The 57067-nt window shown below is 64.5% G+C and carries 57 protein-coding genes and 1 tRNA gene (2 of these 58 only partly in view); 21 read left to right on the top strand and 37 right to left on the bottom strand.

Going from position 1 to position 57067, the window contains the following annotated elements; genetic code table 11:
• The 22 genes from cruF to EA472_RS08180 all read right to left on the bottom strand — a co-directional run.
• Positions 1 to 635, bottom strand: the 5' portion of a protein-coding gene (cruF, locus tag EA472_RS08075) for a bisanhydrobacterioruberin hydratase (protein ID WP_124190997.1). 256 nt of this gene lie to the left of the window's left edge; only the first 635 of its 891 coding nucleotides appear in the window; the start codon lies at positions 633 to 635; the stop codon falls past the left edge of the window.
• Positions 628 to 1509, bottom strand: a complete 882-nt coding sequence (locus tag EA472_RS08080) for a prenyltransferase (RefSeq protein WP_243637798.1) — start codon at positions 1507 to 1509, stop codon at positions 628 to 630. Before EA472_RS08080 ends, cruF begins: the two co-directional genes overlap by 8 nt.
• A gap of 5 nt (positions 1510 to 1514) precedes the next feature.
• Positions 1515 to 3056: a phytoene desaturase family protein gene (locus tag EA472_RS08085; RefSeq protein ID WP_124190998.1), complete on the bottom strand. Its 1542-nt coding sequence runs from the start codon at positions 3054 to 3056 to the stop codon at positions 1515 to 1517.
• A 114-nt stretch (positions 3057 to 3170) separates the two neighbouring features.
• The gene (locus EA472_RS08090; RefSeq protein WP_124190999.1) at positions 3171 to 4991 is read right to left on the bottom strand and encodes a DUF2339 domain-containing protein; all 1821 of its coding nucleotides are present in this window, start codon (positions 4989 to 4991) and stop codon (positions 3171 to 3173) included.
• A gap of 291 nt (positions 4992 to 5282) precedes the next feature.
• Positions 5283 to 5567: a translation initiation factor eIF-1A gene (locus EA472_RS08095; RefSeq protein WP_124191000.1), complete on the bottom strand. Its 285-nt coding sequence runs from the start codon at positions 5565 to 5567 to the stop codon at positions 5283 to 5285.
• 185 nt (positions 5568 to 5752) lie between these two features.
• Positions 5753 to 6265 (bottom strand): YkgJ family cysteine cluster protein, encoded by a 513-nt coding sequence (locus EA472_RS08100; protein ID WP_124191001.1) that lies wholly within the window; start codon positions 6263 to 6265, stop codon positions 5753 to 5755.
• 97 nt (positions 6266 to 6362) lie between these two features.
• Entirely contained in the window at positions 6363 to 6911 is a 549-nt protein-coding gene (locus EA472_RS08105; protein WP_124191002.1) for a cupredoxin domain-containing protein, read from the bottom strand.
• 2 nt (positions 6912 to 6913) lie between these two features.
• Positions 6914 to 8032: a hypothetical protein gene (locus tag EA472_RS08110; RefSeq protein WP_124191003.1), complete on the bottom strand. Its 1119-nt coding sequence runs from the start codon at positions 8030 to 8032 to the stop codon at positions 6914 to 6916.
• A 118-nt stretch (positions 8033 to 8150) separates the two neighbouring features.
• Positions 8151 to 9722: an ATP-binding protein gene (locus tag EA472_RS08115; protein ID WP_124191004.1), complete on the bottom strand. Its 1572-nt coding sequence runs from the start codon at positions 9720 to 9722 to the stop codon at positions 8151 to 8153.
• A 78-nt stretch (positions 9723 to 9800) separates the two neighbouring features.
• On the bottom strand, positions 9801 to 10172 hold the full coding sequence (locus EA472_RS08120) for a helix-turn-helix domain-containing protein (RefSeq protein WP_165874851.1): 372 nt from the start codon (positions 10170 to 10172) through the stop codon (positions 9801 to 9803).
• Between the two features lie 69 nt (positions 10173 to 10241).
• A complete protein-coding gene (locus EA472_RS08125) occupies positions 10242 to 10535 on the bottom strand; it encodes a hypothetical protein (RefSeq protein ID WP_243637800.1) in 294 nt (97 codons plus the stop codon).
• 69 nt (positions 10536 to 10604) lie between these two features.
• Positions 10605 to 10814, bottom strand: coding sequence for a hypothetical protein (locus EA472_RS08130; protein ID WP_124191005.1), 210 nt, complete (start codon positions 10812 to 10814; stop codon positions 10605 to 10607).
• 115 nt (positions 10815 to 10929) lie between these two features.
• Positions 10930 to 11340 (bottom strand): hypothetical protein, encoded by a 411-nt coding sequence (locus EA472_RS08135; RefSeq protein ID WP_124191006.1) that lies wholly within the window; start codon positions 11338 to 11340, stop codon positions 10930 to 10932.
• A gap of 26 nt (positions 11341 to 11366) precedes the next feature.
• Entirely contained in the window at positions 11367 to 12146 is a 780-nt protein-coding gene (locus EA472_RS08140; RefSeq protein ID WP_124191007.1) for an adenosylcobinamide amidohydrolase, read from the bottom strand.
• Positions 12146 to 13207 carry a threonine-phosphate decarboxylase gene (locus EA472_RS08145; protein WP_124191008.1) on the bottom strand — a complete coding sequence of 354 codons (1062 nt, stop codon included), beginning with the start codon at positions 13205 to 13207 and terminating at the stop codon, positions 12146 to 12148. The genes EA472_RS08140 and EA472_RS08145 overlap by 1 nt, the downstream gene beginning before the upstream one ends.
• Entirely contained in the window at positions 13197 to 14255 is a 1059-nt protein-coding gene (gene cobT / locus EA472_RS08150) for a nicotinate mononucleotide-dependent phosphoribosyltransferase CobT (protein ID WP_124191009.1), read from the bottom strand. The genes EA472_RS08145 and cobT overlap by 11 nt, the downstream gene beginning before the upstream one ends.
• Positions 14246 to 14857, bottom strand: a complete 612-nt coding sequence (locus tag EA472_RS08155; RefSeq protein ID WP_124191062.1) for an NTP transferase domain-containing protein — start codon at positions 14855 to 14857, stop codon at positions 14246 to 14248. Before EA472_RS08155 ends, cobT begins: the two co-directional genes overlap by 10 nt.
• Positions 14857 to 15615, bottom strand: coding sequence for an adenosylcobinamide-GDP ribazoletransferase (gene cobS, locus EA472_RS08160; protein WP_124191010.1), 759 nt, complete (start codon positions 15613 to 15615; stop codon positions 14857 to 14859). Before cobS ends, EA472_RS08155 begins: the two co-directional genes overlap by 1 nt.
• A complete protein-coding gene (gene cbiB / locus EA472_RS08165) occupies positions 15612 to 16634 on the bottom strand; it encodes an adenosylcobinamide-phosphate synthase CbiB (protein WP_124191011.1) in 1023 nt (340 codons plus the stop codon). The genes cobS and cbiB overlap by 4 nt, the downstream gene beginning before the upstream one ends.
• A 148-nt stretch (positions 16635 to 16782) precedes the next feature.
• Positions 16783 to 17421, bottom strand: coding sequence for an HAD family hydrolase (locus tag EA472_RS08170; RefSeq protein ID WP_124191012.1), 639 nt, complete (start codon positions 17419 to 17421; stop codon positions 16783 to 16785).
• Positions 17422 to 17584: 163 nt separating this feature from the next.
• The gene (locus EA472_RS08175; RefSeq protein WP_124191013.1) at positions 17585 to 18196 is read right to left on the bottom strand and encodes a translation initiation factor IF-2 subunit beta; all 612 of its coding nucleotides are present in this window, start codon (positions 18194 to 18196) and stop codon (positions 17585 to 17587) included.
• Positions 18197 to 18310: 114 nt separating this feature from the next.
• Positions 18311 to 18697 carry a DUF5789 family protein gene (locus EA472_RS08180; RefSeq protein ID WP_124191014.1) on the bottom strand — a complete coding sequence of 129 codons (387 nt, stop codon included), beginning with the start codon at positions 18695 to 18697 and terminating at the stop codon, positions 18311 to 18313.
• 505 nt (positions 18698 to 19202) lie between these two features.
• On the opposite strand from EA472_RS08180, the gene EA472_RS08185 reads away from it, so the two are divergent.
• Both EA472_RS08185 and EA472_RS08190 read left to right on the top strand, forming a co-directional pair.
• The gene (locus tag EA472_RS08185) at positions 19203 to 21143 is read left to right on the top strand and encodes a sugar-transfer associated ATP-grasp domain-containing protein (RefSeq protein ID WP_165874852.1); all 1941 of its coding nucleotides are present in this window, start codon (positions 19203 to 19205) and stop codon (positions 21141 to 21143) included.
• On the top strand, positions 21140 to 21376 hold the full coding sequence (locus EA472_RS08190) for a hypothetical protein (RefSeq protein ID WP_124191016.1): 237 nt from the start codon (positions 21140 to 21142) through the stop codon (positions 21374 to 21376). The genes EA472_RS08185 and EA472_RS08190 overlap by 4 nt, the downstream gene beginning before the upstream one ends.
• 391 nt (positions 21377 to 21767) lie before the next feature.
• On the opposite strand, the gene EA472_RS08195 is transcribed toward EA472_RS08190, so the two are convergent.
• Positions 21768 to 21841: transfer RNA gene (locus EA472_RS08195), tRNA-Tyr, on the bottom strand.
• 127 nt (positions 21842 to 21968) lie between these two features.
• Between EA472_RS08195 and EA472_RS08200 the strand changes: the two genes are divergently transcribed.
• The 4 genes from EA472_RS08200 (at position 21969) to EA472_RS08215 (ending at position 25077) form a co-directional block, all read left to right on the top strand.
• Positions 21969 to 22532: a double zinc ribbon domain-containing protein gene (locus EA472_RS08200; protein ID WP_124191017.1), complete on the top strand. Its 564-nt coding sequence runs from the start codon at positions 21969 to 21971 to the stop codon at positions 22530 to 22532.
• A 205-nt stretch (positions 22533 to 22737) separates the two neighbouring features.
• Positions 22738 to 22917, top strand: coding sequence for a ribbon-helix-helix domain-containing protein (locus EA472_RS08205; RefSeq protein WP_124191018.1), 180 nt, complete (start codon positions 22738 to 22740; stop codon positions 22915 to 22917).
• A 2-nt stretch (positions 22918 to 22919) separates the two neighbouring features.
• Positions 22920 to 24104, top strand: coding sequence for a cell division protein FtsZ (gene ftsZ / locus EA472_RS08210; protein ID WP_124191019.1), 1185 nt, complete (start codon positions 22920 to 22922; stop codon positions 24102 to 24104).
• Positions 24105 to 24222: 118 nt separating this feature from the next.
• The gene (locus tag EA472_RS08215; protein WP_124191020.1) at positions 24223 to 25077 is read left to right on the top strand and encodes a nucleotidyltransferase family protein; all 855 of its coding nucleotides are present in this window, start codon (positions 24223 to 24225) and stop codon (positions 25075 to 25077) included.
• Positions 25078 to 25295: 218 nt separating this feature from the next.
• Here EA472_RS08215 and ncsA read toward each other — a convergent pair whose 3' ends face one another.
• The 5 genes from ncsA to EA472_RS08240 form a co-directional block, all read right to left on the bottom strand.
• Positions 25296 to 26255: a tRNA 2-thiolation protein NcsA gene (gene ncsA / locus EA472_RS08220; protein ID WP_124191021.1), complete on the bottom strand. Its 960-nt coding sequence runs from the start codon at positions 26253 to 26255 to the stop codon at positions 25296 to 25298.
• Positions 26256 to 26657: 402 nt separating this feature from the next.
• Positions 26658 to 27158, bottom strand: a complete 501-nt coding sequence (locus EA472_RS23525; RefSeq protein ID WP_449289230.1) for a hypothetical protein — start codon at positions 27156 to 27158, stop codon at positions 26658 to 26660.
• 94 nt (positions 27159 to 27252) lie between these two features.
• Positions 27253 to 27591, bottom strand: coding sequence for a hypothetical protein (locus EA472_RS08230; RefSeq protein WP_124191022.1), 339 nt, complete (start codon positions 27589 to 27591; stop codon positions 27253 to 27255).
• An 80-nt stretch (positions 27592 to 27671) separates the two neighbouring features.
• Positions 27672 to 28469 carry a hypothetical protein gene (locus EA472_RS08235; protein ID WP_124191023.1) on the bottom strand — a complete coding sequence of 266 codons (798 nt, stop codon included), beginning with the start codon at positions 28467 to 28469 and terminating at the stop codon, positions 27672 to 27674.
• A 192-nt stretch (positions 28470 to 28661) separates the two neighbouring features.
• A complete protein-coding gene (locus tag EA472_RS08240) occupies positions 28662 to 29369 on the bottom strand; it encodes an alpha/beta fold hydrolase (protein WP_124191024.1) in 708 nt (235 codons plus the stop codon).
• A 150-nt stretch (positions 29370 to 29519) separates the two neighbouring features.
• On the opposite strand from EA472_RS08240, the gene EA472_RS08245 reads away from it, so the two are divergent.
• Positions 29520 to 30200, top strand: a complete 681-nt coding sequence (locus EA472_RS08245) for a DUF7095 family protein (RefSeq protein WP_124191025.1) — start codon at positions 29520 to 29522, stop codon at positions 30198 to 30200.
• Between the two features lie 90 nt (positions 30201 to 30290).
• Here the strand turns inward: EA472_RS08245 and EA472_RS08250 are convergent, their stop codons facing one another.
• The 3 genes from EA472_RS08250 to EA472_RS08260 are packed head-to-tail and all read right to left on the bottom strand — an operon-like array spanning position 30291 to position 32898.
• Positions 30291 to 31085: a class I SAM-dependent methyltransferase gene (locus EA472_RS08250; protein WP_124191063.1), complete on the bottom strand. Its 795-nt coding sequence runs from the start codon at positions 31083 to 31085 to the stop codon at positions 30291 to 30293.
• A 46-nt stretch (positions 31086 to 31131) separates the two neighbouring features.
• Complete coding sequence (locus EA472_RS08255; protein ID WP_124191026.1) at positions 31132 to 32001, bottom strand: deoxyribonuclease IV; 870 nt, start codon at positions 31999 to 32001, stop codon at positions 31132 to 31134.
• Between the two features lie 48 nt (positions 32002 to 32049).
• The gene (locus EA472_RS08260; protein WP_124191027.1) at positions 32050 to 32898 is read right to left on the bottom strand and encodes a lipoate--protein ligase family protein; all 849 of its coding nucleotides are present in this window, start codon (positions 32896 to 32898) and stop codon (positions 32050 to 32052) included.
• A 177-nt stretch (positions 32899 to 33075) separates the two neighbouring features.
• Between EA472_RS08260 and EA472_RS08265 the strand changes: the two genes are divergently transcribed.
• Both EA472_RS08265 and EA472_RS08270 read left to right on the top strand, forming a co-directional pair.
• Positions 33076 to 34782, top strand: coding sequence for a histidine kinase N-terminal 7TM domain-containing protein (locus EA472_RS08265; protein ID WP_124191028.1), 1707 nt, complete (start codon positions 33076 to 33078; stop codon positions 34780 to 34782).
• A gap of 310 nt (positions 34783 to 35092) precedes the next feature.
• On the top strand, positions 35093 to 36004 hold the full coding sequence (locus tag EA472_RS08270) for a serine/threonine-protein kinase RIO2 (protein WP_124191029.1): 912 nt from the start codon (positions 35093 to 35095) through the stop codon (positions 36002 to 36004).
• A 216-nt stretch (positions 36005 to 36220) separates the two neighbouring features.
• On the opposite strand, the gene EA472_RS08275 is transcribed toward EA472_RS08270, so the two are convergent.
• Entirely contained in the window at positions 36221 to 37372 is a 1152-nt protein-coding gene (locus EA472_RS08275; RefSeq protein WP_124191030.1) for an acyl-CoA dehydrogenase family protein, read from the bottom strand.
• 115 nt (positions 37373 to 37487) lie between these two features.
• Between EA472_RS08275 and EA472_RS08280 the strand changes: the two genes are divergently transcribed.
• Both EA472_RS08280 and EA472_RS08285 read left to right on the top strand, forming a co-directional pair.
• Positions 37488 to 39455, top strand: coding sequence for a 3-hydroxyacyl-CoA dehydrogenase/enoyl-CoA hydratase family protein (locus EA472_RS08280; RefSeq protein WP_124191031.1), 1968 nt, complete (start codon positions 37488 to 37490; stop codon positions 39453 to 39455).
• Positions 39456 to 39680: 225 nt separating this feature from the next.
• Positions 39681 to 40253, top strand: coding sequence for a HalX domain-containing protein (locus tag EA472_RS08285; protein ID WP_124191032.1), 573 nt, complete (start codon positions 39681 to 39683; stop codon positions 40251 to 40253).
• Between the two features lie 6 nt (positions 40254 to 40259).
• Here EA472_RS08285 and EA472_RS08290 read toward each other — a convergent pair whose 3' ends face one another.
• The 3 genes from EA472_RS08290 to EA472_RS22430 all read right to left on the bottom strand — a co-directional run bounded on the left by EA472_RS08290 (position 40260) and on the right by EA472_RS22430 (position 43788).
• Positions 40260 to 42224, bottom strand: a complete 1965-nt coding sequence (locus tag EA472_RS08290) for a PAS domain S-box protein (RefSeq protein WP_124191033.1) — start codon at positions 42222 to 42224, stop codon at positions 40260 to 40262.
• Positions 42225 to 42410: 186 nt separating this feature from the next.
• Positions 42411 to 43562, bottom strand: coding sequence for an acyl-CoA dehydrogenase family protein (locus tag EA472_RS08295; protein WP_124191034.1), 1152 nt, complete (start codon positions 43560 to 43562; stop codon positions 42411 to 42413).
• 61 nt (positions 43563 to 43623) lie between these two features.
• Complete coding sequence (locus tag EA472_RS22430; protein WP_165874853.1) at positions 43624 to 43788, bottom strand: hypothetical protein; 165 nt, start codon at positions 43786 to 43788, stop codon at positions 43624 to 43626.
• 211 nt (positions 43789 to 43999) lie between these two features.
• On the opposite strand from EA472_RS22430, the gene EA472_RS08300 reads away from it, so the two are divergent.
• From EA472_RS08300 to EA472_RS08320, 5 genes are all read left to right on the top strand, one after another.
• Positions 44000 to 45310: a cobyrinic acid a,c-diamide synthase gene (locus EA472_RS08300; protein ID WP_124191035.1), complete on the top strand. Its 1311-nt coding sequence runs from the start codon at positions 44000 to 44002 to the stop codon at positions 45308 to 45310.
• A gap of 162 nt (positions 45311 to 45472) precedes the next feature.
• Entirely contained in the window at positions 45473 to 46561 is a 1089-nt protein-coding gene (locus EA472_RS08305; protein ID WP_243637801.1) for a hypothetical protein, read from the top strand.
• On the top strand, positions 46558 to 47061 hold the full coding sequence (locus EA472_RS08310; protein ID WP_124191036.1) for a hypothetical protein: 504 nt from the start codon (positions 46558 to 46560) through the stop codon (positions 47059 to 47061). Before EA472_RS08305 ends, EA472_RS08310 begins: the two co-directional genes overlap by 4 nt.
• A 42-nt stretch (positions 47062 to 47103) precedes the next feature.
• Positions 47104 to 47754: a hypothetical protein gene (locus EA472_RS08315; RefSeq protein ID WP_343205504.1), complete on the top strand. Its 651-nt coding sequence runs from the start codon at positions 47104 to 47106 to the stop codon at positions 47752 to 47754.
• Between the two features lie 40 nt (positions 47755 to 47794).
• A complete protein-coding gene (locus EA472_RS08320; RefSeq protein ID WP_124191038.1) occupies positions 47795 to 48649 on the top strand; it encodes a hypothetical protein in 855 nt (284 codons plus the stop codon).
• A 200-nt stretch (positions 48650 to 48849) separates the two neighbouring features.
• On the opposite strand, the gene EA472_RS08325 is transcribed toward EA472_RS08320, so the two are convergent.
• Together EA472_RS08325 and EA472_RS08330 are read right to left on the bottom strand one after the other, a co-directional pair.
• Positions 48850 to 49755, bottom strand: a complete 906-nt coding sequence (locus tag EA472_RS08325) for a transposase (RefSeq protein ID WP_243637802.1) — start codon at positions 49753 to 49755, stop codon at positions 48850 to 48852.
• Positions 49756 to 50033: 278 nt separating this feature from the next.
• The gene (locus EA472_RS08330) at positions 50034 to 50252 is read right to left on the bottom strand and encodes a hypothetical protein (RefSeq protein WP_124191039.1); all 219 of its coding nucleotides are present in this window, start codon (positions 50250 to 50252) and stop codon (positions 50034 to 50036) included.
• 152 nt (positions 50253 to 50404) lie between these two features.
• Here EA472_RS08330 and EA472_RS08335 point away from each other — a divergent pair, with 152 nt between their 5' ends.
• The 5 genes from EA472_RS08335 to EA472_RS08355 form a co-directional block, all read left to right on the top strand.
• Positions 50405 to 50836: a universal stress protein gene (locus EA472_RS08335; protein ID WP_124191040.1), complete on the top strand. Its 432-nt coding sequence runs from the start codon at positions 50405 to 50407 to the stop codon at positions 50834 to 50836.
• A gap of 60 nt (positions 50837 to 50896) precedes the next feature.
• On the top strand, positions 50897 to 51391 hold the full coding sequence (locus tag EA472_RS08340; RefSeq protein WP_124191041.1) for a universal stress protein: 495 nt from the start codon (positions 50897 to 50899) through the stop codon (positions 51389 to 51391).
• 220 nt (positions 51392 to 51611) lie between these two features.
• Entirely contained in the window at positions 51612 to 53969 is a 2358-nt protein-coding gene (locus EA472_RS08345; RefSeq protein ID WP_124191042.1) for an ATP-binding protein, read from the top strand.
• Between the two features lie 295 nt (positions 53970 to 54264).
• The gene (locus EA472_RS08350; RefSeq protein WP_124191043.1) at positions 54265 to 56346 is read left to right on the top strand and encodes a GAF domain-containing sensor histidine kinase; all 2082 of its coding nucleotides are present in this window, start codon (positions 54265 to 54267) and stop codon (positions 56344 to 56346) included.
• Positions 56347 to 56635: 289 nt separating this feature from the next.
• Positions 56636 to 57067, top strand: the 5' portion of a protein-coding gene (locus tag EA472_RS08355; RefSeq protein WP_124191044.1) for a hypothetical protein. Its footprint extends 207 nt past the window's final position; 432 of the gene's 639 nt are visible here — the first part of the coding sequence; it begins with the start codon at positions 56636 to 56638; its stop codon lies off the right edge, out of view.

A 57067-nucleotide genomic window follows, 5' to 3' on the forward strand; every position in this document is an offset into this window, starting at 1 on the left:
ACCGTCCCCGAGAGGATCCAGCCGAGGTAGTTCGAGACGGGGACGCCGTAGTACGGCCCCGGCGGCGTAAACTCCCAGAACCCGACGGCGACCGCCGCCGGATCGAGCACGAGGTCGATCGCGACCACGGCGGCGATCGCGGTCGGAAGCCTGTACAGCGGGGAGTCCGCACGTCCCTCGAGCACCAACAGCGTGAGCAGGTAGGCGTTCAGCACGAGCGGGATGAAAAACAGCGGAAGCGCGAGGGGCACCGCTCCAAGCAGCATCGGACCGAGCTGGATCGCGTACTCGAACGCGCCGTAGGGCCAGTCGGTTCGAACGCCGACGATCTCGATGGCGTACGTGTAGGCGGTGAGCACCCCCAGAAAGCCGACTACCCGCCAGTCGACTCGCGGAAGAAGACCGACGATCAGCGGCGAGCGCATCACGGCGGTTCCGAACAGGATCAACAGCGGATTGTACGCGAGCGGGTCGGGGAGTAGCCCCTCCGCGCTGGCGACCAGCGTGATCGCGCCGACGACCGGGAAGACGACGGCGATCGTGAACCGATTGTCGCGGACGACGTCCTCCAGCCTGCCCTGGATGGCCTCGCGGGTGGATTCGTCCTCGAGCGTCGATCGTCCCGACCTATCCATGGACGACCCTCCACAGTCCCCCCACCGTCAGCGCGGCCCCGACGGCGGTGTTGATCGCGGGGAACCACCAGTACGCCCGCTCGATCGCGACGCTCGAGGCGGCGATCGCCGCGACGAGGGCGGGATACGCGAGCATGACGCCACCGAGCCTGTAATCGACGCCGGCGAAGGCGGCGGCGCTCGCGAGCCAGCACGCGCCGCAGTACGCGATCGTTCGCCGTTCGCCGAGGACGGTCGCGGTCGTTCGAATCCCCGCCTCACGATCTGGTTCGACGTCGGGAATCGCGGAGAACGTGTGCATTCCCATCGCCCACAGCCAGCCGCCGACGACGGCGAGCGCCGGTGGCTGGGTTCCCGCCACCGCGGCGTAGGCTGCCGCCCCGGGAACGACGTACAGCCCGTTCGAAACCGAATCGAGTACCGGGGTCGTCTTGAACCGAGCCGGCGGGGCGCTGTAGGCCGCGCCGAGGACGAGAAACGCCAGCAGCCACGGCCACGCGATCGACGGAAGCACCGCCAGCAAGAACACGCCTGCGGCCGCACAGAGGCCGACGGCGAGCGGAACGTACCGCTGTCCGCGGTAGCGAGCTTCCCGACTCCCCTTTTTCGGATTTTCCGCGTCGATCTCCCGGTCGTAGACGTCGTTTATTCCGTAGAGAAAGACGTTCGCCGGGACGAGAAAGTACGCGAAGAGTCCGAACGTCACTGGCGTGACCAACTCGCCGGGAGCGCTCGCCGCGTAGGCGACGCCGACGAGAACCGGGCCCGCGAGATAGAGCCAGAACCGCGGCCGCGACAGCCGCAGGAGGTACGCCAGTTCCTCCCGAACCGTCCCGTCGCCGGCTTCGCCGTCCCGCAGTAGCTGGCCGATCACGCTCGTCACCTCGGCTCCGGTCCGCCGCGGTCCTCGAGCACCGCTTCGGCCGTCAGTTCACCGCTGATCAGGCACATCGGCATCCCGATCCCGGGCGTGGTGTCGCCGCCGACGAAGTAGAGCCCGTCGACCGCTTTCGAGCGGTGCGGCGGCCGAAACAGCGCGGTCTGGCGGAGCGTGTGTGCGAGTCCGAGCGCCGTCCCCCGGTAGCTGTTGTACCGATTCGCGAAGTCCTCGACGCAAAAGCGCTCCTCGAGGACGATTCGATCGCGGAGCTCGACGCCGGTGTGTCGCGCCACGTCGTCGAGGATCCTTTCGCGGTAGGACTCCCGCCGTTCCGGCGTGTCCTCCAGACCGGGTGCGATCGGAACGAGGACGAACAGCGCGCTGTGTCCGTCGGGGGCGACGGTGTCGTCCGTCTCGGAGGGAACGCAGAGGTAGTAGGCCGGGTCGTCGGGCCACTGGGGGTCCTCGAAGATCTGATCGAAGTGCGACTGCCACTCCGGCGGGAGGACGAGCGTGTGGTGGGCGAGTTCGTCGACGTCGCCCTCGACGCCGAGATAGAGCAGAAACGCCGAGGGTGCGTACGTTCGCGATTCCCAGTACTCCTCGTCGTAGCCGCGTCGGTCGGGCGCGAGCAGCTCCAGTTCCGTGTGGGCGTAGTCGGCGTTGCTGACGACAAGGTCCGGCCGAAGCGGTCCCTCCGGCGTCTCGAGCAGAAACGCTCCCGCCCTTCCCTTAATCGCCGTCACCGGCCGTCCGGTGTCGTACTCGACGCCGAGTTCCGCGCCGAGATCCGCGATCGCGTCGATTACGGCCCCGATGCCACCGTCGGGGTACCAGACGCCGAGGTTGAAGTCGACGTGGCTCATGAGGTTGTACAGCGCCGGCGTGTTCGTCGGCGAGCCGCCGAGAAACACCAGCGTGTACTGCATGATCTGCTGGAGCCTCGGATGGTCGAAGTAGTTCTCGACGTGGCCCTGCATCGATCCGAGCAGGGACAATCCGCGCGCCTGGCGGGCGACGTTCAGGTCGACGAAATCCCGCAGCCGCGAGCGATCCTCGTAGACGAAGTGCGTCATTCCGACCTCGTAGTTTTCGCGGGACTTCTCGAGATAGCGCTCCAGAGCGTCGCCGGCACCCTCTTCGTACTCCTCGAACAGCTCTTTCGTTCGCTCCCTGTCCGGCGTGATGTCGATCCGGTCGGCTCGCGGTCCCTCGCCGGTACCGTCGGTGGGCGTTGCGTCCTCGCCGTCTTTGAAGAACAGCCTGTAGTGAGGATCGAGTCGCGTCAGCTCGTAGTAGTCGCTCGGCGTCCGATCGAAGTCGCCGAAGAACCGCTCGAAGACGTCCGGCATCAGGTACCACGACGGACCCATGTCGAAGCGAAACCCCTCGGCCTCGAGTCGGCTCGCACGACCGCCGAGTTGCTCGTTTTTCTCGACGACCCGTACGTCGGCACCCGCGTCCGCGAGATAACACGCCGTCGAGAGCCCGCCGACGCCCGCGCCGATCACGACCACGGACGTTCCGGCTAGCGATTGCATACACGAACGGACTGTTGGAGCGGTGATAAATGTACGTCACAACAGTGTTGGGGTCGGGGTGATCGAGCGACTCGAACGGTGCCGGCAGAATCCCGAGCCCGCCGTCCGGCGTCGCTATCGATCGATGCGATCCGACAGGCCGAGTCCCTCGCTCGATCCCGTTCGTAACCGCGCGTAGCAGTACGACGCGACCAGCAACGCGACACCGAGGACGAGAAACGACGCCGTCCGGGCGACCGCCTCGAGGTCGCGCGTGTCGAACAGGAACACCTTGGCGGTGGCGAGCGCGAGCACGCCGACGCCGAGCAGCCGGAGGCCCCGAACGCCGCCCCCGAGACCGATTCCCAGGAGCGCCAGCCCGAACAGCACCCAGGCGATTGAGATGCCGACTCCCGACAGTTCGAGCCCGAGGATCAACACGCCGAGTCCCGTCGCGGCCGCGGCGTAGCCCGCCGGAACCGTCGCCTCTTTACCGCGAACGTCGGCCGCGGGATCGGCGCGCGAGAACCACCAGGCCAACCCGTAGAAGGTCGCGACCGCGAGCGCGAACGCAACGGGACGGCCGGTCAACGTCGCCGCCGGATCGGCCGCATCGAACGCGGGAAGATCCGTCGCGTCGACCGCCAGCAGCTTCACCACGAGCGCGCCGGCGACGACGTGTGCGCCCACCTCGAGTGCGGGCGTGGCTCCGATCCGCGCGAGGGTGACGGCCGCACAGACCACCGCAAGGGTGCCGACGGTCGCCGCGAACGTGCCGGCGGCCAGCACGATCCCCGCCGCGAGGAACGCGACCGCGCTCGCACCCGCCGGTCCGTCCCGCCGGATCGGCCGCCGGTCCGTGAGCAGGTACGTTCCCGCAAGCGCGGCGGCGACGGCGACGGCTCCGAGTCCCTCGACCGCGGACGTCGCGACCGCACTCCTGATAGCGATCTCGAGAAAGAGCGTCGCGAAGCCGGCGTTTGCGACGGTCAGGACGGCGGCCTGGGTGCGGAACGATCGATCGAACGTCGCGTCCGACTCACCGGTGCTCGCAGCCGCCCGGAGAACGTAGCCGCCGACCAGGTACGTCGCGAACGCCGCCGCGCCGGCCCCGCCGATCGCCACCGCTGACGGCTCGAGATCGACGAGCCACAGAAACAGGACGCCGTAGGTGGCAAACGCACTCGAGACGACCAGGCGGCTCCACGGGCGGATCGTCGCGATGGCCGCGATCCCGCCGGCGAGCAACAGGACGTAGACGGGTGTCACCGCGACCGTCGCCGCGTCGGTGCTCAGCGTCGCGGTGACGTACCCGAGCAAGAACGCCTCGCCGGCGACCAGCGGCGCGCCGTCGCGGATCGACGCGCCCGCGGTGACCGTAACGAGCAGCGTCAGCGCGAGGAGGACGGCCCACAGCGGCGTTCCGATCGCTTCCCGGTAGCTTTCGAATCCGTAGGCGGCGTACGTGCTGAAGTACGCGATCGCCAGGCCCGCGCCGGCGGCGATGCGTCCCCACCGGACGCGTCCACGTCGGACCGCGGCGTACCGCCCGCCACCGAACAGCGCCAGCCCCGCGAGCGCGCCGACGGCGACGCGGCCGGCCGGTCCGAGCAATCCGATCTCGATCGCGAGCCGGACGAAAAAGACCGCGCCGACGACGAGCGCGAGCGCACCCACGAGCCCGAGCCACCGAACCCCGAGTACGGACTCCAGGTCGCGGTCGGCGGCCGACGCCTCCGGGGGTTCCTGGGATTCCGCGGCTCCCGCCTCGTCCGTCGGCGACGGTTCCGCGTCCGCGTCGATTCCGTCGGTCGCGGACGCGCCTTCCGTCGGCTCGTCCGCCGGTACCGAATCGTCCTCGGTGAGCCTCTCTTCGATCGTCTCGAGTCGACGGTGGAGGGCGTCGACCTCCGTGCGAAGCCGTTCGACCTCGCGCTGGAGATCCTCGTCGTTCATCTCGTCTAACACGTTCGACCGCCTCCTCATAAGTCACGGGGTGGGGAATCGTCCCATCCGGACGCGGCGTCGACGGTAACCGATTCGGTCGGCGCGGGGTGACGACGTTCGCCCGGTTTCGCCCACCTGTCCTACCGCAAACGCGTTGTTTCCGGATCGACTCGCGTCGTCGGCCGGCTTCCTAATTTAGTATAGCAATTATTGATTTATGAACTGTCGTCGGAGCGCGTTCCACGAATCGAACGGAGAGTGCAGCCGCTACGAGCGCGGTTCTCGAGAGAAGTCAGAATTTTAGTCGATGTGGCCTTCGCGCCGGAGCTGATCCGCGTCCTGGCCGGTGTAGCGCCACTCGATGGTGGCTTTTTCGTCCTGCCAGTCCCAGGGTTCCGCGACGACGACGTCGTCCTGTTCGATCCAGGTGCGGTATTTCATCCGGCCGGGAATGCGGCCGAGACGCTCCTCGCCGTCCTCACAGCGGAGGCGAACGTGGTTGCCTCCGAGGTGTTCGGTTACGACGGCGAATACTTCATCGCTGTTGGGCATACGGAGATTCCGTCGCCCGGATTCTTCTGTCACACCCTCACTACGCGCGGCGGACGTTTAAATCATCGGAGAGATGCGGTAGCGTTTGACGTGACTCCCACTCGGAACTCCCGAAAAACGCTGGAGATGGCTCGAAACCGCCAAATACGCCGATCTCTCGAGCGGTCCGCCAACCTCGTCACGGCGGAACTGCCGTTCGACGCCGCGCGATGGGGGCCCTACAGCCGGCGATCCGAATCGGGGTTTTCGAGTTCCCAGAGGAGTTCGGGGAGGAACGCCTCGAGGTTGTCGATCACCCGCCGCTCGCTGACGTTCAGGCCGTCGCAGTGGTCGTGGGCCGACTCCCGCACGTCGACGTGGAGGTCGCCGCCCTCGAGCCAGACGCCGAGGGGGAACACGGAACACCGGGTGGGCTTCCAGTCCTCCTCGAGGTGAAGCGTACACAGGCCGTCCTCGCGGAGAAAGGCGCAGGCGTGACCGTCGTCGCCGACGTGATCGTCCCGCGCTTTCTCCTCGCGCGTGACGAACTTCTCGCCTCGGAAGTCGGTCGTCGTCTCCGCGAGGTTCGCCCGCCGGGCGAGTTCGAGGAGATCCCGATCGTAGAGCAACACGCCGTGGTGACAGCACCAGGTGCAGTCGTCGACGCACTCGAACGTGAGGTCGGGATCGAACTCGACGACGGCCTCGCGACCGGGATGTACCTCGACCCGCCGCGTCGCATCTGCGCTCACGGCCGTCCGAACGGCGCGCGCCGGGAAGTGCCTTTCTGCTCGAAGCGGCGGATCGATCCGCTCGAGGTGGAAGGCCGAAGACGACGGGTCAGGGCGACTACACGACCTCGAGTTCGCCGTACATGAACCCGGCGTGGGGCGAGCAGTAGTACGGTTGCGTGCCGACGTCCTCTGCGGTCCACTCGAACGTCTCTCCCTCGCTGGCGATCGTCTCGTCGAAGGTCTCCCCGCCGCCGCTTCTGTCGTCGATCGAGTCCGTCGACGTCACCGTGTGGAAGACGCCGTCGGCGTTGACCCACCGGACGGTCGTCCCCGCGTCGATCCGGACGTACTGCGGATCGAAGACGAATGCCGGCTCGTCGTCCTCGCCCTCCCGCGTTTCGATCTCGACGACGTCCTCGCCGGTCAGGTCGACGAACTCCTCGTCGGCGTCGTCGTCCACCCCCTGGTCGGTCTCGTCGTCGCCCGAGGCGTCGGTCGTTTCGTCGCCGTCGGTTCCGTCCCCATCGCTCTCGACGTCCTCGGCCGCTTCGTCGTTTCGGTCGTCGTCCTCGCCGAGACAGCCGGCGAGCGTCGAAAGCGCGGCGACGCTCGCCGCCCCCGCGCCGGCGAGCACGCGACGTCGACTCGATCGTCGTTGCGACATCGCTACTCCGGCGGCGTCGGCATGAACTCGCGATCGACGCCGACCTCGACGTCCCCCCACGGCATCTCGAGGGGGCGAACGGCGTGGTGGACGAGCCAGAAGCCGTGCTGGTCCGGATCCTGGCCGCCGTGGCCGGCTTCCCAGCCGTCGGCCTCCCAGAGGTGGAAGTGGGTGAAGTCGTCGTGTTGTCCCGCGGGGACGTCGTCAGCGTCGAACTGACCGCGGACGCCGATCCCGAAGTAGATCAGTTCGTTGGCCTCCTCGGGATTTGGCTCGTCCCAGTGCAGGAACATCAGTACGTCCTCGGTGACGAACTTCCAGACGTGGGAGGGCGTGTACCCGTTTGCCTCCTGCTGATCCTCGTTCGTCCACTCGTCGTCGAAGATCTCGAGGAGTTCGTCGCGGTCGTCGTCAGAGAGGTCTCCTTCCCCGCCGTCGGGGGCGTTCCAGCCGGCGTCGTGGCCGTCGCTTCCCTCCTCCGGCGGCGTCGGCATGAACTCGTAGTCGACCCTGGCGTCGATCGACTCGTCGTGGAACGGGTACTGGATCTCGCGGACCGCGATGTGGGTCAGCCAGTACCCCTCGTCTCCGGTTTCGCCGCCGTGTCCGCCCTCCCAGCTGTCGGCCGTGTGCTGGTGGAAGTGCGTGAACTCCTCGTCCGGCTGGCTCTCTTCGGTGAACAGTCCCTTCCGACCGATCGTGATGTAATCGAGCGCGGTCGCTTCTTCGGGGTTCGGCTCGTCGAAGTGCAACCCGATCAGCGTCTCGTCGCTGACCCACTTCCAGACGTGACGCGGCGTGTAACTTCCGTTTTCGCCGTCGATTTCGTGTTGCGCTTCGTTCATCGGCTGATCGTCGAACGCGGCGACGAGCGCCCCGATGTCGTCGGCCGAGAGCGACTCGCCGGCCGGTCCGGGCTCGAGGCTCGACAGCTCTTCTGTGCTATCGTCCTCGTCTCCGTCCGTCGTTTCGTCGGCGTCGTCGCCGTTCTCGTCGTCCGTCCCGTCGTCTGCCGCGGCCTCGTCGTCTCCGAGACAGCCGGCGACCGCGAGCGCTCCGCTCGCGCCGAGGACCTGTATCACTCGCCTGCGATCTACCGTTCGCGATGGATCGATGGTCATACACGCGAACGGACGTTCGAGTACCGGTTGGCCCTATGGTGGTCGTGTGTCACTCGCGCCAGAGCCCGATGTACTTTTGTACTGCGTTCGTCCGACCGCACGGTGTCGGCAGTTCGACTCAACGCCAGGGTCGCCGAATCGACGTCGTAGACGTCCGATCGAACCGGTCGGCGAGTACAGTGTACAGCCCGCCCAGAACTCCTCCCCAGAGGACGTGCGACACGAGCCCCGGTCCGGTGAGGTTGGGGACCACCGCCTGGACGCCGACCGCGGTGAGCCAGGCCGGCATGACGACTCCGGCCGCGACGAGCCAGAGGACGACTCCCCACGCGATTCCGAGTCCGGTTCGAGCGGCCACGCCGTGATACCGCCTCGCCGCCGGGCGGACGGTACCGGCGGCAAAGACCAGACCGAAGACGACGCTGTGGAACAGGTGGGTGATCCATCCGACCACCGCATTGTCGACGCCGTAGAGCGCACCGATAACCGGAAGCAGACCCTGTGCATACTGGAGGTACAACCCCATCGCCAGACCGGCGACGATCGACGCGACAGCTGCGGCTCCGAGTCGATTCCCGTCGATTCCAAGCGCCGATCCCGATTCGGTAGTCTCCGGGGCACGAGGGAGGGTGATGGTTATCGTCGTTCCGCCTTCGGTTTCGACCGCGATCGATCCCTCGTACCGTTCGACGAGGAGACGAACGCGCTGGAGGCCGAATCCCGCCGTCGGATCGTCGTACTCGGGGAGACGTCCCGACTCGAGCAAGTCGTGCTGGCGCGCTGGAAGCCCCGCGCCGGCGTCGGAGATGCGAAGTTCGGCGACGGAACCGGCGGCTCCGACGGTCACCGAGACGGACGATCGGTCCCCGGTCGGCGAGTCCGCTCCGGAAGCAACGACAGCCCGTTCGCGTCCGTGGACCAGGGCGTTCTCGAGTAGCTCTCGAACGACGATCGCGATCCGTTCGTCCGCGAGCACGTCGACGGACTCGAGGTCGCTCTCGACGGAGGAATCGTCGTACTCGGAGAGGACCGCTTTCGTGGCGGTGGTAAGATCGACGCGACCCAGCGGCGATTCGTCCGCCGCCGCGAGGTCGCCGACATCTTCGACGGTCGTCTCGATTCGGTCGGCGGCTTCCCGGATTGCGTCGACGCTTTCGGAGCTCGTGTGCGTTACGAGCAGGTCCGAGTAGCCTCGAACGACCGTCGCACTGTTCAACACCTCGTGGCGAAGGATGCGGTTGATCAGTACCGCGCGGTCGGCCTGTCGTTCGATCTCCTCCCGTCGTCGGCGACTCGCAGCCGAGCGGTCGCCGATCACTGCTCCGCCGACCGCACCGCCGAGCAGGACGTTCGCCACGAGCACGTTCGACTCGAGAACCGTCGTTGGCGAGCCGCTGCGAAACACCGCTTCTGCGGCGGTCAGTCCGAGAACGACCGCCATCGCGGCCGTCCCGAGGTAGGTCCACGTCGCGACGGTTCGAACGTACGTCCGGCGAAAGCTGCCTATGGCGAGTGCAACGCCGAAGACGGTGATTCCGAGTCCGATCACCAGCGACACTGCCCCGGCGACGAGAAACGGAACCACCGCGTCCGCGTCGACGGTTTCGGCGACGATCAGTCGCGTCAACCCGAATCCCAGCGCCGCGACGAGAATCCCCGCGAGTTCGATCTCGCTGCTCCGGCGAACCATATCACTCCGTTAAAACCGTACTACAAAAAGTTGCCTCTCGATACGGTTCCCGTTTCGAGCGCTTTCGGGACGCGATGCCTACGGCTGGAACTCGTCGATCCGTTCGTGAACCGTCTCCGCCCATTCGTCGACCGCCTCGTGCATCAACTCGTGTACGTCGGCCACTGGAACCGCGAAGTACTGATAGACGTATCCGCCTCCCTCGAGCAGTCGACGCTCTCGCGTCACCAGTTCCTTCTCACACAGCGTCGACAGCGATCGGTTTACGGTACTCCGGTCGCGTTCCAGGTCGGCGGCGAGTTCCGATACCGTACTTCCCTGGAGTTCGTATAATCGGAGGAACGTTCTGGTTTCGTGGGACTGTATTCCGAAGACGCACTCCATGATCCGTTCGAACGCCGGATCGTCGACGAGCATGAGTGCTTCCATGGCGTGCTCGCGTTCGACCATGCGGAATCGTTCGGCTGCCGTCCTCTTAGCTATGGGTCACGTCGCACTCGCGCCGGATCGACCTCGTCGTCACCCACCGGTCGACTGCGCCGCCTCCCGTTCGAGTTCGTCGCCGGTCGGCCTTGCCAGGCGATACCGCTCGAGACGCGTTCGCATCTCCCCGTCGCTTTCGTCTCTCAGCAGCTTCAGCGCGGTATCACAGTAATACGTTCCACCTCGACGCCTGATCGCCACGTTCATCGTCCGCCCGAGGATGTCGACGTCGACGATCACGCGATTTCCTCGCTCGAGCTCGCGAAGAATCTCGTCGGCGGTGAGTTCCTTTCGATCGACGCGAATCGTCTCGACCAGTGGGTGAGACAACGGAGTACGCGCCCGTGAATCTACGTGCCGTCGCCGATCGGACCGCAGAGTTTCGGAAAACGCCGACGATCACCGCTCGTCGAGGACGAGGTAGGTTCGCGCGCCCCGATTCTCGAGCGAGACCGCGTCGGTGTCGACGCTCGAGCGGACGAACTCTTCGACTCCGGCCGCGTGGAGGTCGGTCACGTCGATACGTTTGCGCTCGGGAGTCTCCGCAGCGTTCGGTCCGTCCTCGCCGGTTCGGTCGTGATCGGCGCTCCGGTCGACGATCAGTGTCATACGTCTCGATTGGACCGACAGTACGTCAATCCGATCCGTCCGAGGTGAAAGTGAAAGTGGTCTCGAGAATCGCTGTGTCGAAGGATTTCACCGACCGACCGCTCGTCGACCGCGGTCACTCGAGTCGGTTGACCTCCACGACGTGGTCGCCGTCGACGGTCTCGAGGGTGACGCGGTCGACGATCGCCTCGCGTGCGCGCGATCGCCACTCCCCGACGGCCTCGGCGTGGCGTTTTCGGACCCGCTCTGTGTCCGTCGGCCCCGAGTCGAACTCGCCCTCGAGCGTCGGATACGCCTCGAGGACGTCGTCGTCGATGACGTCTCCGGGCGGGACGTGGATCGCGCCTGTCGCGGCCGCGTCGTCGGTTCGACAGACGTGGAGGCGCGCCCGCATCCGGCCGTGAAACGGCGGGGTGATCCGCAGGACGGCTGTCCCGGGATTCTCCCGGCCGTAGGCGTACGCGTCGACGGCGTCTTCGGCCGTGATCGCGAGCGAACGGATCGCTGACGGGTCGTCCCCTCCCATCGTTCCCGCGTTGGACGCCGATCCCGTTAACTGTCGCGCTCGATCGGCGGGCGGAAGACGCGCGCTTCGACGTCGGTCGAGACGCCGTACGTCGCCTCCGCGACCGACGCCGGGTACCCGTCGGCGTCCTCGTATCGGGATCGAAGCGACGCGGTGACGGCGTCGCGAACGCAGGCCCGCGTCGCCGCGCCGACGGGCGTTGCGCTCCCGGAGAAGGTACTCGCGCGTCCGTCGGGAGCGTGTCCGACGGCGATCGCGTCGGTCGTCGTGCCCGGAAATCCGGTCGTCGAGAGCAGCGTCGCCGCCTTGGCCTCGGCCGCGACCGCGAGCAGGTTCGCCAGCGCGCCGGAAGCGAGCGCTCGCGTCGTCCCGACGACGAGGTTCACCGTCCCCAGCGGATCCGGGCTCGGCTCGTCCGCCGGGCCGTCGTCGGTGACGCTGTCGGGGAGAGTCCCACCGTCGGGATCCATCGGCAACGCGGCGGGATTCGACAATCCGGCGGTCGCGTACGCCGTCACCGAGCCACACCGCGAGCCGCGCGCGTGCTCGAGGTCGACCCCGGTGAGCAGGACCGGTGCGTCGCGTTCGTCGCCGTTCGACCCGAAGCCCGCGCGCTCGAGGCGAGCGGCGACGTAAGCCGACAGATCCGTTCGATCCCAGCCGTCAGGAACCGAGACGTTGTACGCGACGTCGGCGGTTCGTCTGCCGCCGTTCCAGCCGCTCGAGAGCCACTCGGTTCCGCGCCGAGCGACGCGGAGCACTCCGTCCCGTCGGACGGCGCGATACTCCGGGTCGCCGTTGGCCATCACTCGCCCTCCTCGGACGCCTTCGAGTCGGAGACGTTCAACGCCGCGAGCAGCCGGTCGTTCGCTTCCCGATCTTTCACGGCGACGCGAATGTGGGAGTCGAGGCCACGAAACGTCCTCGCGTCCCGGACGACGATCCCCTCCCGGCTGGCCTCCTCGAGGACGCTCTCGACGGTCCGATCGTCGTCTTCGCCGACGCCACACAGCAGGTACGGCGCGTCGGCGGAGTGGACGTCGAACCGACGCTCGAGCGCCTCGCGAAGCCGGTCGCGCTCCCGGGCGGTTCGCTCTCTCGTCTCGCGCACGAACTCGTCCCGTCGGAGACAGTAGGCTCCGACGCGTGCGGCGGGGACGCCGAGCGACCACGATCTGCGTGCCGTCTCGAGCGCCTCCCGTTGCTCGCCGCAGGCCACCGCGAACCCGGCTCGGAGCCCGGGCAGTCCGAACAGCTTCGTGAGCGAGCGAGCGACGATCACGTTCTCGCGTTCGAGGCCGACCGCCGACGGGAGATCCGTGAACCCGAGAAACGCCTCGTCGACGAGCAGCGTCGTCCCCGCCGTTGCACACCGGTCTGCGAGTCCCTCGAGGTCGTCGAGAGCGACCGCGTCGCCGGTCGGGTTGTTCGGCGTACAGACGATCGCGAGCGACGCGGCCTCGAGCACGGACGGACCGAGGTCACAGACGTCGTCGTACCTGACGAACCGCGGCTTCGCGCCCTGGAGCCGAACCTCCCGGGCGTACTCCCCGAAGCTCGGGTACGGAACGACGGCCTCGTCTCCCGGCTCGAGAGAGAACTCCGTGGCGAGTCTGATCGCGGCCAGCCCACCCGGCGCGGGGATCACCGACGCGCGGTCGCAGCCGACGAACTCGGCGGCGGCGGCCCGAAACGCCGGGTACTCGTCGTCGGGGTACCGACGGGACTCCTCGAGCGCGCGCTCGTACACCGCCTCGACGCCGGCCGGTGCGTCCGGATTCGTGTTCGCCGAAAAGTCGAGGACGGTCGGATCGGGGTCGCCGCCGTGGGGAACCCGCACCCCGGTTCGCATCGAGTCAGGATCCACGCCGCTTCCCCCCGTCCGAACTCGCCTCTCCGTTCCCGTCCGTCGCCGTCTCTCCCGGGCCGTCAGATCCGATGCCGAGCCGATCGCAGATGGTTTCGAAGCGCTCTCTGACCGCTTGCAGTTCGTCGTCGGAAACGAGCGAGAGGGCACCGCCCATCGCGACGCCCTCTTTCGCCTCGCCGGCACAGTAGCGTTCCATCGCGACGTGACCGCGGCGATCGAAGCCCGGATCGGTGACGACGAGGTCGCACTCGAGTCGCTCGCAGGCGCGCTCGAGTCGCTCGCCCTGCTCGTCGGCGACGAACGACGTGGTTGCGATCGAGAGCCGATCCTCGACGCCGGCGTGGCGCAGTACGGCCGCGACGGCGACCATCTGCGTTCCGCCGGCGAGGGTCACGTCGATTCCCGCCTCGAGCGCGCCCGCCGCGATTCCGGCGACGGTCGGCTGGACCGGATCGCCAACCGCACGGATCGCGGCCATCGGTTCGGTCGCGCACGCTCCGGGCTCCAGATCGCTCGCGTCGAGCCCCTGATCGACCGTGCGGCGCTTTCGCTCGAGCGGGTTCTCCGGCAGCGACGACGAGACGGTCGCCGGCTCGCCCAGGGCGGTGAGCACGCCGAGTGCGGTCGTCGTCCCGCCGGGGACGGTCTCGCCGATCAGCACCTCGTCGTCCGGCAGGCTCGAGCCGAAGTCGTGCGCTCGGTCGAAGATCGCTTCGGAATCCTCGACGGCGACGGCGTCGCGGACGGTGGCGCCGGGGTCGACGCCGAGGTCGACCGTCGGTGCGGCCGTCGGTCGTGCGAGTCCGGCGTCGACGACCGCGAGGTCGAATCCGACCACCTCGCGGACGGCCCGCGTCACCGCGGCCGGCGTCGGACAGCCGGTCGGACTCACCGGCGTCACGGGCGCACCGGTCGGCTCGCCGTAGGCGAGGATCTCGACGTCGGCCGACGGCGTGTGGGCCATCAGTTCCGGGGCGGCACCCGCGGCGCTGATGCCGTCGATCAGCGCCGTTTCGGTCGTCCCCGCGGGCAGGATCACGCGCATCGGTCGGCACCTCCGCTTCTGGCGTCGGACCCGTCGCTCTCCAGTAGCGCGGCCGCGATACGGGCGTCTTCGAGTCTGTTCACGTTGACAGCGAGTCGGTAGTCGTAGCGTACGTCCGTCATTTCGTGTGATTCCTCCGGATCGCCGACGACGTTGACCCCGGTCGGCACGAGGTGATCGTTCGGCTGGAGTCGCGTCTCGTCGCTCACGCCGAGTCGGCGCTTGAACGCCGCCGGCACGCACACCGTTCGCGAGGCGTTCAGGTCGCCGTGATCGGCGCACACCCGGTCGATCGTCGGCGCCTCGAGTAACGGCAGGTCGGCCGGCACCGTCAACAGTGGCGTCGACACGTCCGGCCGATCGAGGGCGGCCAGCAGATCGTCGACGTAGCCGTCACCGGGCGTCTCGACGAGGTCGACGCGATCGTCGTCCGCGAGTAAACGCCGCGTCTCGGGTGCGTTTGGCGACGTGGCGGCGGAGATCGACTCTACGTCGCTGGCCTCGAGCGCGTCGACCACGCGCTCGACCATCGTCGTCCCTCGAATCCGATGGAGCGGCTTCTCGCGGTCGCTCTCGAGGCGCGTCCCGCGGCCGCCGCACATCACGAGAGCGTCCACGCGATCACCCCCGCGTGGACGCCGACGACGCGCGCGATCTCGTTCGCCGCGCCGAAGACGTCGCCGCTGACGCCGTCGAGATACCGGTTCGCCCAGTACCACGGCAGCGAGACGGCGACGACCGCACCGCAGAGCGCGACCGCGGCCGGGTGCGGCCAGACGATCGTCGTTCCGGCGAGGACGACGACCGCCGGCGGGAGTACCCCTCTGAGAGTAGCGTTCTCGACGAATTGCTTTCCCATCCCGTCCCGACTCGCGCGTCCGAAACACGCCATGCCTGCCAGCCCCAGCTTCGCGCCGATCTCGGCGGCGACCGCGACTGCGACCGCCGCGAGCGCCGGAAGTCCGGCCAGTCCGAGCCCGCCGAGTGCGAGCCCGCTCACGACGAGCGCCACCGAGAGCACCGCGCCGACGCCGGTCGTCGTGTCTTTCATCGCGTCCCGGCGGCGCTCGACGTCACCGTGGACGACGACCGCGTCGCCCAGATCGGCGACGCCGTCGAGGTGGTGGATCCCCGTCACGGCGTACACCGCCAGAACGTAGCCGAACGCGACCGTCACGGCCGGCAGCGTCCCGGTCCCCAGGAGGGGAATCGCGGCCAACGAGCCGGCGACGAGCCCCACGATCGGCAGCGCTGCCGGCGTCGACCGGAACGCCTCCCAGTCGCCGTCTTCGTACCCGACCGGTAGCCGCGTCAGAAACCCGAGCCCGCCGCGAACCGCGCCGATCCATCGGCCGATCATCGACGCACCACCTCCGCCGGATCGACCCGCGGACGCGTCGATCCGATCGCCGCACCGATCGGTGAGAGCGCCCCGCTCGTCTCGAGTTCGGTGACGGTCGCCGCACTCGCGGCCGCGAGGACGGCCGCGATCAGGACCGAGACGACCGCCGCCAGGCCGACGAGCGTTACGGCTCGTTCGCCGTCGGCGACCGTCGGCCAGTCGGCCCCGGGATTCAACGCGTACGCGCCCGGTTTTGTCAGCCGAACCGAGAGCACGTGTGCGAGGGTCGCCATCGGCCAGCCGGAGTTCGGTGAAGAGGGGGTTCGAGCGCATTCGCGCGCGCGAAATAGCGACCGGACGTCGACGACGGCGACGGCAATCGCGACCGCGGTCACTCGTGCCGGAATCCACATGACCGCGTCGTCGAGCCGTGCGCTCGCGGTCCCCAGCGGCTTCGACGGATAGCCGAGCATCGAATCCAGCGTGTTGACGGCCTTGATCCACGCGGCGACGGCGGCGGCAAGCGGCAGCGAAATCGGCGCGAGCACGGCGAACGGTAGCAATACCGCGACCAACCCGTCGGAGAGATTCTCGGCCGCGCTCTCGATCGCTGCGCTTCGCACCTCCGCGGGCGAGAGCGCCGAGGCGTCGCGGCCGACCAACCCGCGCACCCGCTCGCGCGCGGTCTCGACGTCGGCGTCCGTGGCCCGAACGACCTCGTCGGTCAGCTCGAGCAGCGATCGCAGGCTGATCGTCAGAAACAACACGACGCCGGCGAGGACCGCGCCGACGAGCTGGCTCCAGTTCGACGCGAGCAGGACCAACCCGCCGGCGGCGACGGCGGCTACGAGCGGGAGACCGGCCGCGATTGCGACGCCCGCCAGTTGCTGTCGCCGCTCGTCCGCACTCCACTCTCGGTCGGTTGCACTCACGAGGCGACCGAACCAGGCGACCGGGTGAAACGCGTTACGGGGCTCGCCGACGAGCAGATCCAGGCTGAACGCGAGCGCGATCAGCGCGAGCGTCGTCAGCGCCACGGTCGCCCCTGCGTCTCTCGCTCACGCGGTCGGGTTCGTTCCACCGGTTTTCGTTCGCCCCGTCTCACCGGCGTTCGTTCACGCTGTCTCACCGGAGTTCGTTCTCCGTTCCGTCTCCGTCCGCTCCCGTCGCGTACGCTCGAGGCGATCACGGCTCACCACCCCCCGTCTCGGTCGAGAGTTCCGTCGCGATCGATCGAAGCGGGCGCTCCTCGAGCAGCATCGCCGTTCCGCCGACGCGCTCGATTCCGCCGTCCGTCCGCGGATCGTCGCCGACGTGGACGAGGTCGACCGGTTCGACGCCGAGTTCGGCCGCCGTCAGTTCGAAGATGTCGGGTGCGGGTTTGCGCCAGCCACAGCCGATGCTCGTGACGATCGCGTCGAATCTGCGGCGATCGAACTCTGCTCGCACGAGCGTTCGCGCGACGAGTTCCGGGACGCTGCAGTTCGAACAGATCGCGATCGGACCGGCCGCGTCGGCCGCCTCGATCGCTTCGAGCGCTCCGGGATTCGTCTCGACGTCGGAATCGAACGCAGCCACGACCGCCCGTCTGACGGCGTTTTCTTCCCAGTCGACTCCGCGGCTCGCGAGTGCGTGTGCGACGTGCGCCGGCAGCGGAACCTCGGCGTTCTCGGGCGCGTCGACGTGACGCTCGACGTAGGCGTCCCCCCAGTCGTCGGGGACGGAAACGCCGCGGCCCTCGAGTTCCGCGGCGATCGCTGCGGCCGGATCCGCCGGCCTGTCTGCGGTCACGAGCGTTCCGAAGAGATCGAACGAGACGGCCACGATCGTGTAACTAGCACAAGCTGACTTTAGTTTCGCGGTCCACGCGGTAGGGGATGGCCGGCGCGTGCCGTCGGAATCGACTCGTCCGGATTGCGGTACCGATGTCCCGGTGCAACCACAGACGCTTCGTGGCTATCCCGGAGACGACCGACAGCAGTCCGTCTCAGGCGAGGCGCGCGAACGCGAGGTTGCCCGAGATGTTCTTGATGTAGATTTCGACCACGTCGCCCTCGTTCGCGCCCGGAACGAAGATCGTGTACTTGCCCTTCTCCGCGACGCCGTCACCTTTCCGGCCGGTGCCGGTGATCTCGACGGTGTAGGTCTTGCCCTCCTCGACGGCTTCGGTCTGTTGCTGTTGCTGGCTGCTCGTCGAGCGCTTGGTGACCGGACGGAACGCACCGCAGGCGTCACAGCGAAGCATCGGCGTCCGATCCTCGCGGACGAGTCGCGTGTCCGGCAGCCCACACTCCGAACAGAGCACGTACTCGTCGACGTAGGCGTCGATCGCCGCGTCGAAGTCCTGCTCGGAGAACGTCCCGTTGTACCGGCCGCGTCCGCTCTCGAGTTTGCCGCTCGTTCCCATCTCGCGCTGGACGAACCGGTGGAGGTGTTCGTCCTCGCGCGAGAGCACGTCGGCGATCTCGCCGAGGTTCGTAAACCGCGTAAACGCGCCGTCCTTTTGCGCTTGGGCGTCGGGAATCTGGAGTCGCTCCTCGTCGCCGCCGATGTCCGGAACGTCGTCCATCGCTCGGTCGAGACTCGATTCGTAATCCATACGCGGGAACAGACGACGCTGACGTAAATCCGTTCTGCTCTCACAGTCGAATCGACGGATCGCCCTCGGGCCGCAGCCAGCAGGATCCGGGCCGTGACCGTACCGAATTCGACCTCAGAGCGTATCGCCCGCGCTCTCGCCGATCGACCCCTGTTTTTCCTCGTCCAGCCGCTCGAGGTCGCGCTCCGGGTTCGCCTCGCGTGCGTCGCCGGCTTCGCCCGTGATCTCGCCGTAGACTGCTTCGCGGACCTCCTCAGGATCGTCGAACTGCTCGCCGGCAAGTCGGTCGAAGACGCTCCCGAGTGACTCCGTCTCGTTCGGCATGTCGATCGGCTCGTTGCCGTACTCCGTGGCGATCTCCTCGCTCGTCACCGGATACTCGAGCTCACCGAGGTCGCGCTCTACGTCGTCGAGAACGGACTCGACGCGATCCGCCCGGCTTGATTTCCGGCGTTCGGCGCGATCCTGTGCGCGGTTTCGGTCGGGTTCGTTCTCGTCCATACCGCACACTTTCCGCACTCGAGTGAAAAGGGGTCTGCCGGCGTCTGCGAGCCGTCGGCACGCGACGACACTCCCGGGTCGCCCGCGCCGACTTCGGTTTCGAAGCGTCACCACCGTCGCTTGCCAGTTCAGGGGTACTTATGAGCCACCGTTCTCGTTGTTCGACTGCCCGTGCGGTAGTTTCCAACCCACCACACCACCTACCGCTACCCCACGGGTTGCCGGCGACGTCTCCTTTGGATTCGACGGACGGCCGTCCATCGTCACCGGTAGCACCGCCGACGGTTCGCGGCCTCACCGACGAGATCGAGTGGTCGCGTCGAACCGCCGGGCGGGAACGAACGGCACCGGCCGACCCAATCGCGAACGCGATCGCCTCGATCCGTCGAGACGTCGTCTCTTTCGCTTCGTGCAACGAACTTACCGTGGGCGTTATCGCCGTTTTCCCGGTACGTGACGGTTTATGATTCCGATAGCAATGTGGCGAGGGTGCGATCGGCCACTGATGTCATTGCGAAACGAAGCCGTCGGATCGCTCCCCACCCGGATGGCGGTCGCTCGACGATCGCTGTCCTCGGCGATCACCAAGTACGCACCCGTGATCGGTCTCCTCGGGGCTCTCGTCCTCCTCGGAATCGCTTTCAGAACCCATCTCGATTTCTCCCAGCAGCCCCTCGAGCCGTACCGGATGTTCTTTGAACTGCTCGTCGCGGGACTGGTCATTTCGCTGTTGCGAAGCAAGGTGGGGCTCGTCACCTACGGGATGTTCGGTCCGATCGTCATCTCGTTCATCCTGATCGAGAGCGGACTGCTCTGGGGACTCGTGTTGTTCGTTAACGTCTTCCTGATCGCCCTGGGAACGTACCTGGTCATCCGGCCGTTCCGTCTCGGTACCGCCCACCGAATCTGTGCGCTCGTGATGACCGTCGCCATCGCGATCACCACGTTTCACATCATGAGCGACAGCGGAACGCTGCCCCAGGAGGTAAACGCGCTGCAGGCCTTCTTCCCGGCGATCATCACCGCGTGGTACGCCGATCGGTTCGCCCGCGAACTCACGGAACGCGGCTGGCGAGCGCCCGCGGTCCGGTTCAGCTGGACGATGGTCGCGATCGTCGCCGCCTACGCCGTCGTCGCGAACGGGACGATCGTCACGTGGTTCATGCAGACGCCCGAATCCTGGGCGTTCGTCTTCGCCGCGAACGTCTACCTGGGTGCACAGTCGTCGACTCGCCTCAAGGAGTACCTCCGCTTTTCGAACGTCTACGGACAGTCGCGACTCTCCGTGCTCAGGGCATCGGTGCGGGCGCGACTTCACAACGCGAGTGCCCGTCTCCGCGGACTCTTCGGAGCGGAAACGTCGCGCGTCGAAGCCACGTCGGTCATGGCGATGAACCGCCGAAACCGGCTGATCAAGCAGTACAATCCCCAGCACCTCTATCCGGAACTCGACAAGGCGTCGATGAAACGCGCGTTTCACGGAACCGGCGTCCCGACGCCGGAAACGTACGCCCTCGTCGGATCGTTGAACGACCTCACGACGGCAGAAGAGATCATCCACACTCGAGACGAGTTCGTGATCAAACCCGACAGCGGTTACGGCGGCGAAGGGATCGTCGTCGTCACCGGCCGCACCGAGAACGGCGACTTCGAGACGTCGAAGGGGCGGAAGACGCCCGAACAACTGCTCGCGCACACGCGCTCGATCGTGGAGGGGCAGTACGATCCAATGGGTCTCGAGGGCGTCGCGGTCATCGAGGGGCTGGTCCACCCCGACGATCACCTGCTGTCGATCGCCGGCCAGGGCGTTCCGGACGTTCGCGTGATCGTCTTCAAGGGATTCCCGATCATGGCGATGACGCGACTGCCGACCGAGGAGTCCAACGGCGCGGCGAATCTCCACATGGGTGCCGTCGGCGTCGGTCTCAGCATCGCGGACGGCAAGGCCCTGGGTGGCTACCAGAGTACGAACAAGTGGTTCGACGAACACCCCGATACGGGGGTCGATCTCGAGTCGTTTTACGTGTACAACTGGAGGGAAATCCTCGACACGGCGGTTATGGCGGCCGAAGTCTCCCGGCTGGGCTACACCGGCGTCGACATCGTGATCGACGAAACGGAGGGCCCGATGGTCCTCGAGATCAACGCCCGACCCGGCCTCGGAATTCAAAACTCGACGTTCGCCGGCCTCCTCGAGCGAACGGAGTTCATCGAACAGCTCCCCGACTCGTTCGGACTGAAGTCACCACGCGAGAAGATCGAACTCGCCAGAGTGTGGGATCGCGTGAACTGGACCGAAGACGCGATCGAACTCGAAGCACAGTGGGAGCGGACCGACGGCGACGAATTCGATCGATCCGGAGATGCCGGGGTTCGCGATCCCGACGGTGAGTGCACGCGGACCGATTCCGACGCGAACGGCCGAGAGGAGGTGACTGCCCGATGAGACGAGCCACCTTCGGTGCGGTGTTCGTCTTCGCAGGTCTGCTGCCGGGGGTGTTGCTCACCGACGGACTGGCGGTCTCGGTCGACGTTCCTGGCGCCGTTCCGTATCTCGCCGGCGGACCGGTCGTCCTCGACATTCCGGTGGCCATCTTCGTCGGCATTCCGGCGCTGTTTACCCTGTTCATCCTCGTCGAAGCGACGGGACACGTCCGCGAGCGGAAACCGCCGAGTTGATCGACGCGGGATGGTCTCCGCCCCCTGTGTCCACGCCGGAGGTGTTCCTCGAGTGTCACCCCGGTCACCACGTCTCGGTGGCAGCCTTCTCGGCTCGACTACAGCAGCTGTCCGACGGCGCGCACCCGGAACTTGGCACAAGCTCCGTTCCGGATTCATCCTCGATTTTCGAACTCGTGAGCCGAGGGAACAGGCCCTGATGGCTGCGTAAACGCAGTTATCACTGTCTATCACGAAACAGCGGGAAGGAAGATCCGCCCTCCCCGATTTGAACGGAGTGAGACGTTCCGGGCGTGCGGCGCTACGCGCCGTTCCGGGGCTGCGACTCACAGGCTCAAATCGTGTCGGAAAGACGTGCTTTCCGCTCACGAAGTTGTTCGCGGAAAAGCAGTCCGCCCTCCCCGATTTGAACGGGGGACAAGTCGATCTACAGTCGACTGCTCTACCAGTCTGAGCTAAGGGCGGTTGCAACCGAACGTAGACTCCGTAGGGGACATAAGGGTTATTATTCTCACCGCTTGGCGTATGACGATCGGTGAACAGAAGAATGATTGATATAGGATGACTGTTAACACGATACCTGTACGAGCCCATGAGCAAGATCACGTTCCGGGCCGACGACGAACTCATCGACGAACTCGAGTCGCTCGAGGTCTCGAAGAGCGAAGCGCTCCGCGAGGCGCTTCGGTCGTACCTCGACGAGCCGACCGGTGGCACCGGGTCGGAACGTGACGCCAGCGAGACGGCGATCGACGACGTCGTCCGCGAACGGGTCGACGAACTGTTGACCGACCGACTGGCGTCCCGCGAGTTCGGGCGGCGGGCCTCGCCGCCCGCGACCGAACCGCAAGACGTGAACGTCACCATCTCCCTCGAGGGGATCGAGGGCGAACCGGTCGATCGGTCGGACGCCTCCTCGCGCGCACGTGAAACCGGGTCCTCGCCGGTCGAATCTCGCGACCGAGGTCGGTCGCAGACGACGTGTGGTCAGTGCGGCGAACGGGTGGACGACGACCACGTGTACTGTCCCAACTGCGGCGAGAAGGCCTCCCACCGGCTGTTCTGTGAGTGCGGCGACGAACTCCGGTCCGACTGGTCGTTCTGTCCGAGCTGCGGACGTCGGACGCCCGCGGCGGACGTCCTCGAGTCGAGCTGACGCTCGACCACACTGTCGTAAGACACGAACAGTCGTGTCTGACGATAGTTTTATTACCCTTGCTGGTATTCCGTTTACTCGCGTAAGACGGTCGTCTTACAACGGTCGGCAAACGCCGAAAACGTCCGAATCACGGGCGCTCCGGTGTAAGACACGTCGCGTCTGACAGGGGCGCGCGCCGTCTTACCCCAAGGGGAATACAACAATGGAGCGTGTGACACTGCGAATTCCGAAACAGCAGATCGAGGAGGTCGAACAACTGGTCGACTCGGGCGAGTTCCCGAACCGGAGCGAAGCGATCCGGTCGGCCGTCCGCGAGATGATCAACGAACAGTACGAGGGACAGACCGAGCAGACCAGCAAACGCAGCTGGGCCAAGGTGTAACGATGCAGGATATCGTACAGGACGCCCTCGAGAACGCAGAGCAGGAGGCCCGCGAGATGAACGCCGACATGGACGACGACGAGTTCGGCGATCCACGGATCGTCATCGTCGGCTGTGGCGGTGCCGGCAACAACACGATCAACCGACTGTACAACATCGGCGTCGACGGTGCCGACACAGTCGCGGTCAACACCGACAAACAGCACCTGAAGATGATCGAGGCCGACACGAAGATCCTCGTCGGCAAGTCGCTGACGAACGGCCTCGGCGCGGGCGGCGACCCGTCGATGGGCGAGCGCGCGACCGAGATGGCCCAGAGCACCGTCAAAGAGGTCCTCGGGGATGCGGATCTCGTCTTCGTGACGGCGGGCATGGGCGGCGGGACCGGCACCGGTGCCGCACCCGTCGTCTCGAAAATCGCCAAAGAACAGGGCGCGATCGTCGTCGGCATGGTGTCGACGCCGTTCAACGTCGAGCGCGCCCGTACGGTCAAGGCCGAGGAAGGACTCGAGAAGCTCCGCGATCAGGCCGACTCGATTATCGTCCTCGACAACAACCGGCTGCTCGACTACGTTCCGAACCTCCCGATCGGCAAGGCGTTCTCGGTGATGGACCAGATCATCGCCGAGACCGTCAAGGGAATCTCGGAGACGATCACCCAGCCCTCGCTCATCAACCTGGACTACGCGGACATGTCCACGATCATGAACCAGGGCGGCGTCGCGGTGATGCTCGTCGGAGAGACACAGGACAAGAACAAGACCAACGAGGTCGTCAAGGACGCGATGAATCACCCGCTGTTGGACGTCGACTATCGCGGCGCCTCGGGCGGACTCGTCCACATCACCGGCGGCCCCGACCTCACGCTGAAGGAGGCCGAAGGAATCGCCGACAACATCACCGAACGGCTCGAGGCCTCTGCGAACGTCATCTGGGGCGCGCGCATCCAGGAGAACTACAAGGGTAAGGTCCGCGTGATGGCCATCATGACCGGCGTCCAGAGCGCGCAGGTACTCGGCCCGACGACGCAAAAGCAGGCCGACAAGTCCCGCGCGAGCATCGAGGGGCTGAACGAGGCCGACTTCGACGCGAGCAACAACGTCGACACCGGGAGCGGATTCGGCGCCCAGAGCGACGGCGGGCGCGAGGAACTCGAGAAACAGAACGGCGTCGACGTGATCCGGTAACCTCCCGTTCCTGCCGATCCGCGATCGTTTTCCACTCGTCCGACGTTCGAGCGGACGCGCCCGTCCGACCCTCGAGCGAATACGCTTTTTACGAGTGCCGTCCCACCTACCGGCCGACATGCACGCGCTCGTATTCGCCGCCGGCCGCGGCAGCCGGCTGCGCCCGTACACCGACGAGATGCCGAAACCGTTGCTCGAGGTCGGCGACGAACCGATACTCGGTCGATGTCTCCGGACCGTCGCCGCTGCGGGCGTCGACGAGATCGTCGTCGTGGTCGGCTACCGGCGCGAGGAGGTCGTCGACGCGATGGGCGAGTCCGTCGACGGCGTGTCGATTACGTACGCTGTTCAGCGCGATCGGAAGGGGCTCGCACACGCGATCTGCAAGGCGGCGGAAGACGGGTTCGGAATCTCGCTCCCGACCGACGACCGGTCCGCGACGCTCTCGAGCGAATCGTCCTCGCAACCGTCGAACTCGCTCCACCCGTTCGAGGCGTTTCCGGACGACGTGATGACGGTAAACGGCGACAACGTCTTCGACGACTGCGACCTCTCGAAGCTTCGAGCGCGTCACGACGAATCCGGCGTCGACGGGACGTTGCTGCTCGATCGCGTCTCGAGAAACGACGCCGAAGCGACCGCTCACCTCGATCTCGCCGACGACGGAACCGTTCGATCGGTCGCGGCCTCGATCGACGACAGCGGAGCGCCACCGATGGGATCCGAGCCGGCCGACGCGTCGGACGAGCGGTACATCGCCGCCGGCGTTCAGACGCACCACGGCCCATCCCTGCTCGAGGCGTGTCACCGCGTCGACCGCGCGGAAAGCGGCGAGTACGAACTCGCGGACGCGCTCGAGTTCCTCGTCGACGAAAAGCGGTACGTCGGCGTCGAACTCGCGGGCTGGCACCGAAACGTCAACACGCCCGCCGACCTCGAGACGGCCCGTCGCAGGCTCGACGGCTCGACGTAAACGGTGGGCCAGCGGTACCTGCACGAACGGTTTTACGGCTCGTTTGTCCGGACCACGCCGGTGCGCCTGTCGCCGCCGGGCACTCGAGTCGGTTACGAACGGGTCGACTCGGTCACCGAGTTTTGGCCGTCTACACCGTCACGCACACGCCGGTGGACGACTCGAATACTCGATGTAAGACGTGTCGTACACGGGGGAATCGGCGACGGTCACCCGGGTCAGACGAGCGACTCGAGCAGCGAGCACTTCCGACAGATCTCCCTGGTCGTGGTCGATCCGCACTCGTCGCACTCGCGCAGATCCGCACCGTCGTCGCCACTGTACTCGTCGGCGACGATCCCGGCGAGTTCTTCGTACCCCGAGAGGATCGAGTGACGCGTTCCAGGGTGGTTCTCCTCGAGACCGTAGAGCAACTGCTGGATCTCGCCGCGGTAGGCCTCGCTGGCGTGTGGACACTCGGTGATGTGTGCCGGGAGGTCGTCGACGTGGGCGTAGAGTGCAACTTCCTTCTCGGGAACGTCCCGGAGCGGCTTCGCCCGCGGAACGAACTCCTCCTGCTCCTCGCGCTCCGAGAGTGGACCGAGGCTCGCGTCGAAGTGTTTGGCGATCTGGGCGACGTCGCCCTCGAGGACGTTCATCAGTGCGGTCTGAGCTTCGTCGTCCAGATTGTGGCCGGTCAACAGGAGGTCCGCCTCGAGCGCCTCGGCGTACCGCGAGAGGACGTCCCGCCTGAACACCCCGCAGTAGGCGCAGGCCGCCATGTTTTCGGGATCGTCTTCGACGACGTCGTCCATCCGGATGCCGAACTCCTCTTCGTAACTGACGACCTCGTGGCGAATCTCGAGGGCGTCGGCGAGTTCGACGCAGGCCTCGAGGCTCTCGTCGCGGTAGCCCTCGATCCCCTCGTGGACCGTGAGTCCGACGAGTTCGATCCGGGGATCGTCGGCGAACGTATCGTGGAGGATCCGCGTGAGAACGACGCTGTCTTTTCCGCCGGAGAGGCCGACGACCCAGATCTGGGGATCGTCGGGCGAGGCGTCTCGCGGGACGAGGTCGTCGCGTCGGATCCGTCGACGGACCCGTTTTTCGACCGACTCGCGGAAGTGATCCGCACAGAGGTGGGCCCCGGAGTAGGCGGCGTGCATGATCGCCGGCTCGTCACACCGGTTGCAGTCCATCGACGGACTGTTGTGGACGGGCACGCATCACGGTTTCGTCTGTGTGGAGAGACGTGTCAAACCGACAGGTTCACAATCCTGGTGAGTACGTATGGATTTTCAATCTAATAATTGTATATGTTATTGGTTATCATGGCTGTTCCGTTGAAGTCGGCACTGCCTGTTTTCTGCGTTTATCGTAGAATTTCCTCCCCCATGTCTGAAATTGATCGTGGGATCCAACGATTATTCCGTATATTGAACCGCTTTGATCATAACTGATAACTGCAATCTCGTCGGTGGTACAAACGATCCCAACTGGTTCTGTGGGTTGGTTGTATACCAACAGCGATCCCTTGAGATCAGATGACATCTTGGATTGTGACACGGACTTTATTCCTTTGAGACCAATTGGTCCAACTACTATTTCAACTGAGTTTCCTTGTGAAGAGAAGATCCATGAGCGTCCACGAGTTGTCGTGTTACAGTTGGAAGGAAAGTATACACTTGCGTTGATGCTTGGATTAGATCCACAGTCTGCTCGATTGGTGCACCTGGACAACTGGGCTTTCGAACAATGACATCGCATTCCAGGAGTGTCTTAGATTCGACATCTATAGTGTCAACAGGCATGTTTTCAAGTACGCAATTTAGGTTTCGAACGTGGTCTGCTCGCTCAAATAAATCAAGAAGTCTTTCAATTAATTCACCTGAAGTGTTCCTCACATAATATCGACCGTCTGTCTGGTGAATCCACCCCTCTGTTTCAAGTTGATTTAAATTACGGATGATAGTCCTTCTTGTCGCATTAACTCGACTTTCCAGTTCGGATATGTTCTTTTGGGAGCGTACGAGCTCTCGTAGCACCCGAACCCGTATCGGTGATCCAACCAATGTCGTTAGAGCAGTGTTCTGCTCGTCCATGTATAATTCTAACACCTCTATCTATAAATTATATTTGGACGAGAGCATTTATTATTAAAAATCGATCTCTTCCGTTATAATTGGCTCGGGTTAATCACTGTATTTGTGTTTTTGATAGTGTACTAACCCAATAAATACCGTGACTAGCTGTGAAGGCAAGGTGTGCGCTCACTAAGTCTGAGAACGCGAATTTCATTGCAGCCATCCATACTACTAGTAATGATATAATGACTAATATTCCAGAAATGAATAATATCTTTCTTTCCATTACAGTCCATATGTTGGCTTCGATGAGCCACACCGTAAGCACGCCGAGTACTATACCTGCAGCAAATCCGACGGGCCCGAAGTGAATATTCGTATCAAGCAATAATACTACTGGGCTTGAAATTCCGATATAAACTACAAAGCCGATGGATTCGCTCCAGTTCATGACATGAAATTCACGACTGATGATATAAATATCACTTCAGAGTATGCATTTGTAGTTGCGATTACTATTGAATCATACGATCACAATGGTGCTTCTAGGTGGCCATCTATTGATGCCCCGCGGACTTTGGTAGCGTAGTGAGGATCTGGTTCCCACCTAGCTGCAACAACAGGCCAGTGATTTGGTCCGCCCATTAGGCCACAATCGTCTTCTACCCCAACAGTGTAGTTGCTCGAATCGGTAGCTAGTGAAAAGAGGGCTCCAGCTGCAGCCCCAGCACCCCCTCCAATAATAGTCCCAGCACCAGGCTTCAGGGCTGAACCGATAGCTCCGCCGACCGCCGCACTGATCATTCCAGCTATTGTCGCTTGCCCAACTGCATTTAAATTCTCATTCAATTCGACGGAGAACCCTGTGTAGTACTTGTCAACCCCAAGATCAGGGATACAGGAAGTTGGGCCTTTGTTTTCTGTGAACGTTGAAGTCCGTTCAACGACCCAATCGTAATCAGGGATTCGATGGTCTTCTGGTGTAATTGTTTCTGCACTCATACGACTCTCTGGCTCTGCTACGGCAATTTTGTAGCTCCCGCTCCTCTGCTCTTCGAATTTGAATATCTTTTGCTCTACGTCGCCATTAGCTGTTCGAACACTGGTTGAAATCACTTCACTACCGTCTTTCATTGCTCCGATTTCTACGGATTGTTCTACCGTTGGTACATGCGCTCTATCAACAGTGACCTTATTTTGATTAGTGGAGGGATCAGCTGCTGTCGTTCCAGCAAGTAATCCCGATCCGATGCAAACACCGATTCCCGATTTCAGTACTTTTCGTCGATTGGTTCTATTCTCTCCCGCCAATGATATTCTGTCACGCACCACATTGTTCTATACTATCCTTTAATTAAATGTTATCTGCTGTCTCATGATAGTGGTCGTCCTAAGGGATCCCCCCATTCCATTGGCTGTAATTCACACGTAGTGATATTTAGAAGGAACAAGGGCCAGGTAATTCATCAGTTTCTCACTTGAACAAAGAGTCAGATCTATTCATGGACAATTATAGCGGACTTATGGTAAGTTTTCGACGACTTCTGCACCCCCCTCGAGCGACTCGAGCAGGAGGTCGACGTACCGCTCCCTGCTGGGGGAAGAGAACAGTTCGTGACCGCCGTCGTAGAGGACGACGTGTTCGGAGGGAACGCGCGCGCCGATCGACCGAAGGTCGACGACGGGGTCGCGAAGCGAGCAGAACACCACCGCGTCGTGGTCGATCGCCAATAGCTCCTCCTGGGCGTGGCGGATCTCCCGGACGAAGACGGGCGACACCCATCGCGGCATCGTCGCGAGCTGGTGGTCGGTCGCGAGTTCCCCCAGCGCGCGTTCGTCCATTCCCCTGACCGGAAGACACGGAAGCGTCGTCGGGACCGACGAGACCGCCTCGAGCAGCGCGTCGGGGTACGTCGGCGCGTACCCCCACCACGGGCTCAGATAGACGTGGTTTTCGGCTCCGTCGAGCGCCTGCCCGACGAGCGCGCCGGCGCTGTGACCCAGCAGCTGGTACTCGTCGAGATCGAGCACGTACTCGGCGGCGGGCTCGAGCCAGTCGGCCTTGAAGTCCTCGACCCTCGTCGGGAGTTCGAAGGCGTGGACGCGGTAGTCGGCTTCGGTCAGCTTTCCGACGAGCCAGCTGACGTTTTCGTGGGTCCAGCGGTTGCCCCAGCCCATCACGAAGACGAGTTCTTCGTCGCCGTCCTCGTTGAACACGCGGTGTCTCATAGGATTTCGTTCGTCGGGAAGCGATAAAAAACCTGATCACTTGACACGACCCGTCAACGGCTGAATCTTTCGTCCCGACAGCCACGGCTCGCGAGTCGACCGCGACGGCATGAGAAACGACTTTGCGCCTCGAGGCCGCAGTTTCCGACGATGACTGGAATTGACCGCAGCGACGCGGTCGACCGGCTCGAGGCGATCGTCGACACCGTCGAGCGCGACCGGATGCCGGTGCCGGTTCGGGAGGTCTGGGCGTTCGGCGACGTCGCGCTCGGTCTCGATCCCGTCGAGCGCCTGGACGTCTACGTGACCAAAGACGTCCTGCTGGGCGGGGACGCGTCGGACGGAGACGAGCCGGAACGCGAAGGTGCGACCGCCGCGTTCCGCGACTCCCACGGGATCGAGGGCGTCGGGAAGTCGGTTCGCGCGGACTGGGCGCGCGAGTACCCCGAACACCTCCGGGCGAACGCCGCCGGCCACGCCGCCCCCGAGAAGTGTCTCGCGGCGCACCTCCTCGGGGAGGACGAGCCGGTCCACCTCGAGGTCTGTAACGCCTCGTTCGAGGACAACGTCACCCAGCGGCTCCGCGGCGCGCGGCTACGCGAGGATTACACGCAGTTGCTCGACCCCCGCGGCGTCTGCCTCTGGGTCGACGGCGTCCGCAGCGACGAGGCTTTCCGGAAGCTTCGCGACAGTGAACTCGCGCTGCCGACGCTGTCGGCTGCCCTCGAGATGCTCGGCATGGACGACGAGGAAGCGACGACCGCCGCCAGGGAGCTTCACGCCTGGCGATCCGAGCAGGACGGCGTCACGGTTCGCGGCGACGTCGTCTGAGTCTCGCGGACGAAACGCCGTCCGATTCGCACGACCGACCCTCGGTTCCGTCCGAAACGCAATCCGTCGAGAGACGGGTTCTCCGTACGGCTACACGCGTCCGACGGTGACGAAAAACGGAACCGCTTCCGTTCGGCGGTACTCGCCCGACTCCATCTGTTCGATCGCCGTCCGTCCCATCTCCCGCCACGCGCTGCGCAACTCGTCGTACTCGGCTTCGGTCAGCTCGCCCGAAAGCATCGTCTCGCGGTCGTCCGCAAGCCCTGCTCCGGTGGCCTTTCGACGGGCCGCGATCAACGCGTGATCGCTGTAGGGCGGCTCGATCGTCCGGACGTGGTCGTATCGGCGCGTCTCGAGCACGTCGATGCCGGCCGCCTCGAACGTCTCGCTCGCGTCGGAACCGAGCGCGACGTCGGTTTCGACGCCGTCGAGGTAAGCCGTACGCGCCCGCCGCTCGAGGTCGTTCTCGGCGTCGACGCTCGAGTCCACGGCGACCGCGGCGTTGTTCGGTTCGACCGCGGCCACGAGATCGCTCGAGACTCGCGCGAACTCCTCGAGCGCCGCGGCGGGGTCGGGGAGGTTTATCAGCAGCGCCTGACAGACGACGAGGTCGACGGCGTCGGCCGAAAACGGAAGTCGGCGGGCGTCGCTCGCGACGACCGGAACGCGCTCGCGGGCGATCGAGAGCAGCTCTAGGTCGACGTCGCAGCCGATTACCTCGCCTGGAGAGTCGTCCGCGAGCACCCGGCTCAGTTCGCCGGTGCCACAGCCCACGTCGAGGACTCGCTCGTGCGACGCCAGCTCCAGCGGCTCGAGTGCATCCCGCGAGTCGTCCCACATCCCCCGACGGGTTCGGTGCAGGTAGTCTTCGGAGAACTCGCGCACGGTCGCTACCACGTTCGTTCTCGCTAAAAACGGGTCGGTTTCTCGTCTACTCTTCCCGAAGCTCTTTGACCTTCTCGATGTTCCAGGCGAAGCCGCGGCCGTCCTCCGTCGGCGTCTCGAGCGCGAACGGCAGATCCCGCAGATCGGGGTGGTTGACGATCGCGCGCATACCGTCCTCGCCGATGTACCCCTCGCCGACGTGGGCGTGCTCGTCTTTGTGGGTGCCGACGTCGTGTTTCGAGTCGTTGAGGTGGAGGTACTCGAGGTACTCGAGGCCGACCTCGTCGTCGAAGCGGCCGATCGTCTCGTCGACGGCCTCGGGAGTCGTCAGGTCGTTGCCGGCGACGAGCGTGTGGGCGGTGTCGATGCAGATGCCGATGTCGGTCTCGGTTCGGTCGATGATGCCCGCGAGGTGTTCGAACTCGCCGCCCAGCTTGGTGCCGCTGCCGGCGTCGGACTCGATGAGAATGCGCACGCCGTCGGGAACGTCGAGGTCGTCGATGACGCTCGCGGCGTTGTCGAGTCCGCCCTCGACGCCCGCGCCGGTGTGGGCCCCCAGGTGGACGTTGACGTACGGAATGTCCAGCTTCTCGGCGGCGTCGAGTTCCGCCTGCATGCTCTCTTTTGACTTCCGTCGGAGATCCTCCTTGGGCGTACAGAGGTTGACCAGGTACGCCGAGTGGATCACCCACGGCCCCTCGAGTTTCTCGTCTGTCTCCTCCCGAAACCCGGCGGCGGCCTCGTCGCCGATGTCGGGCTGGGCCCAGACCTGCGGCGAGGTCGTGAAGATCTGTCCGCAGTTGCCGCCGAACGCGAGTTGGCGGTGGACGGCGTTTCTGATGTCGTCGTACGGCGGTGTCTCGTCGTCCGAGGAGACGCGCGAACCGGAAATCGAAACGTGTGCGCCGACGTTCATGGATCCCTGTCAGTACCGATCCGTGATAGGGGTACCGAACCGAGGCGATCAGCGACCGGGGACGTCGGGTTGCGCCTCCTCGAGTTCCTCCCCGTTCAGGATCCAGGACTCGTGGCCGTACTTCCGCTCGGCGAGGTCCGCGGCCGCCTCGAGTTCGTCCTCGCGCCACGTCGACTCCCGCGCGTCGCACCACTCACCGAGGGCGTCCGCGAGCGTCGAGACCGCTTCGTCTCTGTCGATTCCGGTCTCCTCGCGAATGCTCGCGACGCGGTCGACGAACGGCGGCGTCTCGAGGTCGGCGGCGAAGGTGCCGACGTGTCGCGCCGGTTCTCGGTCGTAGCTGATCGATCCGTGCTGGATGACGACGTCCCGCTGGCGGTACTGGGCGTTGCCGCTGATCTTGCGCTCGTCGTCCGACTCCGCGGGCACGACCACGTCGTGTGCGGGATTGATGTCTCTGAGGTAACACGACGGCTGGTAGATCGCGTCCTGTTCGACCGACGCGAAGTCGGCGTCGACGCCCATCCGTCGGAGTCCCTCGAGTACCGGCTCGCAGAACAGTTCGTAACACGCCATCAGGTTGCCGGGCACTTCGTCGGCGGGCGCGACGATCGTGTAGGAGATGTCGGCGTACCGATCGTGGTAGATGCCGCCGCCGCCGGTTTGCCGTCGGGTGACGCCGATTCCCTCCCGGTCGCAGTACTCCCAGTCGACGGTCTCGGCGTCCTGTCTGTATCCCAGCGAGAGCGTTCCCGGCTCCCACGAGTACACCCGCACTGTCCGGACGTCGTCCTCGATCGCCGTCGCGGCGGCGACCTCCTCGAGCGCCATCTGCGTCGCGCCGTCGCGAGGATCGTCTCGAATGAGTCGCCACTCCTGAGCTGAGCGGTCTGACATACGTCTCTCGTCGGTCGCCAGCGTGTTATACTGATCGTTGTCGTTCGTCTGAACGGCGCATTCGCGTCCAGTCGCGCTCGTTCGACGCGCTCGGATCGATAGCCGGCCGGGTTCGTCCGATCCGTCCGGCCACAACGTATTTTCGACGATGTCAACGAGAAAGAACCAGACTGAGCCGTGCCCAACGCGTCCCTCTTCGTCGTCTACGCTCTCTGTGGAGTCCTCCCGCTCGTCCTCGTAGCGTACGTCTACGAACACCGGACGAAAGCCGGTTTCCGGGGAATGCTCCTGTTGATCGGCGGGTTTTCCCTCTGGAGTCTCAGCCTGGCCGTCTTCTATGCGGTTTCGGAATACGCGATCGGATTGACCGCGGCCAACCTCCGCCTACTCTCGGTCTATCTGGTGGTCGTCGGCTGGCTTGTGATCGCTCTCGAGTACGCCGATCTGGCGGAGCCGTCGCGACGGACCGTCGCCGTGTTGTTTCTCCCGGCGGTGGTCCTGCAGCTTCTCGCGTGGACGGACCCCGCCCACGGGCTGGTGTGGGCCGGATCGACGTTCGAGTCGACCTGGGGCCGGTCGTTCGGACCCGCATACGAGGTGCACGTCGCCTACAACTACATCCTCGTCGGAGTAGTGTTGGTACTGTTCGTCGGGAACGCCGTGACGTCGCGCGGCCTGCGCCGGAAACAGAACCTGGCGTTGTTCGTGAGCATCGTTCCACCCGTGATCGCAAACGCCGTGTTTCACCTGACCGACGTCGTCCGTTACGACGTGACGTCGCTCGGGTTCGTCGTCTCCGTCTTCGTTCTCACGTGGGCGCTCTTTCGCGTGGATTTGCTCGATCTGGTTCCGATCGGCCGAAAGCGCGCGCTCGACGAGATGACCAACGCCGTCATCACCCTCGACACCAACGGGCGGGTCGTCGACTTCAACGAGGCGGCCCGTCGGATCGTCGACGCGGACGACACTCACACCGGCCAGCCGGTCGAGGCGTTCCTCGATCCGCTGTCGAACGTCAGCGAGACGGTCCGAACCGTCGAGAACGCGGAAACCGAACTCTCCGTCTCGGTGGCCGAGTCCGAGTTGCGTCGCCACTTCGATCTCACCGTGTCACCGATCCGTAACTCGAGGGACGCAACCGTCGGCCGGCTCGTCGTCTTGCAGGACGTCTCGGATCTCAAAGAGCGCGAGCGGATGCTCCGCGAACGCGAACGCGAACTCGACCTCCTCAGACAGGTTCTCACGCGAGCGTTACGCCACAACGTGCGAAACGACGTCGCCCTCCTTCGAGGATACGGCCAGACCATCGCGGACGAATCCGACGGTCGTCACGCAGAACTCGCCTCGGAGATCGTCCAGATCAGCAACGACCTCGTCGAGACCAGCGACAAGGCCCGGACGGTCGAGCGGCTCGTCGACCGCGATCGGGACGTCACGTCCGTCGACCTCGAGTCGACCGTCGAGGCGCTGGTCGATCGCTTCCGGACGGAGTACCCCGACGCCTCGTTCTCGATCGCAGTCGACGGTGATCCGGTCGTCGACACGAATCCCGCGCTCGAACTCGCGATTCAGAATCTGCTCGAGAACGCGCTCGAACACGCCGACGACGAATCGACGGTGGAAGTATCGATCCGCCGCGACGAGGGGTACCTTCACCTTTCGGTCGCCGACGACGGGCCGGGAATTCCGGCCAGCGAGATCGACGTCCTCGAACGTGGCGAGGAGACGCCGCTGAAACACGGCAGCGGGCTCGGGCTCTGGGTCGTCTACTGGGCCGTCGAGATGGCCGGCGCGTCGATCTCGTTCGACACGTCGGACGGGACCGAGATCACCATCTCGATTCCCGCGTCGGATCGTCGGGCCCACCCGGAACGTGACCGTTGACCCGCGGATTCTCTGGAGACCTCGAGACGTCTCCACCCCGACGGCGCGGCTCTGTCAGGGCGATACTCGAGGGCCAACGTCTCGGAAGTTCGAACGCCGGTCGGTCGTCGCCGCTCGTTCGGGAGGGCTCCTCACGTGGTTCGTCCGTCGCGAGCGGACGGCTACATTTGCTATATCGTAATGCGGTTTATTTGGTCGTCGGCGATCGGTTTCGCGTCGGTACTCGAGGCGAGATGTTCGCGATAGCGTGGACGCTGACACCGCATCGCGCGACAGGACGTTTTTACGTCCCGGTCGGCTATCGACGCTCATGGTGCGGAACGTCGCCGGTCTGTTGGCGGAACTCGAGGAGGCGGACTTCTACCTGCTTTCGGGAGTCGAACAGGGGATGCGCTTTTCGGAGTGGGTCCAGCGCGAGAAGCTCCCGAAGTTCTCCGGGTTGACCGAAGAGGAAGTCGACTACCGCCTCGAGCGCTGTCTCAAGCGGGGATTGATCGAGAAGAAAACGATCCAGTACGAGGGGTACACGCTCCAGTTCGAGGGGTACGACGCGCTCGCGCTGCGAGCGTTCGTCGAACGCGAGACGATCACGGAGTTCGGCTCTCCGCTCGGGGTCGGCAAGGAAAGCGACGTCTACGAGGTGCGCTCGTACAAGCCGTTCGCGCTGAAGTACCACCGCGAGGGGTACACGAACTTCCGGGAGGTTCACAAAGAGCGCGACTACGCCTCGGCCAACGAACACGTCTCCTGGATGTACACCGCGCGCAAGGCGGCCGAGCGCGAACACGCCATTCTCGAGTCGCTGTACCCCGACGTCTCGGTCCCCCGACCGATCGACCAGAACCGCCACGCCATCGTCATGGAGAAGATGGACGGCGTCGAACTCTCGCGCACCCGACTCGAAGACGAGCAGGTCCTCGGCGTTCTCGACCTCGTTCTCAAAGAGGTCGCGCGCGCGCACGAAGTGGGCTACGTCCACGCGGACATGAGCGAGTACAACCTCTTCGTCGACGAGGCTGGAGTGACGATTTTCGACTGGCCCCAGGCGGTCCCCACCGACCACGAAAACGCCGACGAGTTCCTTCGGCGAGATCTCGAGAACGTCCTCGGTTACTTCCGCCGAAAGTATCCGCGACGCGTTCCCGGCGAGGTCGACGCGGACGTCCTCGCCGACGAGATCGCGGCGAACTCTTTCGACTCGGTCGCGACACTCACCGAATAAACTACATACCGTTATACGAAATCGCCGGTCGATGGGTGTCGGCTGGACGGCAAGCGAGCGTCCGCATACTCACGTCGAGACGGTCGCTCGAGATGTTGTCGAATCAGACGGGGAATCGACGGAAGCGATAGCGCGCCCATCCGGCGAAAGCGCGAGTGGAATGCGAAGAACGCGGACGGCACATCGAACGGGTCCTCGAGTGGGAAATCGAGCGAACTAGAACCCTTTTCCGAGCATCTCGCGGGCGATGATGTTCTTCTGGATTTCGGTCGTCCCCTCGTAGATCTGGGTGATCTTGGCGTCGCGGTAGAATCGTTCGACGGGGAAGTCGTCGACGTAGCCCGCGCCGCCGTGGATCTGGACCGCTTCGTCCGCGACCTCGACGGCGATCCTCGAGGCGAACTCCTTGGCCATCGACGCGAGTTTGGTGATGTCTTCGCCCTGGTCGACCTTCCAGGCGGCCTTGTACGTCAGGTTGCGTGCGGCCTCGGTGTTCGTGGCCATCTCCGCGAGCTTGTGCTGGATCGCCTGGAACTCCGAGATCGGCTTGCCGAACTGTTCGCGGTCCTGGGCGTACTCGAGGGCGGCGCGGTTGGCACCCTTGGCGATGCCGACGCCCTGGGCCGCTACGGCGGTCCGCGTTTCGTCGAAAAATTGCATCTGTTGCATGAACGCGGCGTCTCGCGTTCCGACGAGGTTCTCCTCGGGAACGCGGACGTCGTCGAAGACGAGTTCTGCGGTGTCGGAGGCGCGGATGCCGAGTTTGCCGGTGATCTTCTCGGTCGAGAATCCGTCGCGGTCCGACTCGACGACGATCTGACTGAAGCCGTTGTACCGTCCTTGCGCGTCCGGGTTCGTCTCACAGAGGACGACGAAGAAGTCCCCGACCGTTCCGTTGGTGATCCACATCTTGTTGCCGTTGATCACCCACTCGTCGCCGTCTTTCTCCGCCCGCGTCGAGACCGACGAGACGTCGGAGCCGGTATCGGGTTCCGAGATCGCAGCGCCCGAAATCTTCTCTCCGAGCGCGACCGGCTCGAGGAATCGCTCTTTCTGGTCTTCGGTCCCGAAGTTCATGATCGCCTCGCAGCCGAACGACGTCGAGACGATCGACAGCGCGATGCCGGGATCGTACGAGAAGAGTTCCTCGGTGATGATTGCCGTATCGAGGATCGAGTAGCCGGCACCGCCGTACTCGATCGGGATGTACGCGCCGGTCAGTCCCATCTCGGCGGCTTTCTCGACGACGTCGTGGGGGTACGCTTCCGCTTCGTCGTACTCGCCGGCCACGGGAACGATCTCGTTTTCGGCGAACCGCTGTACCTCGTCGCGGATCTGTCGTTGTTCGTCGGACAGCGCGAAGTCCATGTGACCACCTACCTTTGGGATCGATAAAGATCTTTGTAACCAGACATAAACTGAATTGTAGTTTTCTTTAGCAGATAGGGAAACGTTCAAAACCGAGCGCATTGCATGTTCGACCATGGAGATCGAAGATATCAACACCATCGCAGTTCTCGGTGCCGGGAATATGGGCCACGGAATCGCGGAAGTCGCCGCGATGGCCGGCTACGACGTGAACATGCGCGATATCGAAGAGGAGTTCGTCCAGGACGGCTACGACCAGATCGAGTGGTCGCTGAACAAGCTGGCCGAGAAGGGCCAGCTCTCCGAGGAGAACGCTGAGGACGCCTTAGCGCGCGTGACGCCGCTGGTCGACATGGAGGAGGCAGTCGCCGACGCCGACGTCGTCATCGAGGCCGTCCCGGAGAAGATGTCGATCAAAAAGGACGTCTACGGCGAACTCGAGGAGTACGCCGCCGATCACGCGATCTTCGCGACGAACACCTCGAGCCTCTCGGTCACCGAACTCGCGGCGGTCACCGAGCGCCCGGAACGGTTTTGCGGGATGCACTTTTTCAATCCGCCAGTTCGGATGCAGCTGGTCGAAGTGATCTCGGGTGCGGAGTCCGCCGAGGAGACCCTCGAACTGGTCGAATCGCTCGCGGAAGACTTCGACAAGTCGCCGGTTCGGGTCCACAAGGACTCTCCCGGGTTCATCGTCAACCGAATTCTCGTGCCCCTGATGAACGAAGCGGCGTGGCTCGTCGGCGAAGACGAGGCGACTATGGCGGAGGTCGATTCGACGACCAAGTACGAGATGGGGTTGCCGATGGGGACGTTCGAACTCGGCGACCAAGTCGGCAACGACATCAGCTACCACGTCCTCGAGTACATGCACGACGTGCTCGGCGACGCCTACGAACCCGCCCCGTTACTCGAGCAGAAAGTCGAGGCCGGAGCGCTCGGAAAGAAGACCGGGTCGGGATTTTACGACTACGAGGACGGCGACGGCGCCCAGATCCCGACGGACGAAGGGTCAGAGTTCGTCGAGCGACGGCTGCTGGCGACGATGGCCAACGAGACGGCGAAGCTGATCGGCGGCGACGTCGCGCCGCCGGAGTCGATCGACGAGGCGGTCAAGCTCGGGGCCGGCTTCCCCGACGGACCGGTCAAACTCGTCGACGAGTACGGCCTCGAGGAGCTGCACGAGACGCTCGAGGAGGCGTACGAGGAGACCGATCACGAACGCTACGAGCCCGCGGACTACCTGGCCGAACGCGCCGCCGAGGGCGGATTTTACGACGTCGACGACGAGGACGGCGTCGAGTTCGAGACGATTCGCGTCGAGTATCCGGACGAGATGGTCGGCCACGTCGTCGTCGACCGGCCCCACCGGATGAACACGATCAGCGACGAACTTCTCGACGAACTCGCGACCGCGATCGAACTGCTCGACGACGACGACGAGGTCCGCTGTCTGCTCCTGACCGGAGAGGGCGGAAAAGCGTTCTCGGCCGGCGCGGACGTCCAGAGCATGGCCAGCGGTGCGGACCCGCTCGACGCTCAGGAGCTCTCGCGAAAGGGTCAGTCGACGTTCGGCAAACTCGAGTCGTGCTCGATGCCGGTCGTCGCCGGCGTCGACGGCTACTGTCTCGGCGGCGGGATGGAACTGGCCACCTGCGCCGACATCCGCATCGCGAGCGAGCGATCGGAGTTCGGTCAGCCGGAACTCAACCTCGGACTCATTCCGGGCTGGGGCGGCACGCAGCGTCTCAGACACATCGTCGGCGAGGGGCGAGCGAAAGAGATCATCCTCACCGCAGAGCGCTACGACGCGGAGACGATGGAGTCGTACGGCTTCGTCAACGAAGTCGTCGACAACGACGACCTCGAAGCGCGCGCGCTCGAGCTCGCGGCCGACCTGGCGGCCGGTCCGCCGATCGCCCAGCAGTTCACCAAGCGCGCGATGGCCGCCGGCCGCGACGATACCGACGCCGGCCTCGAGTACGAGGCCTCCGCGTTCGGTCACCTGATGGCGACGGACGACCTGATGGAGGGAATCACCGCCTTCATGGGTGACGGCGAACCGCAGTTCGAAGGAAAGTAGCGACCGTCGGACCGCGAACTCGATCTCTCTGACCGAGTCTCCTCGAGCCGAATCCTCCGTCGCGAATCCGGCACCTCGCTGAATCGAATAGAAATTACTACCGTTGCCGTAAGTAAAAGGTCGGGAACTATAGACGACATGATAGCTGGTCGCGAGATTTATCACCAAGAGGTACCATTGGTGACCCGTGGCTGTAATCGATGAAGAGAACGGAGGGGGTTCCCAGTGAGTGACGGGCTAGACGTCCTCGTCGTCGACGACGAGGCCCGCCTCGCGGATCTCTTCGCCACGTGGCTCGAGACGGAGTGGGCGGTCGACACGGCCTACGACGGCGAGGAGGCGCTCGCGAAGATGTCGGATTCGGTCGAAGTCGTCCTGCTGGATCGGCGAATGCCGGGACTCTCCGGCGACGACGTCCTCGAATCCATCCGCGAGAACGAGTACGATAGCCGGGTCGTGATGGTGACGGCCGTCGACCCCGACTTCGACATCATCGAGATGGGCTTCGACGACTACCTCGTCAAGCCGGTTTCGAAGGACGAGCTTCTCGACATCGTCGAGGACGTGTCGAGTCGCTCGGAGTACGAATCGGACATTCTGGAGTATTACGCGCTCGTCTCGAAGAAGGCGTTGCTCGAGTCCGAGAAGGCCGAACGCGAACTCGCTGCGAACGAGGAGTACCAGGAGCTCTGCGATCGCATCGACGACCTCGAACGACGGGTCGACGACGGCGTCTCGGGACTGTCGACCCACGACGATTTCGTCGGCGCGTTCCAGGACATTCAACCCGAAAACTAGTATCCCTCAAGCATCGCCGTTCGAGGACGAGTCGTCGAATTCGAACTCGAATCGCGCCCCGCCGCTTTCGCTTTCGACTGCGGTAACCGACCAGTCGTGTCCGGTAGCGACCTCTCTGACCACCCAGAGGCCGATTCCGAGTCCGGCCGCGGACGAGGAGACGGACGGGTCGAACAGCGTCTCTTTGACGTCGTCCGGAATGCCGTCACCGTCGTCCTCGACGTAGAATCCACTGCGGTGGCCGTCGTCCGATTCGAGCGAACCGATCCGAACCCTGACCGTCGAGTCCGATCCGGACCGACCGTGTTCGATCGCGTTCCGAAAGAGGTTCTCGAGCAGCCGAAGCAACCGCGGTCTGTCCGCCTCGACGGTCATCGTCTCCGCGACCGACAGCTCCGCCCGATCGGTCGTGACGTGCTCCCAGGCGTCATCGGCCGCGCTCTCGAGGTCGATCGATTCGATCTCGGACGCCCACTCTCCGCCCCTGGCGATCGCGAGGACGTCCTCGATGATCGACTCCATTCGATCGAGGCCGCCCCGGACGTTCTCTACGTGTTCGAGCGAATCGGTTTCCTCGATCACGTCGAGATAGCCCTGTGAGACGCTCAACGGATTTCGCAGGTCGTGACTGACGATCCGTGCGAACGCGTCGAGGCGTTCGTTTCGCTGTCGAAGTTTTCGTTCCCGACGCTTTCGCTCGGTGATGTCGCGGACCACGCCGACGGATCCGAGAAACGTCTGGTCCCGGACGATGATCGCGACCTGGGCCTCACAGGGGATCGTCTCGCCGTCTTTGGTCTCGAGGGAAAGCTCGACCGTGTCGGTCGTTCGATCGGGATTAGCGTCGAGCAGGGACCGAATCGTCTCTTCCCCGGCCTCGACGCTTTCGTCGTCGACCAGCATCGAGGCGTGCTCTCCGAGGAGCCCTTCGCGACTGTAGCCGGTCATCTCGACGAGCGCGTCGTTGACCGTCATGAAGTGGCCCTCGTCGTCGAAGACGTACATTCCGTCGCCCGCCGTCTCGACGAGCTGTTCGTAGCGCTGCAGCGCACGCTCGCGCTGTTCGAGTCGACCGTGGACCGCGATCGTCTCGAGCGCGTGCGAGGCGACGTCCGCCGCCGACCGGATCGCGTCTCTATCGGCACCCGATAGCGCCTCGAGTGCGTAGACGACGAAGACGCCGTAGCGTTCCCCGCTCGAGGTCAACGGCGCGACGGCGACCGCCTCGACGCCGCGTTCGCGCGTTCGAGAGCCGAAGGGGACGCCGTCGAGATCGTTCTCGAGTGGCTGTGCGACCTGGAGCGATCGGCTGCGGATCGCTCGATCGAGCAACGGATATTCGTCGTCGCCGACCGCGAACGTTCGCCGGAGCGGACACTCCATCTCGGCGGACGCCGAGAGCCACGGAACGATCTCTCGCTCGCCGCGGTCGTACTCGCCGACCCAGGCGAACAGAAATCGGCTGCTGGCCGTGAACGCCTCCCGAAGGACCCGCTCGACGGTGAGCGGAGAGCGGACGTCGGCCAACTCCCGTCTGACCGCGTCGACGATCCGTTCGCGTTCGTCCGCCGGCTGAGCGTCGATCGCATCGACTGGCTCCGTGACCGCCGGTTCGGTTCCGGCTTCGATCCGGGCCGTAACGACGTCCGCGATACGACTGGCCGACCCGCCGTCGTCGGTCTCCACGTTCACCTCGTCGAGGACCGCGACGGCGTCGTCTCCGTCGGTCCAGTGAACGAAGACGGGGACGTCCGATTCGATCGTCTGGACCGTACTCACGATGGTCGGAACGTCCTCGATCGTCCGTCCGTCGACGAGGACCGCGTCGATCGACTCCCCCTCGAGACGGGCGACGGCGTCCGACGATCCGTGAGCGATCACGACGTCGACCGGTGCGTCCGTCAGCGAGAGCGTGATCGACGCTCGCGTCGTTCGATCGGCGCTCGCACAGAGGACGCGCGGTCGACTCATACTGATCTCCTGTGTTCGGTCATTGCTCGGCTCGTGTTACCTGCCTGTCGGTTCCGTTTTCGTCGGACGCTTTCGACGGCGAGGAAAACTGCGTCGTCCCGGCCGTCGCTGATTATGCACAGTTGACGCTCCGAACCGTGAATCTGTTGGCCACACTGTGTTGTCGTCGCACACTGTTGGGTGGCGTCACGGCGACTGCCTGTAGACCAGGTTTCGTTGGACCTCGTTGGCGCCTTCGTAGATCACCGGCACGCGAGCGTCGCGGTAAACCCTGGCGATCCGGCGGTCGTCGAGGACGGATCGCCCGCCGTGAAACTGCATCCCCTGTTCGGCGACCGAGACGGCCGTCTCGGTGGCGTTCGTCTTCGCCATCGCCGCCCAGTAGCCCGCGTTCGCTCCGCCTTCGACTTTTTCGCACGCGCGCCACGTGAGTGCTCGAGCGCTCTCGAAGTCGATCAGCATGTCAGCGAGACCGTGTTGGACCGCCTGAAACTGGTTTATCGTTCGACCGAACTCCTCGCGGTCGTGGGTGAACTCCCAGGCTTCCTCGATGGCCGCGGCGGCGAGTCCCAGGCCGTGGCCCGCGACGACGACGCGACCGTGATTGAAAAACTCCGCGAGCATCCAGAAGCCCGCACCCTCCGTTCCGATCAGATTCTCCTCGGGAATACGACAGTTCTCGAGCGTGATGTGGGCCTGCTTCGAGGCTCGCATCGCCATTTTCTCGGGGATGTGTTCGGCCTCGTAACCGTCCGCGTCCGTCGGGACGATGAACATCGAGTGGTTCCCGTACCGGTTGGTTTCGTCGTCGCCCGTTCGGGCGTACAGGGTCACCCAGTCGGCCTCGACGCCGTTACCGATCCAGTACTTCTCGCCGTCGAGAACGTACTCGTCGCCGTCCTTTTCCGCGCTGGTCTCCATGCCCGCGAGGTCGCTGCCGGTCTCGGGCTCGGAGACGGCGAGCCCCGAGAGCTGCTCGCCCTCCGCGACCGGGCGGATGTACTCCTCGCACTGTTTCTCGGAGCCGTACTCGTAGGTGATCTCGCAGCCGAAACTCGCGAGCTGGAGCGTCAGCCCGATTCCCGCGTCCGCTCGGTAGAACTCCTCGGTGATCGCGAGCAACTGCGACAGATCCAGTCCCCGGCCACCCCACTCCTCCGGGATGTCCGCCGCGACGAGACCCGCCTCCTGACCCGCCTCGAGCACCTCGTGGGGATACTCGCCCGACTGGAAGTACTCTTTCGCGTTCGGTTCGATGTGTTCGCGTGCGAACTCCCGCGCTCGGGCTTTGACGTCGTGGGCGCGCTCGGGGACGATGGTGTCGTCGAGCAACTCCATACCGCCACTCTCCACGGCGACGGGAAAATAGCTCGTGGGTGAGGCGGATCGTCCCGGACCGCTAGCCGTCCTGTTCGTGCTCGCGGAGGACGGTCGCAACGGTGTTCGATACCTCTTCGATGGCGGCGTCGTTCGTCTTTCGGAGATCGCCGTCCCGAGCCCGCTCGAGGTGTCGAAGCGCCGCTCGAAGGTGACGTTCGGTCTGGGTTCCGTCGGATTGGGTCATCGTCGTCGGGGCCGGGCGTAACCGATTCGCACACGTAAATTCGTCGGTCGAATCCGTCCGTCCCGCCGGCCGACCGGGCCACCGACGGCTTCAAGTTCGACGGTTCGAATCGACGTACAACGATGGCACACTCAGCACGTTCGATCGGTTTGGAGACGCTTCCGGAACTCGGCATCGCTCGGGCGGTTTCCGGCCGAACGGGGCGAGCGTCGTGAGGGGATTCGTCCTCGGCGGCGTCCGCTCCGGCGTCGGCAAAACGGTCGCGGCGCTCGCGATCGTTCGGGCGCTCGAGGACGCCGGCTACGACGTCCAGCCCGCGAAGGCCGGCCCCGACTTCATCGATCCGAGCCACCACGAGGCCGTCGCGAATCGACCGTCTCGAACGCTCGACGTCTGGCTCCAGGGAACCGACGGACTCCGGCGAAACTACTACCGCGGCGAGGGCGACGTCTGCGTCGTCGAGGGCGTCATGGGACTGTACGACGGCGACGGCTCGAGCACCGCCATGGTCGCGGAGGCGCTCGAGGTTCCGGTCGTGCTCGTCGTCGACGCCGCCGCGGGGATGGAAAGCGTCGCAGCGACCGCGCTCGGCTTTCGCGAGTACGCCGACGCGATCGGTCGCGACGTCGAAGTGGCGGGGATCGTCGCCCAGCGAGCCCACGGCGGTCGCCACGAGGCGGGCATCCGCGAGGCGTTACCCGACGGGCTGACGTACTTCGGCCGGATTCCGCCGAGCGGCGACCTCGAGATACCCGATCGACACCTCGGCCTCGAGATGGGCGACGAAGCGGCGCTTCCGTCCGAGGCGCTACGCGAGGCGGCCGAGACGCTCGAGGCCGAACGGTTGGCCGAAGTCGCGACGGAGCCGCCTCGCCCGGACGCGGCGGCCGATTCGGTCGCCGGATCGACCGACGCCCGGATCGCCGTCGCCAGCGACGCCGCCTTCTGTTTTCGGTATCCGGCGACGATCGAACGGCTGCGCGAGCGCGCCGACGTGGTCTCGTTCTCGCCGATCGCTGACGATCCGGTTCCCGACTGCGACGGCGTCTACCTGCCGGGCGGCTACCCCGAACTGCACGCCGACGACCTGGAGGCGACCGGGACGCTCGCGGAACTGGGCGATCGAGCCGGCGAGGGACTGGCCGTCTTCGGCGAGTGTGGCGGATTGATGGCGATGAGTCGATCGTTGACGACGACCGACGGCGACCGGTACGAGATGGCGGACATTCTGCCGGCCGACGTGACGATGCACGACCGCTACCAGGCGCTGAATCACGTCGAACTCGAGGCGACCGACGCGACGCTCACCGCCGGGCGGGGCGAGCGGCTTCGGGGCCACGAGTTTCACTACTCGAGCGCCGACGTGGACGACGACGCCCGGTTCGCTTTCGAGACCGTCCGCGGGGACGGCATCGACGGCACCCACGACGGTCTCCTCGAGCACGAATCGCTCGGCACCTACGCCCACGTCCACGCCGAAAGCGGTGCGTTCGATCGGTTTCTCGAATCCGTCTCGCGGTGAGGCGGTCGAACCGCCCAGTCAGCTCTCGTCTCGCGGACCGTCGTCTACGGCTGATTTTCGATTCGTCTTCTCCCGATCGCTTTCGTTTCCCTCCAATCCCAAAACGGTCGCACACGCAAGGCAAACCACCACAACGCTTTCTCTCGTTCGTGTTCCCGGATAATGACCGCGGGACAAGAAGACGGCGGGACCGAGAGGCGATCGGAACCCACCGCCGCTGACGGCGACGATTCGAGTCGTTTCGGAACCGATCCGGGGCCGCCGAGGCCGCCTCGAGCGATGACAGATGGCGGCCAGTCGGCAGTCGAACAGGACGAACAGAAATCCGACGAGACCGAGGCCAGCGACGGCTCCGACGAGAGCGATGCAGGCGGCGCTGAGGACGAAAGTGCAGATGAATCGGCTGACGACGAAAGTGCGGAGGAATCGGCTGACGACGAAGAGAAGTCGACCGACGAAAGCGAAGAAGAATCCCCCGACGAGACGGAGTCGGAGTCCGAGGACTCGACCGATGAGGCGGAAGACGAAGCGGACGAGGAAGACGAAGCAGAAGAGGGGGCGGATGAAGAGGACGAAGCAGAAGAGGGAGCGGACGAGGAGGACGAGTACCACGTCGAGGACGCCGAAGACGTCTACGAAGACGACGAGGCGTCGGGCGTGCTCCACCTCGATCTGGACGGGCTCTTTCTCGACCTGCTCGGCCTCGAGGTGAACCTGAATCCGGTGACGCTCGACGTCTCGGCCCGTCCGGGGGAGAACAACCTGCTCGGAAACCTCCTGTCGACGGTCACGGGACTGTTGGACGGCCCCTCTGCCGTTATGGATCGCGTGAAGTCGCTGCTCGGAAAGCCGAAGGAACTGCTCGTCGGGCTGGCGAGTTCGATCAAAGAGCGCCTCGCCGGGTTGCTCGGGAAGCCTCGAGAGTGGGCGAGCGGTCTCACCGAGGACCTCGGACCCGACGTCGGCCTCGGGATCGGAGGCGACGACGGTGAAAGCGGAGAGGATGAGGGAACGAGCGACGGCGGCGTACTCCGTTCGATCGGCTCGTGGCTTCGGTCTCTCCCGTCGGCGATCGGCGGCTGGCTCAAGGAGCGACTCGCGTCGCTCGTTCCGAGCCTCCCGATCGAGGAACTCGTGGCGACCGTCGTTCGCGAGATCGCTCGCGAACTGATCGAACAGCTCGAACCGGACGAAGAACCAACCGACGAGGCGGAAGCCGACGCGGAATCCCAGGCGGAGGCAGGCTCATGAGCCAGGAATCAGCATCCGAGACCGAAGCGGAATCGAGTTCCAAATCACTGACCGACCGAATCGACTACGGGCGGATTTCGGACAACGTCGACGTCGAACAGCTCGTGGAAGGAACCCAGTGGGAAGACCAGGTCGACGGCGACGAGCCGCTGGGACAGACGATCGGCGGACTGGTCGGAGCCGCGATCGGTCGGACGATCGGCGAGCGCCTGGGCCAGACGGTCGGCGAGCTCGTGATGGACGAACTGCTCGGTTCGAAAGAGGAAGCGGAAGAATCGGTCGAAGACGAGGACGAAGAGGCGGAAGACGAAGCCGCCGAAGGCGAAGACGAACAGCAAGCTGACGACGAGGACGAAGAGACAGCCGAAGGCGACGAACTGTCGGCGGACGAACAGGAGTCCGCCGCCGAAGACGAAACGGAGTCGGACGACGGCTCGAGCGCGGAGGCGAGCGACGAGGATGACGAAACCGACGATCAGGACGGTGGCGAGGAGGAGTAATCGTGCCGCTGGAATCACTCGACGCGTCTCGAGGTGATCGCCGTGAGTGACGAATCGGAGCTGAAACAGCTCGTCACCGAGGAAGTCAGCGATCAGATCGACGTCGCCGACGTGCTCGGCGACGGATCGATCGAGGAGGGAATCGACGGCGGAGAAGTCGGTGCGTCCGTCGGACGATCGGTCGGCGAACGCGTCGGCCGAGAACTCGGCGCGTCGATCGGTCGAGAGATACAGGAGACGCTGACGGCGATGCTCGAGGACGAGGACGCCGACGACAGGGAGCTGCGCTCTGCGCTCGCGACGTCGGTCAAGGACGCGATCAGAGACACCATCGACGAGAGCGGTGCGAGAGAGCCGCTCGAGTCGGTGGTGGAGGCGATGACCGACGACGAAGACGCGGATACGAGCGACGAAGAGGAAGCCGCCGACGAGGAAGAAGAGACGGATGAGGGCGAGGAGGAAGCCGCGGCCGATGGCGACGAGGGAGAATCCGGTCCGTCGGCGGACGACCTCGAGGATCTCAAGCGGGAGACGCTCGAGGACTTCCTCGGAATGTTGTCCTACCAGGAGCTGCAGTCGATCGCCAAGGACGTCGACGTGAAGGCGAATCTCAGCCGGGAGGAGATGACCGGCGAGATACTCGAGACCGTCTCGGACGAACGAGAGCTAGCGGCGGAGTCGGAGGGCGATTGATCCTCCACGAGCGTCGAACGAGTCCACACTTTCGATTCAGATGAGCACAGAACTATCCCAGCGGGTGAGCGACGTACTGGACGACGCGGACGTCGCTGGCGGATCGATGGCGTCCGGCGAGCGGGCGGACGATTCGGGCGACGAAAGCGCCCGAGACGTCCTCAAAGCCGCCGAGGAGGCGCGCGCGATCGTCGACGAGTCCGATCCCGACGAGGTGCTCGCGGCGGTCGGCCTCGACGCGTTCTCGGACGGAAGCGAGCCCGAATCGATCCCCGACGCGATCGCTCGCGGGGATCCGGAGCGCGTCGAGACGCTACAGCGACTACTGCGACTCGCGAAGCTTGCGGGCGAGGCCGATCAGGCGGATCTCGAGGCGGTTCGTCGCTCACTCCGAGAGACGAGCACGGAAGCGAGCGACGGCGATCGGAGCGACGACCGACCGGAACGCGATTCGGGAGGTGAGCCAGCCGACGGAGACGACGATAGCCAGATGGACGGGGACGCCGATGACGGGAACGCCGACGACGAAAGCGACCCCGGCGACACGGCCGTCGACGCCCTCGAGGATCGACTTCGGTCGGCCGTCTCCGCCTCTGTCGAGGAGTTCGGACAGGACGTCGACAGGCTACAGCAACTACTCGAGGACGCGAGGTCGAACGCGACGAACGAGGACGACGGCGACGAGGACGACGGCGACCGGGATGGAGCGGACGACGGCGACGAAGTCGCCGAAGACGACGCGAAGGACGACTCGCGCTCTCCGTTCGGCGGGGAGCGAACCGGCAGCGGCGGCTCGAGGGGTGTCGTCCGTCACTCCACGGTGGCTCGGTCGCCGTCGGATCGAGCGGACATGCGATCGATCGGGCGCTTCTCGACGATGCCGGACCGCCAGTGACATCCTCCCCGTCGTAAACGGTAGACGCCGATTCAACGCGAACGGCGAGCAAAGCTGGTCGTCCAACCATTTGCATTGCAGCGCTCCAACGATCCACGCGAGAAAGAGAGCGAAGAAACGCCGCTGTTGGCGGCGTTTCTGAGCGGTTCCACTCGGTTGCGGCGTTCCGACCGATCAACTCGGTCGAACCGATCATCCTCTTATCCGTAGTCAGTCACAACGACGAATTCGTGGAAGACACGCGTCGAGATCGGCGGTTTATCGGGCACTACACCAGCCGAGACGAGCACGTTTGCGAGGACCCACAGATTGTACATCGAAACCGCGAACAAGAAGTAGAACAGCCGCACCGAGAACGTCGGCGACGACGTTCTCGGGAGAAAGTCACCGATCTGGCGGTAAGAGGTCTCAATTCCCCAGCGGCGGCGTTCCGCCGCCGCGTACGCTTTCGCTGCCTCAGCTTCGAGCTCGAGATTCGTGACGAACCAGACGTGCTCGTCCTCGGTTGATCGATGTGGAACGGCAAACACAGTCACTGCAACTGAGGCAGTCGGAGCACGCTTTCGTTGCATGAGATAGTCATCGACGACCGTCTCAGCGCCGACGCTGAGACGGGCTTTCATCCCCTTACTCGGGCGTGCACGAACGATGTAGTCGACGTCAAGCTGTTCGAGTTCCGCAACGCCGTGAACTTGGTAGAAACCTCTGTCGAGGTAGACGTGTCTGATCGAGACGTACTCTCGTGCCGTTTCGAGCAGCGAGCGAACGGCTTCGCGCTTTTCGCGAAAGCCGTTCGCCTCCAGCGCCAACACGTCAAGCGTAAATCGCGTTCCTGGTGCGACGATACAGATCGTCGCAAAACAGTACGTTCGATTGGTTCCCTGGTCGGGATAGGTGATCAGGACGTGGTCAGTGTCGGCGTCGCCGTAAAACCGCCATTGGTGGAGATCGATCGCAACATCGACACAGTCGGGCAAGAGTCGTTGTTTCCGAAGAATCTCGAAGAGGTCGTCGCGGACGCCATCGAACTGGTCGTCGATGGCGTCCGCCTTCAAGTTTCGGAGATGGTAGAGCAATGATTTTGCGAGCCCGTTGCGAGCCGTCATTGAGTTGGCACGTTTTCCCAGCTGTATCGGCAAACTCTTGTTCGAAGGCGACACGAGAGAGGACTTTCTGGAAGTCCTCTCTCGTATAGCTCCCACAGGGTTTGATACCAAAGTCAAGCGCTGGGTAAACGACGGTTGAAGCGGCGCGACAGACCCGTTTTGCTTCAACTGTCTTGACCATAGCCACCCTACCAGCAACGGCGCAAATTAGGTTCGGCGTCTACTGTAAAGGACGGGATTCTCTCGCTGTTTAAAGATAGACGTCGGCGACGATCGGGCTACCCGCCGTCTCGCCGGTCGTCGAGGAACAGTCGAATGCCCATGACGGGAATGAACAGAAAGAACGCCAGCATGACCGACGCGACCATGATCGCGTTGAGGTACTCCGGGGAGAGCTGGGGCGGTAACAGCCAGCTGGCGAGGACGATTCCGCCGATCACGGAGACGACGACGAGTGCGACGAGATCGGATCGGTTGACCGGTACCTCCTCCGTCATGGATACGTTTCTCTGGGTATTCGTGGTACTAGTACCCACTGATCGTCGTCCGCCGTCCACAGACCGCGGCGACGCGAATCGGAGTGAAGCTCCTCGATCGAGGCCCGCGATTCGGGGGCAGTTCTTTCAGCCGACGGGGCGTACGGACGGATATGTACGAGTCGATTCTCGTGGCGACCGACCACAGCGACGACGCGTCCGCGGCGGTAGCGCACGGCGTCGAACTCGCGAATCGATTTGACGTCCCGCTGTACGCGATCGCCGTCCTCGAGTCCCGAACCGAGTACGACAACGCGATCGTCGACCCGGCCGAGGTCGAGCGACGCCGGCGAGAAGACGCCGAATCGTCGCTCGAGGAACTCGCCGAGCGCGCCGCCGACGCCGAACTCTCGGTCGAAACGGAGATTCGATCGGGCGTCCCGCACGAGGAGATCATTTCCTACGCCGACGAACGCGACGTCGGCGCGATCGTCGTGGGTTCGCGCGGTCGGTCCCAGTTCAGACGCTCGCTGCTCGGGAGTACCGTCGACGCGGTCGTCAGGCTGGCGGATCGCCCGGTCGTGGTCGTCGGAACGGATTCCTAACGGAATTCGACCGACGGCGGAGCCGAACATTTACCACTGCATGTCATGTGTGGTAGCTGTATGACGCTACTCGTTCCGTTTGACGCATCGGAGCTAGCGACGAACGCCCTCGACAGAGCATCGACGTTCGGCAACCTCCTCGGGGAGGAAGTGGTCGTGCTGACGGTGATTCCCGCCGACGCAGAGTACGCGCGAAGCAGAAACTGGATCACGATGGGCGAACCGTTCGACGCGGACGCGATCGAGTCGGGACTTCGGTCCCGGGCCGAAGCCGTCGCACCCGAAGCGACGTTCAGAACCGAGCGGGTGAGTTCCGACGAACCGACGGCGACGGCGACGACACAGGTCGTCCGCGAGATTCGCCGCGTGGCCGGGGAGATCGACGCTAGCGTCGTCTTCATCGGCTCGGAGAACGCCGGCTCCGTGATCGCACCGCAGTCGAGCGTCGGCAGCCCGGTGGCGAACGACCAGCGGTACGACGTCTACGTCGTTCGCGAGCCCAGCGACGAGGCCGATCCGACCGATCTCGCGGACATCGACTCGACGACGGGGTGACCGCGCCGTCGGCGTTCACAGCGGTATCGACGCAGTGACTCCCGTTTGCGGTCGACGGAAACTGCCCGTTCCCGAACCGCAGCATCGAACGAGAAGACGAACGAAGAAACGACGAACACGCTTGCGAACGCCGATTTCCGCCGACGAACGGTTCGAGGGGACACGCCCAAAACGCTGCCGGCAAAAGTCCTTATGACGCTGGACGCGTTGTCTCTTGGAAATGCCATCGGCCCCGGATTCGGATCTCGATTCGGACGTTCGTACTCGGATCAGACAGCAGGAGGTCGTGGCAGAACTCGGACAGCAGGCGCTCGAGACCGACGATCTCGATCGGTTGATGCACGACGCCACGGCCGCCGTCGCGGAGACGCTCGACAACGAGTACGCCAAAGTCCTCGAGTTGCTGCCCGGCGGAGACGAACTCTTGCTCAGACGCGGCGTCGGCTGGCAGGACGGTCTCGTCGGCGATGCGACGGTACCGACCGAACGGGGATCGCAGGCGGGGTACACGCTGCTCTCGGAGGAACCGGTCGTCGTCGAGGACCTCCGAACGGAGGAACGATTTTCCGGATCGGAGCTACTGATCGACCACGACGTCGTCAGCGGGATCAGCGTCGTCGTCGGTTCGGTCGAGGAGCCGTGGGGGGTGCTGGGAACGCACGCGACCGACCGCCGGGAGTTTACGGAACACGACGCGAACTTCGTCAAAAGCGTCGCGAACGTCCTCGCATCGGCGGTCGAGAACACGCAGACCGAACGGCGGTTCGAAGCGATTTTCGAAGACCCGAACATCCTCGTCGGGCTGCTCGAGCCGGACGGGACGGTCGTCGACATCAACGAGACGGCGATGGAGTACGTCGACGCGACGCTCTCCGACGTGACCGGCGAACCGTTCTGGGAGACGCCGTGGTGGGGAAACGGAGACGACGTCCAGAGCGACGTGAGGCGGTGGACCGAGCGCGCGGCGGCCGGCGAGTACGTCGACTTCGAGGCCGATCTCACCCGTCCGAACGGTGAGCGCTACACGCTCAGCGGCTACTTCAGACCGGTGAAAAACGACGACGATGACGTCGTCTCGATCATCGTCTCCGACCGCGACGTCAGCGAGCGTAAAAAGCGAGAGCGACAGCTCAGAAAGTCCGAACAGCGATACCGAACGCTCGCGGAGAACTTCCCGAACGGGATCGTCACGATGTTCGACGCCGACCTGCGGTACACGCTCGCCGCCGGTCGCGCGTTCGAGGACCTGCCGGTCTCTCCGAACCACGTCGAAGGCGAGCGTGTCCGGAACGTGTGGCCAAACGAGGTCGGCGACGCGCTCGAGGCCGCGTTCCGCGCCGCCCTCGACGGGGAGACGCGAGCGGTCGAGATCGAGTACGCCGACCGGGAGTGGGTCGTCCGCGTCGTCCCGCTCACCGACGACGGAGGCGCGGTGTTCGGCGGCGTGACGATGGCCCAGGACGTCACCGAGCGGAAGGCTCGCGAGCGCGAACTCGAGCGGGCGCTCGACCTCCTCAACAAGACCGAACGCATCGCGGAGGTCGCCGGCTGGGAGGTCGATCCGGAGACGATGGAACCGTACTGGTCGGATCACCTCTTCGACCTCCTCGACGTCTCCTACGACGAGCAGCCGTCGCTCGAGGAGGCACTCGACGTCTACCACACCGAGGAGGATCGAAAGATCGTCGAGAACGCCATCGAGGAGGCCCTCGAGTCCGGCACGCCCTTCGACGTCGAGACGCGGTTTCCCAGGCCGAAGGGCGACGTCGGGTGGCTCCGCATCCAGGGCGATCCCGAGGTCGAAAACGGCGAGGTCGTGACGCTCCGCGGAGCGCTGCAAGACGTCACCGAGCGCAAAGCCAGAGAGCAGCGCCTGGAGGAGCTGATCGACAGACTCGAGGCGTCCAACGAACGGTTAGAGCAGTTCGCCTACGCGGCCTCCCACGACCTCCAGGAGCCGCTGCGGATGGTCTCGAGTTACCTCCAGTTGCTCGAAAGTCGGTACGACGACGTTCTCGACGACGACGGCGAGGAGTTCCTCGCGTTCGCCGTCGACGGCGCGGATCGGATGCGCGAGATGATCGACGGGCTGCTCGAGTATTCTCGGGTCGACTCGCGAGGCGATCCGCTCGAGCCGGTCGATCTGAACCGCGTCTTCGAGGAGGTGGTGGCAGATCTACAGGTTCGGATCGGCGAGACCGACACCGAAATCGTCGTCGACGAGCTTCCGCGAGTCGAAGGCGACGCCAACCAGCTGCGTCAGCTCGTTCAGAATCTCCTCGACAACGCGATCACCTACAGCGGGGACGATCCGCCCCGAATTCGAGTCGAAGCCGATCGGCGGGGCAGGAAGTGGACGATCTCGGTTCACGACGAGGGGATCGGCATCGATCCAGACGATCAGGATCGGATCTTCGAGGTGTTCCAGCGACTTCACAGCCGCGGCGAGTACTCCGGAACCGGGATCGGGCTCGCGCTCTGTCAACGAATCGTCGAGCGCCACGGCGGTCGCATGTGGGTCGACTCCGAGCTCGGCGCGGGATCGACGTTTTCGTTTACACTTCCGGCGGCCGACTGAATTGCGCCGATCGTGGTACCTCGAATTCGGTCGGATCGCCGGGTGGTGGCGGGATACGTCGATTCGAGTGCCTTCTATACGAGCTGCTGTATGCCATTTCGGCTGCACCCGCGGACGATTCACGACCGTGCTGGTGAATTGATACGACAGCCAGTATCGCTCGTCCCCCAACGTGGTGCGCAAGATTCGTCTGTATCGAATCGAGATACTCGCGTATTCCTGTCCGTCACGATCGAGAAGATGTATTCTCTCGCCGCAGAAGACCTTATACCGTATCACCGGATAATGGGGGTGAATGACTTCTGCTCCTCGACCGGATGCGGATTCGGACGTCGATACCCGCATTCGCCAGCAGGAGGTCGTGGCCGAACTCGGACAGCAGGCGCTCGAGACCGACGATCTCGATCGGTTGATGCACGACGCCGCGGCCGCCGTCGCGGAGACGCTCGACGCCGAGTACGCGGCGGTCTTCGAGTTGTTTCCCGGCGGCGACGACGTCCTCCTTCGACAGGGAGTCGGGTGGCGAGACGGTCTCGTCGGGAGCGCAACGGCGTCGACCGAACGAGACTCGCAGACGGGCCAGACGCTGCATTCCGAACGACCGATCATCGTCGACGACCTCCGAACCGAGGACCGGTTCTCCGGGTCGGAGCTGCTCATCAGCCACGACGTCGTCAGCGGAATCAGCGTCGCCATCGGCTCGTTCGAGGAGCCGTGGGGGATGCTGGGAACGTACGCGACCGACCGTCGGGAGTTTTCGGAACACGACACCAACTTCGTCACGAGCGTCGCGAACGTGCTTGCGTCGACCATCGAGAGCAGGAAAACGCGGGACGAACTCGAGGAGATGTACGGGCGTATCTCGGACGCGTTCTACGCGCTCGACGAAAACTGGGAGTTCACGTACCTCAACGACCGCGCCGAGGAGCTGATCGATTTCACGGGGGACGGTCTCGTCGGCGAACACGTCTGGGACACGTTCGAGTGGGCGGACGACTCGAAGCTCAGAACGGAGTACGAACGAGCGATGGAAACGCAAGAAGCGACGTCGTTCGAGCTGTACTATCCCGAGCCGCTCGAGACGTGGTTCGAAGTTAACGCGTTCCCCTCTGAAACCGGCTTATCGGTGTATTTCCGCGACGTCACGGAGCGCAAGGAGACGGAACGGGAACTCAGAGCGAACAATCGGACCCTGCAACGACTCTACGAGATTACCGCGGACCGAAACCGTTCGTTCGAAGAGAAGGTCGATCGCTTACTCGAGCTCGGCCAGGATCGACTCGGACTCGAAATTGGGTTCGTGGCGAACATCGACGCCGACGAGAACCGCTTCGAGATTACGCACGCGATCGGTGACGACGACCGCCTGCGCCCCGGCGCAGTAGCGCCGCTGTCGCAAACGTACTGTCGGCGCACGATCGAGTCCGACGACCTTCTGGTTCTTGCCGACGTCCCCACCGAGGGATGGGCGGACGATCGAGCCTACGAGCAGTGGGATTTCGACGCGTACGTCGGCGGGAAAGTTCACGTCGATGACGACCTCTACGGAACGGTCTGCTTTGCCGACGACGCTTCCCGAGACCGACCGTTTACTCCCGCGGAAACGAGGTTCGTGCGACTGGTTACGCAGTGGCTCAGCTACGAACTCGAGCGCCAGCACTACCAGCGGGAACTCGAGGAGCTGGTCGTGGAACTGGAGGAATCGAACGAACGGTTAGAGCAGTTCGCCTACGCGGCCTCCCACGACCTCCAGGAGCCGCTGCGGATGGTGACGAGCTACCTCCAGTTGCTCGAAAGTCGGTACGACGACGTTCTCGACGACGACGGCGAGGAGTTCCTCGCGTTCGCCGTCGACGGAGCCGAACGAATGCGCGAGATGATCGACGGGCTGCTCGAGTACTCGCGGGTCGATACGCAGGGTGATCCGTTCGAGCCGGTGGATCTGGAACATCTCGTCGAGGACGTTCAGGAGGATCTTCGCATGCGGATCGAGGAAAGCGACGCTCGGATCACGACCGGCGATCTTCCGCGCGTGGAGGGCGATGCCAGCCAGTTGCGACAGGTTCTCCAGAATCTCCTCGACAACGCGATCACCTACAGCGGGGACGAATCACCCGAGATTCGCGTCGACGCCGAGCAGCGAGGACGACTGTGGCGCATCTCGGTTCACGACGACGGCGTGGGTATCGATCCCGACGATCAGGATCGCATCTTCGAGGTGTTTCAACGACTCCACAGTCGGGACGAACACTCCGGCACCGGAATCGGACTGGCACTGTGTCGACGAATCGTCGAACGCCACGGCGGCAGCATCCGGGTCGACTCCGAGCCCGGCGGGGGGTCGACGTTCTCGTTTACGCTTCCGGCGGCCGACTGATGCGGTCTGCCGTCCGGCAGGTTCGGCCCGCCCGCGGGCAGGCTCGGGTGCCCCGGACGACGACGGAGCGTCCGAGCTGCTCGAGGTGCAAATTGGGACACTGTGGACGTCATCGTCGGTCGCCGTTCGAGGCCGTCCATCGATCGACCGCAGACGCCGTCGACGTCTCTCGTTCGGCGATCGTTGACGATTCGAGTTCGACGGGTACCCATCAATGTACTGAACGTTAATTATTTAAATCTATACTAGATTAGATTTATTACACATCGTATTGGAATTCGGGCGAGGTATGGACGACGACAGTCCCTACACGATCGATCGACGAAGCGTGCTGAAAGCAGCGTCCACGTCGGCGGCTACCCTCGGTATCGCAAGCGGCATGGCGAGCGCGAGCGACGACGACGTCTCGCTCGCCGAGTACGAGGCGGCGGATCGAATCCGGCGCGTCCTGGACGAGGAAGCCGACCAGTTACTCGAGGAACTCGAGGCGGAGGGGTACGTCGATTCTGACTCACTCCCGTCGCTCCAGCCGACCGAAGGGAACGTCTCCCGATACGGTCGTTCCGGCACGCAGGTCCAGCGTGCCGAAGTCGACGGCGAGACAGTCCCTCGGATCGCCCTGGTCACCGAGTCGGATGCGTACACGACTGAACTGCACGTGTATCCGGAGGCAGGCGGCACGCGAGCACTGGTCGAACCGACCGACGAGAGCGACGGATCG

The organism is Natrarchaeobius oligotrophus (genome assembly GCF_003841465.1).
Lineage (GTDB): Archaea > Halobacteriota > Halobacteria > Halobacteriales > Natrialbaceae > Natrarchaeobius > Natrarchaeobius oligotrophus.

Coding starts and splice junctions, on each gene's coding strand:
- EA472_RS08085 (WP_124190998.1), bottom strand. CDS start 3,056: ATGCAATCGCTAGCCGGAACGTCCGTGGTCGTGATCGGCGCGGGCGTC.
- EA472_RS08090 (WP_124190999.1), bottom strand. CDS start 4,991: ATGAACGACGAGGATCTCCAGCGCGAGGTCGAACGGCTTCGCACGGAG.
- EA472_RS08105 (WP_124191002.1), bottom strand. CDS start 6,911: ATGTCGCAACGACGATCGAGTCGACGTCGCGTGCTCGCCGGCGCGGGG.
- EA472_RS08110 (WP_124191003.1), bottom strand. CDS start 8,032: ATGACCATCGATCCATCGCGAACGGTAGATCGCAGGCGAGTGATACAG.
- EA472_RS08115 (WP_124191004.1), bottom strand. CDS start 9,722: ATGGTTCGCCGGAGCAGCGAGATCGAACTCGCGGGGATTCTCGTCGCG.
- EA472_RS08120 (WP_165874851.1), bottom strand. CDS start 10,172: ATGGTCGAACGCGAGCACGCCATGGAAGCACTCATGCTCGTCGACGAT.
- EA472_RS08130 (WP_124191005.1), bottom strand. CDS start 10,814: ATGACACTGATCGTCGACCGGAGCGCCGATCACGACCGAACCGGCGAG.
- EA472_RS08135 (WP_124191006.1), bottom strand. CDS start 11,340: ATGGGAGGGGACGACCCGTCAGCGATCCGTTCGCTCGCGATCACGGCC.
- EA472_RS08140 (WP_124191007.1), bottom strand. CDS start 12,146: ATGGCCAACGGCGACCCGGAGTATCGCGCCGTCCGACGGGACGGAGTG.
- cobT (WP_124191009.1), bottom strand. CDS start 14,255: ATGCGCGTGATCCTGCCCGCGGGGACGACCGAAACGGCGCTGATCGAC.
- EA472_RS08155 (WP_124191062.1), bottom strand. CDS start 14,857: ATGTGCGGCGGCCGCGGGACGCGCCTCGAGAGCGACCGCGAGAAGCCG.
- cobS (WP_124191010.1), bottom strand. CDS start 15,615: ATGATCGGCCGATGGATCGGCGCGGTTCGCGGCGGGCTCGGGTTTCTG.
- EA472_RS08175 (WP_124191013.1), bottom strand. CDS start 18,196: ATGGATTACGAATCGAGTCTCGACCGAGCGATGGACGACGTTCCGGAC.
- EA472_RS08180 (WP_124191014.1), bottom strand. CDS start 18,697: ATGGACGAGAACGAACCCGACCGAAACCGCGCACAGGATCGCGCCGAA.
- EA472_RS08185 (WP_165874852.1), top strand. CDS start 19,203: ATGTCATTGCGAAACGAAGCCGTCGGATCGCTCCCCACCCGGATGGCG.
- EA472_RS08190 (WP_124191016.1), top strand. CDS start 21,140: ATGAGACGAGCCACCTTCGGTGCGGTGTTCGTCTTCGCAGGTCTGCTG.
- EA472_RS08200 (WP_124191017.1), top strand. CDS start 21,969: ATGAGCAAGATCACGTTCCGGGCCGACGACGAACTCATCGACGAACTC.
- EA472_RS08205 (WP_124191018.1), top strand. CDS start 22,738: ATGGAGCGTGTGACACTGCGAATTCCGAAACAGCAGATCGAGGAGGTC.
- ftsZ (WP_124191019.1), top strand. CDS start 22,920: ATGCAGGATATCGTACAGGACGCCCTCGAGAACGCAGAGCAGGAGGCC.
- EA472_RS08215 (WP_124191020.1), top strand. CDS start 24,223: ATGCACGCGCTCGTATTCGCCGCCGGCCGCGGCAGCCGGCTGCGCCCG.
- ncsA (WP_124191021.1), bottom strand. CDS start 26,255: ATGGACTGCAACCGGTGTGACGAGCCGGCGATCATGCACGCCGCCTAC.
- EA472_RS23525 (WP_449289230.1), bottom strand. CDS start 27,158: ATGGACGAGCAGAACACTGCTCTAACGACATTGGTTGGATCACCGATA.
- EA472_RS08230 (WP_124191022.1), bottom strand. CDS start 27,591: ATGAACTGGAGCGAATCCATCGGCTTTGTAGTTTATATCGGAATTTCA.
- EA472_RS08240 (WP_124191024.1), bottom strand. CDS start 29,369: ATGAGACACCGCGTGTTCAACGAGGACGGCGACGAAGAACTCGTCTTC.
- EA472_RS08245 (WP_124191025.1), top strand. CDS start 29,520: ATGACTGGAATTGACCGCAGCGACGCGGTCGACCGGCTCGAGGCGATC.
- EA472_RS08255 (WP_124191026.1), bottom strand. CDS start 32,001: ATGAACGTCGGCGCACACGTTTCGATTTCCGGTTCGCGCGTCTCCTCG.
- EA472_RS08260 (WP_124191027.1), bottom strand. CDS start 32,898: ATGTCAGACCGCTCAGCTCAGGAGTGGCGACTCATTCGAGACGATCCT.
- EA472_RS08270 (WP_124191029.1), top strand. CDS start 35,093: ATGGTGCGGAACGTCGCCGGTCTGTTGGCGGAACTCGAGGAGGCGGAC.
- EA472_RS08275 (WP_124191030.1), bottom strand. CDS start 37,372: ATGGACTTCGCGCTGTCCGACGAACAACGACAGATCCGCGACGAGGTA.
- EA472_RS08280 (WP_124191031.1), top strand. CDS start 37,488: ATGGAGATCGAAGATATCAACACCATCGCAGTTCTCGGTGCCGGGAAT.
- EA472_RS08290 (WP_124191033.1), bottom strand. CDS start 42,224: ATGAGTCGACCGCGCGTCCTCTGTGCGAGCGCCGATCGAACGACGCGA.
- EA472_RS08295 (WP_124191034.1), bottom strand. CDS start 43,562: ATGGAGTTGCTCGACGACACCATCGTCCCCGAGCGCGCCCACGACGTC.
- EA472_RS22430 (WP_165874853.1), bottom strand. CDS start 43,788: ATGACCCAATCCGACGGAACCCAGACCGAACGTCACCTTCGAGCGGCG.
- EA472_RS08305 (WP_243637801.1), top strand. CDS start 45,473: ATGACCGCGGGACAAGAAGACGGCGGGACCGAGAGGCGATCGGAACCC.
- EA472_RS08310 (WP_124191036.1), top strand. CDS start 46,558: ATGAGCCAGGAATCAGCATCCGAGACCGAAGCGGAATCGAGTTCCAAA.
- EA472_RS08320 (WP_124191038.1), top strand. CDS start 47,795: ATGAGCACAGAACTATCCCAGCGGGTGAGCGACGTACTGGACGACGCG.
- EA472_RS08325 (WP_243637802.1), bottom strand. CDS start 49,755: ATGACGGCTCGCAACGGGCTCGCAAAATCATTGCTCTACCATCTCCGA.
- EA472_RS08330 (WP_124191039.1), bottom strand. CDS start 50,252: ATGACGGAGGAGGTACCGGTCAACCGATCCGATCTCGTCGCACTCGTC.
- EA472_RS08335 (WP_124191040.1), top strand. CDS start 50,405: ATGTACGAGTCGATTCTCGTGGCGACCGACCACAGCGACGACGCGTCC.
- EA472_RS08340 (WP_124191041.1), top strand. CDS start 50,897: ATGACGCTACTCGTTCCGTTTGACGCATCGGAGCTAGCGACGAACGCC.
- EA472_RS08345 (WP_124191042.1), top strand. CDS start 51,612: ATGCCATCGGCCCCGGATTCGGATCTCGATTCGGACGTTCGTACTCGG.
- EA472_RS08350 (WP_124191043.1), top strand. CDS start 54,265: ATGACTTCTGCTCCTCGACCGGATGCGGATTCGGACGTCGATACCCGC.